At 70.1% G+C, this 54,595-nt stretch carries 55 protein-coding genes, 5 pseudogenes and 2 riboswitches (1 of these 62 only partly in view); of the genes and pseudogenes, 22 read left to right on the forward strand and 38 right to left on the reverse strand.

Annotated elements, in window-relative coordinates; all coding sequences use genetic code 11:
* Positions 1-335, forward strand: partial view of a tautomerase family protein gene (locus IG78_RS0114100; RefSeq protein WP_030562859.1) — the 3' portion only. The gene continues 91 nt to the left of window position 1, outside the view; the window shows 335 of its 426 coding nt (coding positions 92-426); its start codon lies beyond the left edge, outside the window; its stop codon occupies positions 333-335.
* A gap of 108 nt (positions 336-443) precedes the next feature.
* Here the strand turns inward: IG78_RS0114100 and IG78_RS0114105 are convergent, their stop codons facing one another.
* A complete protein-coding gene (locus IG78_RS0114105) occupies positions 444-1,175 on the reverse strand; it encodes a maleylpyruvate isomerase family mycothiol-dependent enzyme (protein WP_030562861.1) in 732 nt (243 codons plus the stop codon).
* Between the two features lie 188 nt (positions 1,176-1,363).
* The gene (locus tag IG78_RS0114110; protein ID WP_030562863.1) at positions 1,364-2,245 is read right to left on the reverse strand and encodes a GNAT family N-acetyltransferase; all 882 of its coding nucleotides are present in this window, start codon (positions 2,243-2,245) and stop codon (positions 1,364-1,366) included.
* A gap of 549 nt (positions 2,246-2,794) precedes the next feature.
* Between IG78_RS0114110 and IG78_RS52635 the strand changes: the two are divergent.
* The 3 genes and pseudogenes from IG78_RS52635 to IG78_RS0114125 form a co-directional block, all read left to right on the forward strand.
* A pseudogene (locus IG78_RS52635) lies at positions 2,795-3,181 on the forward strand (alpha/beta fold hydrolase); the annotation flags it as partial.
* Between the two features lie 37 nt (positions 3,182-3,218).
* A complete protein-coding gene (locus IG78_RS0114120; RefSeq protein WP_078965162.1) occupies positions 3,219-3,599 on the forward strand; it encodes an alpha/beta hydrolase in 381 nt (126 codons plus the stop codon).
* 43 nt (positions 3,600-3,642) lie between these two features.
* Positions 3,643-4,341, forward strand: a complete 699-nt coding sequence (locus IG78_RS0114125; protein ID WP_051852622.1) for a S1 family peptidase — start codon at positions 3,643-3,645, stop codon at positions 4,339-4,341.
* 54 nt (positions 4,342-4,395) lie between these two features.
* Here the strand turns inward: IG78_RS0114125 and metE are convergent, their stop codons facing one another.
* Entirely contained in the window at positions 4,396-6,714 is a 2,319-nt protein-coding gene (metE, locus tag IG78_RS0114130; RefSeq protein ID WP_030562869.1) for a 5-methyltetrahydropteroyltriglutamate--homocysteine S-methyltransferase, read from the reverse strand.
* 166 nt (positions 6,715-6,880) lie between these two features.
* Positions 6,881-7,096: riboswitch (cobalamin riboswitch) on the reverse strand.
* The gene (locus IG78_RS51310) at positions 7,090-7,677 is read right to left on the reverse strand and encodes a hypothetical protein (protein ID WP_225882092.1); all 588 of its coding nucleotides are present in this window, start codon (positions 7,675-7,677) and stop codon (positions 7,090-7,092) included. Its footprint overlaps the riboswitch before it by 7 nt.
* Between IG78_RS51310 and IG78_RS44040 the strand changes: the two genes are divergently transcribed.
* Positions 7,667-7,912: a hypothetical protein gene (locus tag IG78_RS44040; protein ID WP_157855791.1), complete on the forward strand. Its 246-nt coding sequence runs from the start codon at positions 7,667-7,669 to the stop codon at positions 7,910-7,912. The two genes, IG78_RS51310 and IG78_RS44040, sit on opposite strands and share 11 nt — an antisense overlap.
* Here IG78_RS44040 and IG78_RS0114140 read toward each other — a convergent pair.
* Positions 7,902-8,849: an RNA polymerase sigma-70 factor gene (locus IG78_RS0114140; RefSeq protein WP_030562871.1), complete on the reverse strand. Its 948-nt coding sequence runs from the start codon at positions 8,847-8,849 to the stop codon at positions 7,902-7,904. The genes IG78_RS44040 and IG78_RS0114140 overlap by 11 nt on opposite strands.
* 288 nt (positions 8,850-9,137) lie before the next feature.
* On the opposite strand from IG78_RS0114140, the gene IG78_RS0114145 reads away from it, so the two are divergent.
* The gene (locus tag IG78_RS0114145; protein ID WP_030562873.1) at positions 9,138-9,920 is read left to right on the forward strand and encodes an SDR family oxidoreductase; all 783 of its coding nucleotides are present in this window, start codon (positions 9,138-9,140) and stop codon (positions 9,918-9,920) included.
* Between the two features lie 36 nt (positions 9,921-9,956).
* A complete protein-coding gene (locus tag IG78_RS42095) occupies positions 9,957-10,418 on the forward strand; it encodes a hypothetical protein (protein ID WP_037685577.1) in 462 nt (153 codons plus the stop codon).
* A gap of 44 nt (positions 10,419-10,462) precedes the next feature.
* Here the strand turns inward: IG78_RS42095 and IG78_RS0114155 are convergent, their stop codons facing one another.
* A complete protein-coding gene (locus IG78_RS0114155) occupies positions 10,463-10,987 on the reverse strand; it encodes a GtrA domain-containing protein (RefSeq protein ID WP_030562877.1) in 525 nt (174 codons plus the stop codon).
* A 443-nt stretch (positions 10,988-11,430) separates the two neighbouring features.
* Between IG78_RS0114155 and IG78_RS0114160 the strand changes: the two genes are divergently transcribed.
* Positions 11,431-12,279, forward strand: coding sequence for an AAC(3) family N-acetyltransferase (locus IG78_RS0114160; protein ID WP_037685575.1), 849 nt, complete (start codon positions 11,431-11,433; stop codon positions 12,277-12,279).
* A gap of 48 nt (positions 12,280-12,327) precedes the next feature.
* Here IG78_RS0114160 and IG78_RS0114165 read toward each other — a convergent pair whose 3' ends face one another.
* Positions 12,328-13,017 carry a nitroreductase gene (locus tag IG78_RS0114165; RefSeq protein ID WP_030562881.1) on the reverse strand — a complete coding sequence of 230 codons (690 nt, stop codon included), beginning with the start codon at positions 13,015-13,017 and terminating at the stop codon, positions 12,328-12,330.
* Between the two features lie 95 nt (positions 13,018-13,112).
* Between IG78_RS0114165 and IG78_RS0114170 the strand changes: the two genes are divergently transcribed.
* Positions 13,113-13,805 (forward strand): TetR/AcrR family transcriptional regulator, encoded by a 693-nt coding sequence (locus IG78_RS0114170; protein ID WP_404827696.1) that lies wholly within the window; start codon positions 13,113-13,115, stop codon positions 13,803-13,805.
* Positions 13,806-13,890: 85 nt separating this feature from the next.
* Here IG78_RS0114170 and IG78_RS0114175 read toward each other — a convergent pair whose 3' ends face one another.
* The 3 genes from IG78_RS0114175 to IG78_RS0114185 form a co-directional block, all read right to left on the reverse strand.
* Entirely contained in the window at positions 13,891-14,076 is a 186-nt protein-coding gene (locus IG78_RS0114175) for a hypothetical protein (RefSeq protein ID WP_225882091.1), read from the reverse strand.
* A 244-nt stretch (positions 14,077-14,320) separates the two neighbouring features.
* Positions 14,321-15,022, reverse strand: coding sequence for a GNAT family N-acetyltransferase (locus tag IG78_RS0114180; protein ID WP_030562886.1), 702 nt, complete (start codon positions 15,020-15,022; stop codon positions 14,321-14,323).
* Between the two features lie 135 nt (positions 15,023-15,157).
* On the reverse strand, positions 15,158-15,577 hold the full coding sequence (locus tag IG78_RS0114185) for an SgcJ/EcaC family oxidoreductase (protein ID WP_030562888.1): 420 nt from the start codon (positions 15,575-15,577) through the stop codon (positions 15,158-15,160).
* A 97-nt stretch (positions 15,578-15,674) separates the two neighbouring features.
* On the opposite strand from IG78_RS0114185, the gene IG78_RS0114190 reads away from it, so the two are divergent.
* Positions 15,675-16,280 carry a TetR/AcrR family transcriptional regulator gene (locus IG78_RS0114190; protein WP_030562890.1) on the forward strand — a complete coding sequence of 202 codons (606 nt, stop codon included), beginning with the start codon at positions 15,675-15,677 and terminating at the stop codon, positions 16,278-16,280.
* Between the two features lie 58 nt (positions 16,281-16,338).
* Here the strand turns inward: IG78_RS0114190 and eno are convergent, their stop codons facing one another.
* On the reverse strand, positions 16,339-17,646 hold the full coding sequence (gene eno, locus IG78_RS0114195; protein WP_030562892.1) for a phosphopyruvate hydratase: 1,308 nt from the start codon (positions 17,644-17,646) through the stop codon (positions 16,339-16,341).
* A gap of 214 nt (positions 17,647-17,860) precedes the next feature.
* Between eno and IG78_RS0114200 the strand changes: the two genes are divergently transcribed.
* The 3 genes from IG78_RS0114200 (at position 17,861) to IG78_RS0114210 (ending at position 20,014) form a co-directional block, all read left to right on the forward strand.
* On the forward strand, positions 17,861-18,283 hold the full coding sequence (locus tag IG78_RS0114200) for a MarR family winged helix-turn-helix transcriptional regulator (protein ID WP_030562894.1): 423 nt from the start codon (positions 17,861-17,863) through the stop codon (positions 18,281-18,283).
* A gap of 129 nt (positions 18,284-18,412) precedes the next feature.
* Entirely contained in the window at positions 18,413-18,955 is a 543-nt protein-coding gene (locus IG78_RS0114205) for a GNAT family N-acetyltransferase (protein ID WP_030562896.1), read from the forward strand.
* Positions 18,956-19,072: 117 nt separating this feature from the next.
* On the forward strand, positions 19,073-20,014 hold the full coding sequence (locus tag IG78_RS0114210) for a RimK family alpha-L-glutamate ligase (protein WP_225882090.1): 942 nt from the start codon (positions 19,073-19,075) through the stop codon (positions 20,012-20,014).
* A 22-nt stretch (positions 20,015-20,036) separates the two neighbouring features.
* On the opposite strand, the pseudogene IG78_RS0114215 reads toward IG78_RS0114210, so the two are convergent.
* The 3 genes and pseudogenes from IG78_RS0114215 to IG78_RS0114225 form a co-directional block, all read right to left on the reverse strand.
* A pseudogene (locus IG78_RS0114215) lies at positions 20,037-20,435 on the reverse strand (transposase); the annotation flags it as partial.
* A gap of 25 nt (positions 20,436-20,460) precedes the next feature.
* A complete protein-coding gene (locus IG78_RS0114220) occupies positions 20,461-21,918 on the reverse strand; it encodes an RICIN domain-containing protein (protein ID WP_030562902.1) in 1,458 nt (485 codons plus the stop codon).
* Between the two features lie 225 nt (positions 21,919-22,143).
* Positions 22,144-22,530: a hypothetical protein gene (locus IG78_RS0114225; RefSeq protein ID WP_030562903.1), complete on the reverse strand. Its 387-nt coding sequence runs from the start codon at positions 22,528-22,530 to the stop codon at positions 22,144-22,146.
* A 264-nt stretch (positions 22,531-22,794) separates the two neighbouring features.
* Here IG78_RS0114225 and IG78_RS0114230 point away from each other — a divergent pair, with 264 nt between their 5' ends.
* A complete protein-coding gene (locus IG78_RS0114230; RefSeq protein WP_051852637.1) occupies positions 22,795-23,238 on the forward strand; it encodes an ATP-binding protein in 444 nt (147 codons plus the stop codon).
* Between the two features lie 138 nt (positions 23,239-23,376).
* On the opposite strand, the gene IG78_RS0114235 is transcribed toward IG78_RS0114230, so the two are convergent.
* A complete protein-coding gene (locus tag IG78_RS0114235; RefSeq protein WP_030562907.1) occupies positions 23,377-23,604 on the reverse strand; it encodes a DUF5133 domain-containing protein in 228 nt (75 codons plus the stop codon).
* A 152-nt stretch (positions 23,605-23,756) separates the two neighbouring features.
* Positions 23,757-24,896: an FAD-dependent oxidoreductase gene (locus tag IG78_RS0114240; RefSeq protein ID WP_030562909.1), complete on the reverse strand. Its 1,140-nt coding sequence runs from the start codon at positions 24,894-24,896 to the stop codon at positions 23,757-23,759.
* A gap of 319 nt (positions 24,897-25,215) precedes the next feature.
* On the opposite strand from IG78_RS0114240, the gene IG78_RS0114245 reads away from it, so the two are divergent.
* Positions 25,216-26,064 carry an endonuclease/exonuclease/phosphatase family protein gene (locus tag IG78_RS0114245; RefSeq protein ID WP_037685572.1) on the forward strand — a complete coding sequence of 283 codons (849 nt, stop codon included), beginning with the start codon at positions 25,216-25,218 and terminating at the stop codon, positions 26,062-26,064.
* An 8-nt stretch (positions 26,065-26,072) separates the two neighbouring features.
* Here the strand turns inward: IG78_RS0114245 and IG78_RS0114250 are convergent, their stop codons facing one another.
* The gene (locus IG78_RS0114250; RefSeq protein ID WP_225882089.1) at positions 26,073-27,053 is read right to left on the reverse strand and encodes a helix-turn-helix transcriptional regulator; all 981 of its coding nucleotides are present in this window, start codon (positions 27,051-27,053) and stop codon (positions 26,073-26,075) included.
* Between the two features lie 11 nt (positions 27,054-27,064).
* Between IG78_RS0114250 and IG78_RS50575 the strand changes: the two genes are divergently transcribed.
* The 3 genes from IG78_RS50575 (at position 27,065) to IG78_RS0114265 (ending at position 29,498) form a co-directional block, all read left to right on the forward strand.
* Entirely contained in the window at positions 27,065-27,304 is a 240-nt protein-coding gene (locus IG78_RS50575; RefSeq protein WP_199813263.1) for a hypothetical protein, read from the forward strand.
* A gap of 44 nt (positions 27,305-27,348) precedes the next feature.
* Complete coding sequence (locus IG78_RS0114260; protein WP_225882088.1) at positions 27,349-28,635, forward strand: MFS transporter; 1,287 nt, start codon at positions 27,349-27,351, stop codon at positions 28,633-28,635.
* Between the two features lie 116 nt (positions 28,636-28,751).
* The gene (locus tag IG78_RS0114265; RefSeq protein ID WP_030562914.1) at positions 28,752-29,498 is read left to right on the forward strand and encodes a DUF1838 family protein; all 747 of its coding nucleotides are present in this window, start codon (positions 28,752-28,754) and stop codon (positions 29,496-29,498) included.
* Here the strand turns inward: IG78_RS0114265 and IG78_RS0114270 are convergent.
* The 5 genes and pseudogenes from IG78_RS0114270 to IG78_RS0114290 all read right to left on the reverse strand — a co-directional run bounded on the left by IG78_RS0114270 (position 29,482) and on the right by IG78_RS0114290 (position 34,036).
* Positions 29,482-30,801 (reverse strand): serine hydrolase domain-containing protein, encoded by a 1,320-nt coding sequence (locus IG78_RS0114270; protein ID WP_199813262.1) that lies wholly within the window; start codon positions 30,799-30,801, stop codon positions 29,482-29,484. The genes IG78_RS0114265 and IG78_RS0114270 overlap by 17 nt on opposite strands.
* Before the next feature lie 227 nt (positions 30,802-31,028).
* Positions 31,029-31,700 (reverse strand): response regulator, encoded by a 672-nt coding sequence (locus tag IG78_RS0114275; RefSeq protein WP_030562918.1) that lies wholly within the window; start codon positions 31,698-31,700, stop codon positions 31,029-31,031.
* Positions 31,693-32,877 (reverse strand): sensor histidine kinase, encoded by a 1,185-nt coding sequence (locus tag IG78_RS0114280; protein ID WP_030562920.1) that lies wholly within the window; start codon positions 32,875-32,877, stop codon positions 31,693-31,695. Before IG78_RS0114280 ends, IG78_RS0114275 begins: the two co-directional genes overlap by 8 nt.
* Positions 32,878-32,941: 64 nt before the next feature.
* Positions 32,942-33,103 (reverse strand): annotated as a pseudogene (locus tag IG78_RS0114285) (HAD family hydrolase); the annotation flags it as partial.
* A 180-nt stretch (positions 33,104-33,283) separates the two neighbouring features.
* Positions 33,284-34,036 (reverse strand): transglycosylase SLT domain-containing protein, encoded by a 753-nt coding sequence (locus tag IG78_RS0114290; protein ID WP_030562924.1) that lies wholly within the window; start codon positions 34,034-34,036, stop codon positions 33,284-33,286.
* Between the two features lie 2 nt (positions 34,037-34,038).
* A riboswitch (cyclic di-AMP (ydaO/yuaA leader) is annotated at positions 34,039-34,193 on the reverse strand.
* A 431-nt stretch (positions 34,194-34,624) separates the two neighbouring features.
* Between IG78_RS0114290 and IG78_RS0114295 the strand changes: the two genes are divergently transcribed.
* Positions 34,625-34,915 carry a hypothetical protein gene (locus IG78_RS0114295; RefSeq protein ID WP_030562926.1) on the forward strand — a complete coding sequence of 97 codons (291 nt, stop codon included), beginning with the start codon at positions 34,625-34,627 and terminating at the stop codon, positions 34,913-34,915.
* Between the two features lie 100 nt (positions 34,916-35,015).
* On the opposite strand, the gene fabG is transcribed toward IG78_RS0114295, so the two are convergent.
* The 16 genes from fabG to IG78_RS0114375 all read right to left on the reverse strand — a co-directional run bounded on the left by fabG (position 35,016) and on the right by IG78_RS0114375 (position 52,355).
* Entirely contained in the window at positions 35,016-35,762 is a 747-nt protein-coding gene (fabG, locus tag IG78_RS0114300; protein ID WP_030562928.1) for a 3-oxoacyl-ACP reductase FabG, read from the reverse strand.
* Positions 35,759-36,022 (reverse strand): acyl carrier protein, encoded by a 264-nt coding sequence (locus IG78_RS0114305; RefSeq protein WP_030562930.1) that lies wholly within the window; start codon positions 36,020-36,022, stop codon positions 35,759-35,761. Before IG78_RS0114305 ends, fabG begins: the two co-directional genes overlap by 4 nt.
* A 63-nt stretch (positions 36,023-36,085) precedes the next feature.
* Entirely contained in the window at positions 36,086-36,895 is an 810-nt protein-coding gene (locus IG78_RS0114310; RefSeq protein ID WP_030562932.1) for an SDR family oxidoreductase, read from the reverse strand.
* Complete coding sequence (locus IG78_RS0114315) at positions 36,895-37,995, reverse strand: beta-ketoacyl synthase N-terminal-like domain-containing protein (RefSeq protein WP_157855792.1); 1,101 nt, start codon at positions 37,993-37,995, stop codon at positions 36,895-36,897. Before IG78_RS0114315 ends, IG78_RS0114310 begins: the two co-directional genes overlap by 1 nt.
* Positions 37,983-39,218, reverse strand: coding sequence for a beta-ketoacyl-[acyl-carrier-protein] synthase family protein (locus IG78_RS0114320; RefSeq protein ID WP_063760751.1), 1,236 nt, complete (start codon positions 39,216-39,218; stop codon positions 37,983-37,985). The genes IG78_RS0114315 and IG78_RS0114320 overlap by 13 nt, the downstream gene beginning before the upstream one ends.
* Positions 39,215-40,222 (reverse strand): beta-ketoacyl synthase N-terminal-like domain-containing protein, encoded by a 1,008-nt coding sequence (locus IG78_RS44045; RefSeq protein WP_157855793.1) that lies wholly within the window; start codon positions 40,220-40,222, stop codon positions 39,215-39,217. The genes IG78_RS0114320 and IG78_RS44045 overlap by 4 nt, the downstream gene beginning before the upstream one ends.
* Positions 40,223-40,239: 17 nt before the next feature.
* The gene (locus IG78_RS0114330; protein WP_030562939.1) at positions 40,240-41,379 is read right to left on the reverse strand and encodes a beta-ketoacyl-[acyl-carrier-protein] synthase family protein; all 1,140 of its coding nucleotides are present in this window, start codon (positions 41,377-41,379) and stop codon (positions 40,240-40,242) included.
* On the reverse strand, positions 41,376-42,941 hold the full coding sequence (locus IG78_RS0114335; RefSeq protein ID WP_051852629.1) for a class I adenylate-forming enzyme family protein: 1,566 nt from the start codon (positions 42,939-42,941) through the stop codon (positions 41,376-41,378). The genes IG78_RS0114330 and IG78_RS0114335 overlap by 4 nt, the downstream gene beginning before the upstream one ends.
* On the reverse strand, positions 42,938-43,177 hold the full coding sequence (locus IG78_RS0114340) for an acyl carrier protein (protein ID WP_157855794.1): 240 nt from the start codon (positions 43,175-43,177) through the stop codon (positions 42,938-42,940). Before IG78_RS0114340 ends, IG78_RS0114335 begins: the two co-directional genes overlap by 4 nt.
* Before the next feature lie 5 nt (positions 43,178-43,182).
* On the reverse strand, positions 43,183-43,662 hold the full coding sequence (locus tag IG78_RS0114345) for a PaaI family thioesterase (RefSeq protein WP_107054901.1): 480 nt from the start codon (positions 43,660-43,662) through the stop codon (positions 43,183-43,185).
* Positions 43,659-45,152 carry an MFS transporter gene (locus tag IG78_RS0114350; protein ID WP_051852630.1) on the reverse strand — a complete coding sequence of 498 codons (1,494 nt, stop codon included), beginning with the start codon at positions 45,150-45,152 and terminating at the stop codon, positions 43,659-43,661. The genes IG78_RS0114345 and IG78_RS0114350 overlap by 4 nt, the downstream gene beginning before the upstream one ends.
* Positions 45,149-46,570 carry a class I adenylate-forming enzyme family protein gene (locus IG78_RS0114355; RefSeq protein ID WP_157855795.1) on the reverse strand — a complete coding sequence of 474 codons (1,422 nt, stop codon included), beginning with the start codon at positions 46,568-46,570 and terminating at the stop codon, positions 45,149-45,151. Before IG78_RS0114355 ends, IG78_RS0114350 begins: the two co-directional genes overlap by 4 nt.
* A gap of 103 nt (positions 46,571-46,673) precedes the next feature.
* Positions 46,674-48,911, reverse strand: a complete 2,238-nt coding sequence (locus tag IG78_RS0114360; RefSeq protein WP_051852631.1) for an oxidoreductase — start codon at positions 48,909-48,911, stop codon at positions 46,674-46,676.
* A 36-nt stretch (positions 48,912-48,947) separates the two neighbouring features.
* Entirely contained in the window at positions 48,948-50,705 is a 1,758-nt protein-coding gene (locus tag IG78_RS0114365; RefSeq protein ID WP_225882087.1) for a B12-binding domain-containing radical SAM protein, read from the reverse strand.
* Between the two features lie 313 nt (positions 50,706-51,018).
* On the reverse strand, positions 51,019-51,561 hold the full coding sequence (locus IG78_RS0114370; protein WP_030562956.1) for a dihydrofolate reductase: 543 nt from the start codon (positions 51,559-51,561) through the stop codon (positions 51,019-51,021).
* Positions 51,558-52,355 carry a thymidylate synthase gene (locus IG78_RS0114375; protein WP_030562958.1) on the reverse strand — a complete coding sequence of 266 codons (798 nt, stop codon included), beginning with the start codon at positions 52,353-52,355 and terminating at the stop codon, positions 51,558-51,560. The genes IG78_RS0114370 and IG78_RS0114375 overlap by 4 nt, the downstream gene beginning before the upstream one ends.
* Before the next feature lie 97 nt (positions 52,356-52,452).
* Between IG78_RS0114375 and IG78_RS51315 the strand changes: the two are divergent.
* The 3 genes and pseudogenes from IG78_RS51315 to IG78_RS0114380 form a co-directional block, all read left to right on the forward strand.
* Positions 52,453-52,571: pseudogene (locus IG78_RS51315) on the forward strand (nuclear transport factor 2 family protein); the annotation flags it as partial.
* Between the two features lie 370 nt (positions 52,572-52,941).
* Positions 52,942-53,184 (forward strand): annotated as a pseudogene (locus IG78_RS51320) (FAD-dependent monooxygenase); the annotation flags it as partial.
* A gap of 178 nt (positions 53,185-53,362) precedes the next feature.
* The gene (locus IG78_RS0114380) at positions 53,363-54,343 is read left to right on the forward strand and encodes a helix-turn-helix transcriptional regulator (RefSeq protein ID WP_030562960.1); all 981 of its coding nucleotides are present in this window, start codon (positions 53,363-53,365) and stop codon (positions 54,341-54,343) included.
* Positions 54,344-54,595: the final 252 nt, after the last annotated feature.

The following is a 54,595-nucleotide window of genomic DNA, read 5'->3' on the forward strand; positions in this document are numbered from 1 at the left end:
AGGTCGGGCTGCCCAGGTTCTACGTGGTCACGCTGTTCCACGAGACCCGGCCCGAGGACTTCTACGTCGGCGGGGAGCCGACCCCGGTCGGGGTCCGCATCGCCATCGACCACATCGCCCGCCGCAACCCCGACCGCGAGAGCCGCCGCAGGACCGCCCAGTGGATCAAGGGCATGCTGCAGCCTCACCTCGAAAGGAACGCGGGGCTGCACTGGGAGTTCCACGTCGACGAGACCAGCGACGAACTGTGGATGATCAACGGAATCGTGCCGCCCCCGGCAGGATCCGACGCGGAGAAGCTCTGGGCCGAGAACGTCTCGACGTCCCTCTACTGACCGCCGTTCATCGTTCGCTGGGCGCCGCCGTACTGGGCGCGCACGCGGGCCACCGCGCAAGCTCCGCCCCTGTGGCGCTCGCCCGGTACGGCTACAGCCAGATGACGGTCAGCTCCGCCAGGCGGGCACGGTCGGTAGCGGGCCCGGCGGGTCGACCGTCAGTTCGCCCCCGTCCGTGCGTCCTGCCAGCCAGCCGAGCAGTTGCGCCGCGGGCCCCGACACCTGTGGCCCCCTCCCGTCGCCGACCGGGCGCGGCACCTGATCCTCGTCGGCGCGCAGCACCATGGCCGGGGCGTCGGAACGGTCGCGGAGTTTCCGTACCGTGAGGGCGAGTTCCCGCTCCACGAAGTACGGGGGCCAGGCGCTCGGGCCGTGGCCGGTCGCCAGGTCGGTGTGGTGCACCTCCACCTCGCGCAGCATGCTGCCGATGGTGCCTCGTACGGGGCGCAGGCCCCCGCCGAGCCAGCGCACCGGCACATCCCACGCCTCCCTCGGGTGATCGTCGACGGCCGTGAGGAAGCGGTGCAGCGCGGTTTCCAGGTCTTCGACCAGTTCGGCGGCCGGACGTCCCGCGCCCTCCTCGATGTCCCGCTCCCGATGAGCCTCGCCGTTGTACTGCGGGAGGTCCAGGCCCGTGCGGGCCGCAGTGAGCAACCGGGTGCGCGAGTCGGCGCTGCGCGCGATGTGAGTGAGTACGTGTGCACGGCTCCAGTCGGGCAGCGGCGAGGGGGCCCGTACCTCTTCATCCGTCAGGGCGGACGCGGAGTCGAGCAACCGTTTCACGGACATCCGCAGGAGAGGCAGCAGGTCGGCGGGCAACTGCGTCTCGTCGTGGGTCATGCGGTGTCTCCGATCTGTAGCTGTGCCGCACCGCACAAGGCCCCGTGGTGACATGGCCTCACCTGCGACGGCCCGGTCTCGGGGTGGTGGCGCGCAGCGATGAGGTACCCCTCTTCGCAGCCATGAGGTACCCCTCATGGCCCGCCCGAACCACCCCTCGATCCCCCCGGCCCGCCGCCCGCTCGCCGCTACAGGTCGAGCTGGTGCTCGTGTGTCGTGTGCGTGGGTGTGTAGCCGAAACTGTCGTTGATGTGCCGCATGTGCGTATTGCTGTCCGCGGTGTCGGCCAGGAGGCCGCCGAGGTGCGGGTAGTGGGTGTGGGCCTGCCGGATCGACTCGGCCTTCATCCAGGTGCCGAGACCGTGTCCACGGTGCTCGGGCAGTACGCCGGTGCCGTAGTGCTGGGCATCGCCGGTGCCGTCGCCGGGGACGACGAGTTCCGTGAACCCGGCGATCGAGTCGTCGGAGGTGTCGATGGCGACGACGGTGTGCAGTTGGTCGCCGCGCTGTTCCACGGCTTTCGCCGCGGCCCGTACCCGGTCCACGTCCCAGACCACGGTGCCGTAGTCGGTGTCGTCCATGGGCATGTCGTCCATGGCGCGGCGTGAGGCGGCGAACGTCTGGGCGAGGTGGTCGGGGACGGTTCCCCGCCATGACACGAGCCGGTAGCCGGGGTGCGGCCGCTCGATGGTCGCGACGAGGGCGCAGGCGTCCACGTCGGCCAGTGACAGGCGGGAGTACCGCAGGGTGAGGACCTTGCGGAAACCGCGTGCGGCCAGGAAGTGGTCACCGGGCGACCCGGCCTCGGTCTGCGCGACCACGCTGCGCCGGGCGTCGTCCCGGGCGGCGGCCACGGCGGCGTCGAGCAGTTGGGAGCCGACGTGCTTGCGGCGCTCCACGGGGTGGACCTGGAGGGTCAGTTCGGCCAGGTGCTTCTGTCCGGCACCGGTGAACAGGCGCAGGAAGGCCGATCCGACCGGGATGGCGTCGGCGTCGGACGCCAGCCATGCGAGACGCCGCTCGTGCGGGCCGTGAGCGGGGTCGGTCAGCGGGGTGATGCGAAGCGACAAGGTGTCTCCGTCGTCAGGAGGTGGCAAAGGTCAGTACGCGAGCTCAACTCCTGGGCAGTCCTGCGCATGTGCTCCGCACCTCCTTGTCGACAGCGCCGGCCAGGATCAACTCCGGCAGCTCGGAGAACCTAGCCGACCGATCAGTTCCATGGCAACGGTTTATGGCAGCGTCCGTGTTGGCGAATACCGTCAACATATCGAAACCCGACCGATACCTGACGGTCTCCCCGGAGAGCGGTGACCGAGGCCGGACAGCGGCACCACGGAGCATCGCGCCCCGCAAAGTGGGCCTGCGTCCGCGGCACTTGCGGACGTACGCGCTTCACTGGAGGTTGCCCGCCATGTCAACGATCATCACTCAGCGCCGGGTTGACGTACTGCGACATCGCGGCGCGGTCGCCCCGATGGTGCTGCTCGCCGGACTCCTGGGCGGCCCCCCGACCACGGCAAGCCGCAGGGCCGCACGATCACCATCGCCGTGAGCCGATCAAAGCCACCGGCCCGCGGGAGCGGCAAGAGCCGCTGGTGGTCAGCCCGGGCGGGCCGGGAGTGTTCAACCTGGACGCCCCGCTGGGCTTCACCGCAGGCCGGCTCGGCACCCTCGGCACCGACCACGACATCGTCGGCCTCGACCCCCGGGGCGCCGGTCACAGCGAGAAGCCCATCTGTGAGGAGAAGCCCTGGTCGGAGCCGCCGCTGACAGCGACGCAGAAGGAACGCAGCAAGGCCGAGTACGAACACCAGGCGGAGTTCAACAAGCGGTGCGCGGCCGCCCATCCGGAGTTCACGCGGCGGCTCACCCCGGAGAACACCGCCCGGGACATCGACCTCCTGCGCGCGGCACTCGGCGCTCCGAGGATCAGCTTCTACGGGGTGTCCTTCGGTACCTCCGCGGGCCTGGCCTACCGCTCCCTGTTCGACGACCGGGTACGGCGTATGTGGCTGGACTCGGCGATGCCTCCGGTGCTCGACCATGCCGCGATGGATGCTGTGCAACGGCGCCTCCGGTGCCACCGGTTTCGACGAACTGTGGGCGGCCCGCGAGTCCCGGCGTACGGCTCACCCAGCCGTCGGGGGCAGTTGGTTCAGCGTGAAGTGCGCGGGCTGGCCGCTGTTCGCCGAGCCCACGAAGCCGTCGCGGGGGGACAGCGCGCTGCAGCTCTCCGGCCATCTCGACGAGGACGTCACCCCGCACGCCTGGGCCGTACGAGCGCGACAGGCGGTCGGTGGCACGCTGCTCACCGTTCTTGACGGCTCGCACGGTTCGCTGAGCCGCCTGCCCTGCGCCGCGAAAGCGGTCACCTTCTTCCGCACCGGGCAGACCACCGGCGGCACCTGCCCGGGCGTTCAGTGACCCCGGCGGACCCGGGCCGGGCTGTTCCGGCTCACTCGTGCGGATGCCCGGCTCCCGGGCGGGGGACCGGGCGCTGGTCCTGACCAACGGGCACTGCTTCGAGGGCAGTCGGCCCGTCCCGGGAGAGGTCCTTGTCGACCAGCCGTCCCACCGGCTGTTCGACCTCATGGACCGGGCGGGCGACACCGCTGCGCAACTGCACGCGAGCAAGGCCCTCTACGTCACCATGACGGGGACGGACGTCGCCCTGTACCAAGTGGACACCACCTACCGGGAACTGGCGCGCGACCACGGGCTCACCCCGCTGACGCCGGCCGATCGGCGCCCCGCCCGCGGTGCCGACATCCGGATCGTGTCCGGGAGCCTGAAGCAGGAATTCCGCTGCCGCGTCGACCAGTTCGCGTACCGGGTCCTTGAGTCGGCGAACGTCACCGAGGACGTGCTCCGCCACTCCCCGGACTGCAGGACCGGGCCCGGTACATCCGGATCGCCCGTACTCTCCGGCGGTGAGGTGGTGGCGATCAACAACACCAGCAACCGGGACGGCAACGAGTGCACGGAGAACAACCCCTGTGAGATGGACCGCAGCGGGACGATCACGGCCCGCAAGGGAACCGGCTACGCCACCCAGACCTACTGGCTGACCACCTGTGAGGCGCCCGGGAACCGGCTCGATCTGGACCGGGACGGCTGTCTGCTGCCCCGCCCCGACCCCCGGCGCCAGCCCGCGGGGCGGGGGTGAAGCCACCGGGCCGGGGCGCGCGGGGGCGCGCCCCGGCCGGGGCAGTCGGGGCGGTCAGGAAGCGGACAGCTCCCCGCGGACCGTGCGGGCGGCGGTGACCAGGTTCTCCAGGGAGGCGCGGGTCTCGGGCCAGCCGCGGGTCTTCAGGCCGCAGTCGGGGTTGACCCAGAGGCGCTCGGCGGGGATGGCTTCGAGGCCCTTGCGGAGCAGGGCCGCGGCCTCCTCCGCGTCGGGTACGCGGGGGGAGTGGATGTCGTAGACGCCCGGGCCCGCCTCGCGCGGGTAGCCGTGGGCGGCGAGCTCCCGGGCCACCTGCATGTGCGAGCGGGCCGCCTCCAGGCTGATGACGTCGGCGTCGAGGTCGTCGATGGCCTGCACGATGTCACCGAACTCGGCGTAGCACATATGGGTGTGGATCTGGGTTTCCGGCCGGACGCCGCTGGTCGTGAGCCGGAACGACTCGGTGGCCCAGGCCAGATACGCAGCATGGTCCGTGGCGCGCAGCGGCAGCGTCTCGCGCAGCGCGGGCTCGTCGACCTGGATGACCGAGGTGCCCGCCGCCTCCAGGTCGCCGACCTCGTCCCGCAGGGCGAGGGCGACCTGCCGTGCGGTGTCGCCGAGCGGCTGGTCGTCGCGGACGAAGGACCAGGCGAGCATCGTCACCGGGCCGGTCAGCATCCCCTTGACCGGGCGGTCCGTGAGCGAGTTCGCGTACGCCGTCCAGCGCACCGTCATCGGCTCGGGCCGGGAGATGTCACCCGCCAGGACCGGCGGACGTACGTACCGGGTGCCGTACGACTGCACCCAGCCGTGCTGTGTGGCGAGGTAGCCCGTGAGCTGCTCGGCGAAGTACTGCACCATGTCGTTGCGCTCGGGCTCGCCGTGCACCAGGACGTCGATACCTGCCTTCTCCTGGAAGGCGAGCACGTCGCGGATCTCGCTCTCGATGCGCTGCTCGTAGCCCGCCTCGTCGATGCGCCCCGCGCGCAGGTCCGCGCGGGCGGCGCGCAGTTCCGTGGTCTGCGGGAACGAGCCGATGGTGGTCGTCGGAAGGAGCGGCAGCTTCAGGTGGGCCCGCTGGGCCGCGGCGCGCCGGGTGTACGGCTGGGAGCGGCGGCCGTCGGCGTCGGTGACGGCGGCGACCCTGGCCCGTACCGCTGCGTCGTGCGTGATGGGCGAGTTGGCCCGGGACGCGAGGTCGGCGCGGTTGGCGGCGAGCTCCGCGGCGATGGCATCGGTTCCCTGGGCGAGGCCCCTGGCCAGCGTGGAGATCTCGGCCGTCTTCTGCCGGGCGAAGGCGAGCCAGCGCAGGATCTGCGGGTCGATGTCGCGCTCGGCCGCCGCGTCGATCGGGACGTGCAGGAGGGAGCAGGAGGCGGCCACGTCGACCTGGTCGGCGAGACCCAGGAGCGTACCGAGGGTGGACAGGGAGTTCTCCAGGTTGTTGATCCAGATGTTGCGGCCGTCGACCACGCCCGCGACCAGGCGCTTGCCCGGCAGCCCGCCGACCGCGGCGAGCGCGTCGACGTTGGCGGCGGCGGCGCCGGTGAAGTCCAGGGCCAGGCCGTCGACCGGCGCCTTCGCCAGGACGGGCAGCGCGTCACCGAGCCGGTCGAAGTAGGACGCCACGAGCAGCTTGGGCCGGTCGGTGAGGGCACCGAGATCGCGATAGGCGCGCGCTGCGGCGTTGAGCTCGGCCGGTGTGCGGTCCTGCACCAGGGCGGGCTCGTCGAGCTGCACCCACTCGGCGCCTGCCGCGCGCAGATCGGCGACGACCTCGGCGTACACGGGAAGGAGGCGGTCCAGGAGCGTCAGCGGCTCGAAGTCGGCGGCCACACCGGGGGCGGGCTTGGCGAGGAGCAGATAGGTGACAGGGCCGACCAGGACGGGGCGGGCGGCGAGGCCGAGCGCGAGGGCCTCCTTCAGCTCGGCGACCTGCTTGGCCGAGTCGGCCGCGAAGACGGTGTCGGGGCCCAACTCGGGCACCAGGTAGTGGTAGTTGGTGTCGAACCACTTGGTCATCTCCAGCGGCGCCACGTCCTGGGTGCCGCGTGCCATCGCGAAGTAGCCGTCGAGCGCGTCGGTGTCGACGGCCACGCGGTGTCGTGGCGGGACGGCACCGACCATGACACTGGTGTCAAGGACGTGGTCGTAGTACGAGAAATCACCGGTCGGCACCTCGTGGATGCCTGCGTCGGCCAACTGCTGCCAGGCGGAACGGCGCAGGTCCGCCGTGGTCTGCCGGAGGGCGTCCGCCGTGACGCGGCCCTTCCAGTAGCCCTCGATGGCCTTCTTGAGCTCACGGTTCTGACCCTGGCGGGGGTAGCCGTACACGGTGGCCCGTGCTGCCGCGGCTGCGGGCTTCGCTGTCACGGAAATCTCCTTCGCGAGATGACTCCTGAGATCCCGGTGACGGGACACGGACGCGAAGGGGTGACGAACCGGACGGGGCGAACGTACGCGCCGTGGCGCGGTCGTCCTCCGCCTGGTATGCACGCCGACCCGCCCACGAGGTCACCGAGATGTCCGCACGCGATCGGTCACGTGCGGGCAACGGGCAGGTCTTCGGACTCGTGGACGCGTCTGCCGAAGCAGATTCCTACTGGCCGTCGCTTCCCGGACCCGGCTGGGTCCAGTGCGTATGACGGCGTTCGTTCCCACTCACCGCTGCGGGGCAGTCCCGGATTCCCACCGGGTTCCCTCTTACGACGCGTCTGTCTGGCGGACAGGGCGAACCGGCTGCACAGGTCAGGTTAGAGGGTCACCGGCTTCTTGGGCAGCGCTGTTCGCGCGGCGGGAAGTGATCTCGGACACGGTTTGGGTGCGGGGCGGTACGGGTGCCTCCAGGGCGAAGTGGGCCAACGCCGTGCAGGCCGGGCCGTCCGCGGGCAGGCCGCTCTCCTCGGCGATCACCCGGGCAGGGCCCACCGTCTCGCCCGCGTCGAACCCCTCGGCGACGGCGTCCACCGACTGCACTTCACCGACGGCACCGCTACCGACGCCGATCTCATCATCGGCGCCGACGGCGCCTGGTCCAAGGTGCGCCGCCCGCTGACGAACGCCACACCCCGCTACACCGGCGTCACCTTCGTCGAGACCGGCTTCGACGACACCGACATCCGTCATCCCCGCCTCGCCGCCCTGACCGCCGCCGGCACCATGATGGCCCTCCACAACCGGCAGGGCTTCGTCGGCCAGCGCAACAGCGGGGGACACATACGCGTCTACGTAGCCATGCGCACCGACGAGGACTGGTGCCGGAAGGACGGGCTCGACCTCGCCGACACCCCTGCTGTGCGCGACGCGCTTGTCCCCCTTCTCGGGGATGGGCGCCAATCTCGCCATGCTCGACGGCGCGGGCCTCGCCGAGGCCCTCATCGAAAGGCCCACCGTCGACGAGGCCGTCACCGTTTACGAAAGGGTCCTCCTGCCGCGCTCCGCCGAAGCCGCCGAGGGGGCGGCCGAGGCCATCGACGACGCCTTCAGCCCGGACGGAGCCGCCCGTGTCCTCGCCCATATGGAGGTCCCGGAGCGCGCGCCAGGTCCGGCAGCGGGCAGGGTCAGCGGCTGACCGCGTTCTCCTTCGCCACGCGCGACAGCTTCTCGGGGTTGCGGACGTGGTAGGCCCCGGTGATGTAGCCGTTCTCGACCCGCACGGCCACGACGCCGTCGACCTCCCCGTCGACCCGGACGAGCAGCCCCGGGCCACCATTGATCTGGACCGGCTCGACCGACCTCACGGCGTCGCGCCTCCACCAGCCGCCCGCCAGCAGGCGGGACACCTTGTCCACGCCCACGATGGGCCGCAGCAGGGCGTGTTTGACTCCGCCGCCGTCGCTCAGGGCGACGACGTCGGGTGCGAGGATGTCGAGCAGGCTCTGCAACTCGCCGGTCTCGACCGCGCGCTGGAAGGCCTGGAGGGCGGCTCGGGTCTGGGCCGGGGAGACGGTGCCGCGCGGTCGGCGCGCGGCGACGTGTGCCCGTGCCCGATAGGCGAGCTGGCGGACCGCGGCCGGGGTCCTGCCGACGGCTTGGGCGATCTCGTCGTATTCGACGTCGAACACTTCGCGCAGTACGAACACCGCCCGTTCCACGGGCGCGAGCGTCTCCAGGACCAGCAGCATCGCCATCGAGATGCTGTCGGCGAGCTCGACGTCCTCGGCCACGTCCGGCGCGGTGAGCAACGGCTCGGGCAGCCACGGCCCGACGTAGGACTCCTTGCGCCGACCGAGGGCACGCATCCGGTCCAGTGCCTGCCGGGTGACGATCCGCACCAGGTAGGCACGTTCCTCCCGCACGGTCGCCGGTTCGACGCCGACCCAGCGCAGCCAGGTCTCCTGAAGGACGTCTTCGGCGTCGGCGGCCGAACCGAGCATTTCGTAGGCGACGGTGAACAGCAGATTGCGGTGGGCGACGAACACCTCGGTGGCGGAGTCCACCGTCTCCACCCGGTCGGCACGAGCGAGCGGTTCGGCCGTGCCCGTGGTTCGTCCGCTGTCCTCGCTCATACCTGGCTCCTGCCTGTTCGTTCCCGGCTGTGCTCCAGCTCTGCTCCAGCGCTGTCCACGCATGAGACGCCGGTCCCCGCCGTTCTGTAACACCCCTGACCGGTGGCCTGGGTCACACGGCCTCGACTGTTACGGACGCCGGGGCGCCGACGTCTCGTGTTCGTCAGAACGCCGCGTGAAACGAACAACTCGGAGCGCACGCACCGATAGCGCGGCCCGTCGATCGGCGAGCCCGGTGTGTGCCGCCGCATCACTCGGGCACCGTCAGCACACGCCAGGGAAGGGCACATGAGCACCAGCAAGTTCGCAGTGGCAGGAGCGACCGGGCGGCTGGGACGTCACGTCGTGGACGTCCTCGCGGAACGGGGGCACCAGGTCGTACCGATGTCCCGCGCCACCGGCGTGGACATCATCACCGGTACGGGCCTGGCCGAGGCGCTCGCCGGGGTCGACGTCATCATCGACGTCGCGTCATGGCACGCCTCCGACCGGGAGGCCGCCACGGAGTTCTTCCGCACCGCCACCCGCAACCTGCACGAGACCGGCCGGCAGGCGGGAGTCGGCCGGGCCGTCGCCGTGTCCATCATCGGCGCCGACAAGGCCACCGCCGGGTTCGTCGCCGCCCAACAGGTGCACGAGGAAGCCCACCTGTCCTGCCCGCTGCCCGCTCGCATCCTGCGGGCCGCGCAGTTCCATGAATTCGTCGGTCAGCTCCTGGACTGGCAGCAGGGCGACGTCGCTTACATCCCGACCCTGCCCACCCAGCTCGTGGCCTGCCGCACCGTGGCCGAAACGCTGGTCGCGCTGGCGGAAGACCCCGACGCGCCCGCCCAGGCGGCTCCCGGAACGCCGATCCCCGAGATCGCCGGGCCCCGCACGGAGACCATGGCCGATGCGGCGAAACTCCTGGGGGCCCGCCGAGGCATCCAGGTCGTCGAGGTGGACGGCTCCGGCATGCCCGACGCCGAGATCGCGGCGGCCGGCGCGTTCCTGCCGCGCCCGCACGCCACACTCGCCGGTCCCACCTTCCAGGAGTGGCTCGACACCCAGGCCTGTCCGGCCAGTACGTGATGCATGGCCAAGTGGCAACAAGAAGAGGGGACTTCGATGTACGACACCTCTGCCGAGGGTGAGCCTTCCCGGGGCAGGGCGGGCACGGCGGTCATGACGGCCCCGGTGGTGAGCGGTCGTGGCCCGGTGACACTGCTGCGGGTCGTGGCCGCCCTTGCCTGTCTTGAGACCCTGGTGCAGGGCCTGCTCGCCGGGATGCTGTTGAACGGTGACGTCGATTCGATCGACCCGCACGGCTTCAACGCCTACGTCTTCGAGCTCCTGGTGTTCCTTCAGGTCGTGGCCGCCGTCCTGCTGTGGCGCGGCAACCGCCGGCTGACGTGGCCGCTGAAGGCCACCGTCGGCATCCTCCTGGCCACCTTCACGCAGACCGCGCTGGGTCTGCAGAGCTCGCTCGCCGCGCATGTCACCCTCGGCGTGGCCCTGTGCGCGATGGAGACGGCACTCGTCCTGCGGGCCTTCACGCTCCGCGTGGCTCGCCCAGGGGCAGCCCCCTGACCGCTCGGTGACAGTCACCGTGCAGACGTCGCCCGGGGAGACGGTCAGGCGGCGCGGCAGAGTGCCGCGGCGCCGGCCGGGGCCGAGGTGCCGGTCACGGTCGCGGGCACGGGACGGGAGGTGCGGACGGTGGCCGCGGTCTGCGAGCGGTGCCGTGCGAAGACGACGAGACGCAGTACGGCGAACCGCACGACACCGGCGAGTGCGGACGCGGACAGATAGACGACCTGCTCTAGGACCGCGCCGGGCGCCGCCACCAACTGTTGCAGGACAAGCATCGCCAGGCAGGTCACCGCGTACGCAGCCGCCGCGGACCCGGCCGACTGCACGTGCTGGCGCCCGGTCGCGCGCCCGCCCGCACCGAAGGTGAAGCGGGCGTGCAGTTCGGTGGCGAGGAGCGTGGAGACGGCGGTGATCAGGGCGTTGGCAAGCACCCAGGGGATCCAGGAGGCGAGAGCCGCCACGGCGAAGCTGGAGGCGAGCCCCACCCCACCGCCGCAGAGCACGAAGCGGACAAAAGCGGTGAAGGCCCCGGGTGTCGACTGCTCTTGGCCCTGCGCTGTCTTCATGCCCTGCCCACCCCTTCAGACGGCTCACCTCGCGACACGCGCCCGCCTCGGCTTGTGAAGCCGAGGCGGGCGTTGCTCGTGCTGCCAGTATGGCACACAAGTGGCACCATCACGAGCCACTAGTGGTGCCATGCGTGGCATGGTTGGTGTCATGTGTACGCGAGGCTTGAGTATCCCCAGGTCAGGAGAGTGGGGCGGGATCGATGTTTGTGGGGGCATGGAAAATTGGCCTGGGCCCTGGTCCTGCTCGGCCAAAAAGGCGATGCTGCCCGGAAACGTCTCACAGCCTCACGGCGCACCACGCACATCACGCACATCACGCGCGCCACGTAAAGCACGCAAAGCACGCAAGGCACGCAAAGCACGCGCAATAGGGCACGCAAAGCACGCGGACCACGCGGACCACGCGGAGCACCAGACAGAACAGAGGGGAACGCGACACAATGGAGATCACTGCCGAACAGCTCGCCGCGGCGGTCGACGAACTGGCGCTGACGCAGCAACCGGTCATGGTTCATACGTCACTTCGTTCCTTCGCCATGCCCGTAGAGGGTGGCGCGGACGCTGTTCTGGACGCCTTGCTCTCCCGCGGCTGCACGGTCCTGGTCCCGACGTTCACCGCGCCGCAGTTCGCCGTCGTCCCGCCGACCACGATGCGCCCGGCCCGCAACGGCATCGACTACGCGTCCCTGCCCGACGAGTCGGCTGATCGGCCCGGGGCGTCCGCCGCCCACTACACCGTCGACTGCGGCGTCATCGACGCGGGCATGGGTGCGCTCCCGGCCCGACTGCTCGCCCGCGGCGAGGCGCGGCGAGGGGGGCACCCGCTCAATTCGTTCGCGGCGCTGGGCCCGCAGGCCGCCGAACTCGTCGCCGCGCAAACTCCGACCGACGTGTACGGACCTGTGCGTACCCTCGCGGACGAGAACGGCGCCATACTGCTGCTGGGCGTGGAACTGAACAGGATGACTGCGCTCCACCTCGCCGAACAGAGCTCCGGTCGACGGCTGCCGGTTCGCTGGGCCCGAGCGGCCGACAACAGAGTGATCATGGTGGAGACGGGGTCGTGCTCGGAGGGATTCCCACGCCTGGAACCGTGGCTGCGGCCGCTGGCGCGCAGCGTCACGGTGAGTGGGTCCCGGTGGAGCGCCTACCCGGCGAAGGAGACCCTGGCCGCCGCGGTCGCAGCCATGACCGCCGATCAGAGCGTGACCCAGTGCGCGGACAGCGACTGCCTCGCCTGCAGGGATTCGGTGGCGGGCGGCCCGGTCGGCCCGGTTTCCCTGGGGTGAAGCAATCCGGCCCCTCCCTGGTCCCCCCGCCGCCCCGAACGCGGCCGCCTAGCCGTGGAACGTCGTCGTGGCCTCCAGAGCGGCGCGCTCGGTGGTGACCTGGTTCACCGGCGCGGTGTCATCGGCGTAACCGAACGAGACCCCCACGAGCAGCTTTCCTCCGGTGATGCCGAGTTCTTCGCGCACGGTGTCGGCGTAGAAGCTCAGCAGGCCCTGGGGGCAGCAGTTCACGCCGTACCCGGTCATCGCCAGTAGCAACGTCTGCATATAGGCACCGGCGTCCGCGGCCAACCGTGCGTCATCGCGGTCGGAGACGAAGAGGAACGCCACATGTGGCGCGCCGTAGAACCGCAGGCTCTCGGCGTCGTAAGCCGCACGCGCCGCGTGGTCCGCGTGGCCGATGCCCAGGGCTCCGTACAACTGCGTGCCGAAGGCGGCCCGTCGCTCCTGCTGCACAGGTGAGTACATGTCCTCGTCGTACGGGAAGTCGACGGAAGTGCGCTGTGCGGCATGTGCCGCCTGGAGGGAGTCCGCCAGGCGGTCGCGCGGCGTGCCGCTGACCACCTCCACCCGCCAGGGCTGTGCATTGGAGTTCGACGGCGCGGCGCCGGCGAGCGAGAAGATCGCGCGCATGGTCTCGTGGGGCACGGCGTCGGGCCGGAACGCGCGGACGGCGCGTCGGCTGCGAATCAGTTTCTCCGTGCTGCCGCTCAGTTCGGTGCGGACGGATCGGTCCATGGAGTGCTCCTCAGTTGTAAACGGTAGCGTTTACCTCAGTGCCCGACCCTAACCTCTCGCTCCGTCAGAAGTAAACGCCGCCGTATACTTGCTCCATGGCTGCGACGACAAAGATGACCAAGGCGACCGGGACGACCGGGACGACCGGGACGACCGGGACAACCGGGACACCCGGCGCACCCGGTACGACCGAGGCGATCGGAACGTCCGGTACGGCGCAGCGGCGCGGGCACGGCGCACGGGAACGCATCCTGGCCGCCGCCGCCCGCCTCTTCGCCTGCCAGGGGATCACCGCGACCGGCATGGAGCAGGTCGCCGAGGAGGCGCCGGTCTCCAAGCGCACGCTCTACGCCCACTTCCGGACCAAGAGCGATCTGGTGCTCGCCCACTTGCAGGCGCTCGCGTCGTCGGGGAACACCCTGGAGGGCGTGCTGACCCGCGCGGACCTCGATCCCCGGGAACGGATCCTGCGGCTGTTCGACCCGCCAGCCACCGATGCCACGGCCGTACGGGGGTGCCCGTTCATCGACGCCGCGGCGGAGTTCCCCGACCCGCGGAACCCGATCCACGTCTATGCCCGAGAGCAGAAACTGTTGATGGCGGAGCTGGTCACCGCGCTGGTCACCGAGCTCGGCTGCGCGGAACCCGGCGTGCTCGCCGAGCAGTTGGTGACCCTCGCGGACGGGGCGGCCAGCCGTGCCATGGTGTTGAACCAGGCGGACTACGGTCAGTACGCGCGGATGGCCGCGGAGATCCTCCTGGAACGGGCCCTGGCCGAGGCGACCTGAACGACCTGGACGGCCCGGGTCGCGGGCGCCCGTGGACCCGGCGGTGGCCGAGCGTGGGCCCTGGGACGCGCCCCCCGGGATGAGGTCAGCCCGCGAACCCGCCGAAGTCCCGCGTGTCCACGGCGCCTTGCGTGTCCACGGCACCTCGTACAAATCGCCGCAGCCGTGTACGTACCGCGTCGGGCTGTTCCATCCAGGGCTCGTGCCCCGCGCCTTCGATCCGGGTCAGCGGAAGAGCGAGCCGGAGCGCGAGCGTGTCGAGCGCGGACATCGGACGGGGGTCCTCGGCCCCACCGAGAAGTTCCGTGCGGGCAGTTCCACGCGTCGAGCAGCTCGGCGAGATCGTCGACGTGCCTGGCGAGCGAGTGGGTGCCCCGCCGGGAGCACGCTGCTCGTCAGATCTTCGGCGGAGCCCCCTGAAACTGCCGACCGTGACACCGGTACGCTCCCGACGCCGAGTCGGTCGAGGGTGCTCCGACTTCGATCCCCGTTCCCGGTGATCGCGAGCGGCGAGGTCACGGGGTGCGATAACCCCGGAAGGTCACAGCCACGTGGGTTTCGAAACCGAGCCGCTCATAGAGCGCGATGGCGCCGGAGTTCGCGTCGGCGACATGCAGGAACGGCCGTTCGCCCCGGGACAGAACGCGTTCGGCCAGCGCGAGCACCAAGCGGCCCGCGTGGCCCTGGCCGCGTGCCTCAGGGGCAGTGCACACCGCACTGATCTCGGTCCAGCCCGGGGGGCGCAGCCGCTCGCCCGCCATCGCCACCAGGCTTCCTTGTACGCGTATACCGAGGTAGACGCCGAGTTCACAGGTGCGGGGCCCGAACGGCCCCGGCGCGGCCCGCGCGACGAGGTCGAGCATCTCGGGCACGTCGTCCGGGCCGAGATCCACTACCGCGGCGCCGGGTATCGACTCCGTGACATCGAGCGGGTGCCCGGCGGGCCAGATCATCTGTCGGCCCTCGAGTTCGAAGACCGGGTCCCAGTCCGGTGGCGGAACCGCCGGGTTGCTGAACATGTCGGCGAAGCCGCCGCTGCCGAGCAACCGCGCCAGGTCGGACCAGTCGGCCGCGTCGGGCTTGGTCGGCAGCGCGCAGAAGGTCGCGACTCCCGGCAGATACGTGGCTGCCTGCCCGAGCCGTCGGCCCAACTGCGCGTGCGGGCCGAGCAGGGACTCGGCCACAGGGTTGTCGATCGCGGCGATATCACTGTTCACGCGCCTGATCTTTGCAGTACGGCGCTCCTCACCGGCATCGGGGTGGTCCGCTCAGCACCTGGGTAATCGGAGTTGGCCGCTCCGCTCACCGGTATCGGAACAAGCCGTCACGGGGTTCACAGGAACCGACAGGCTTCAGGGCTGCTGTCGCCGCCACTCCCGCGGAGCGCGGTCGGCCAGTTCCTCGTCCTCGTGCGTGAAGTCCGCCAGATCCATCCGCATGCCGTTGTGGAACGCCAGGATCTCCCCGTCCCGGACGACCTTGGTCTGGATCGCGTGCCACACGCCCGCCCGCGGCCCTTCGGGTACGGACAGGGTCGAGGTGGTGTGCAGCAGCAGAAGCCCGTCCGTGAGCTGACGGCTGTTCACATACTCGATGGTGAGCCGACTGCCGCGGTAGATCGTGTCGAAGATCTTCTGGTGCTCTTCGGCGATCACCGCGCGGCCGTGCTGTATCCGGCCCACCACGTCCACGAAGTCGGCGTCCTGTGCGAAGTGCGCCGCCCACGCGGCCCCGTCCCCGGCGTTCCACGCGTGTGCCATTCCGGTGAGCATCTCGTCGATGGGCGTGGAGAGGTCATGACGTCATCACTCCCGCTAACCTAGAACTGCGATCTATTAAATGGAACGACGTTCTAGTGAGGAGTCTACCTTGTCAGCGGACCTGCCCGGTGTCGTCCGGCTGCGCGACCGTCGCGAGGCGCTGACCCTGCGCGCGATCCTCGGCGCGGCCCGTGGGCTGTTCGCCGAGCGCGGCTACGCCCGTACGCCGATCCGGCTCATCGCCCAGGAGGCCGGTGTCGTACCGCAGACCATCTACGCGCACTTCGGCTCGAAGGCGGGTGTCCTCATCGGCCTCGTCGACCTGCTCGACGACGAAGCAGGAATTCCCGACCTGATCGCCGCCTCCGAGTCGGTCACGGACCCGGCCGAACTCCTCGGCACACTGGCCACCATCAGCCGCCAGGTCAGGGAGCGCTGCGGCGACATCGTCGCGATGCTCACCTCGGGTGCCGCGGTCGACCCCGACATCGCGGCGACGCAGGCCGAGGCGGGACGACGCCACCGCCTTGGCGTCGAAACAGTCGTCGACCGCATCCGGGCCTCAGGCCACCCGGTCGACCCGCGAGCCGCCGACATCGTGACCGCGCTGCTGAGCGCAGGCGTCCACGACAGTCTCGTCGCGGACGCCGGCTGGTCGCACGACGACTACGAGGCGTGGCTCAAGCGCACCCTGGTCACGGCCGTCCTGGGGTAGAGCGGTCCGGCAGGTTGGAGGGGGCGGGGTCCCCGAACAATCGGTTCTCGTCGGCTGTTCACGCCCGGTGCAGGGCGGAGCGGCCCGCGAAGCGCGCCGAGTCGCCCAGCTCCTCTTCGATGCGGATCAGTTGGTTGTACTTCGCCGTGCGGTCGGAGCGGGAGAGCGAGCCGGTCTTGATCTGGCCGCAGCCGGTCGCCACCGCGAGATCCGCGATGGTGGTGTCCTCCGTCTCGCCCGAGCGGTGCGACATGACGGCCGTCCAGCCCGCCCGGTGGGCCGTGGCCACCGTGGCGAGCGCCTCGGTCAGGGTCCCGATCTGATTGACCTTGACCAGGACCGAGTTGCCGACGCCGGTGCGGATGCCCTCGCGCAGGAGCGTCTCGTTCGTACAGAACACGTCGTCGCCGGTGAGCTGGCAGCGGTCGCCGACGCGGGTGGTCAACTCGCGCCAGCCGTCCAGGTCGTTCTCCGCCATCGGGTCCTCGATGGAGACGACGGGGTAGGCGTCGATGAGTTTCGCCAGGTAGTCGACCTGTTCGGAGGGGGAGCGGCGCACGCCCTCGCCCGTGTAGTCGTACACGCCGTCGCGGAAGAACTCCGACGACGCCGGGTCCATGATCAGGCCGATGTCCGTGCCGGGGCGGTAGCCGGTGCGCTCGATGGCGGTCATCACGAAGTCGAGTGCCTCCTCGGCGGTACGCAGCGCGGGCGCGAAGCCGCCCTCGTCGCCGACGCCTGTGGAGTGCCCGGCGGCCAACAGGTCGCGGCGCAGGGTGTGGAAGACCTCGCTGCCCATGCGGACGGCTTCGGCGAAGGTGTCCGCGCCCACGGGCGCGATCATGAACTCCTGGAAGTCCAGCGGATTGTCGGCGTGGGCGCCGCCGTTGACGATGTTCATCATCGGCAGCGGCAGGAGGTGGGCGTCGGCGCCGCCGAGGTAGCGGTAGAGGGGTTGGCGGTGGGCCGCCGCGGCGGCCTTGGCGGCGGCGAGCGAGACGCCGAGGACCGCGTTGGCGCCGAGCCGGGACTTCGTGGCGCTGCCGTCGAGGGCGACGAGCGCGGCGTCAAGGCCCGCTTGGTCCGCCGCGTCCCGGCCGCGCACGGCTGCCGCGATCTCCCCGTTGACGTGGGCCACCGCGCGGTCGACGCCCTTGCCGTGCCAGCGCGCGGAGTCCCCGTCGCGCAGTTCCACGGCCTCCCGGGCGCCGGTGGAGGCGCCGGAGGGGACGGCTGCGCGCCCCAGGGATCCGTCCGCGAGGACGACGTCGACCTCGACCGTGGGGTTGCCCCGGCTGTCGATGATCCGGCGGGCGGTGACGGTCTCGACGGCGGCGCTGATGGTCGTGGCTGCGTGTGTGGACATGGGAGGTCCTCCCCGTTGTCGTGTGCCGTGGCCCCGGCTGCGACAACGCTGGCGCTGAGCCCGACAAAGTAAACCGTACAGCAATGCTGCGCAGTTTGGCTGTTCAGTGTCGCTGTACAGCAATGCTGTGCAGCATTCCTGCGCAGGTCGGGTGCACAGCATTCCTGTGCAGGTCAGGTGCACAGCTTTGCTGGCCAACGGGGTAAAATCCCCTATGCCCACCTCGGAAGCTGCCGCCATCGCCGCCGAACTGCGCACCGCCATGGGCAAGCTCACCCGACGCGTCAAACACGAGGACCGCATCCCGCTGGGTCAGGTCGCCGTGCTCGGCGCGCTCGACCGCGAGGGCGCCATGACCACCAGTGACCTCGCCGTCAATCAGCACGTGCGCCCCCAGTCGATGGCCCGTGCGGTGGGTCTCCTCATGGAGCAGAACCTGATCACGCGCCGGGCGCACCCCACGGACGGCCGCAAGTCCCTCGTCGAGTTGTCGGACGCGGGCCGGGCCGCGCTCCAAGCGGAGCGTGGCCGCAGGGTCGGCTGGCTCGCGCAGGCCATCGAGGCCGAACTCACCAACGAGGAGCGGGCGTTGCTGGCGCGGAGCGCCACCCTGCTGGAGCGGCTCGCCGCACGCTAGCCCGCGAGCAGATCCGCGAGCAGATCCCGCGAGCAGAGACTGCCTGCCGGGGGAGGCGGCGCCCGGTGCCGACCGGGACCACCGTTTATTGGTTTGCCGCAGGTCAGCCCGGTCGGATAGGAAGCGTGCATGCTTAAGGGAGACAAGGTCGGGCTCAGGGCCCGGTACGACGACGACATCCCGGTCCTGCGGACCGAGCTCTACGACGACGTGGTCAACGGCTCGCGGGCCGAAGGCCGGCCGTGGCGGCCGATCACGCCGGGTTCGAAGGACTCGCGGCTCGTGGTGGACGACAAGGTGGAAGAGGTCGTCCCGTTCTCCGTGGTGGAGCTGGAGAGCGGCACGCTGGTCGGTACCGCGACGCTGTGGGGCATAGACAACCACCACCGAAACGCGCACATCGGCCTCGGCCTGCTGCCATCGGCCCGGGGCAAGGGCTACGGCACCGACGTGGTCGCGGTGCTGTGCCACTACGGCTTCGTCGTACGTGGCCTACAGCGGCTGCAGATCGAGACGCTGGCGGACAACGCCGCGATGCTGCGCTCCGCCGAGCGCAACGGCTTCGTCCGCGAGGGCGTGCTGCGCTCCTCGGCATGGGTCCTCGGCGAGTTCCTGGACGAGGTCCTGCTCGGGCTCCTCGCCGAGGACTGGAAGCCGGGCACAGAGGGTTAGGCTGCCGGCTGTCGTACACTCGGCGGGCTCCCGCGAGTGAGACCGGCCCGTCCGGCGGACCGCAGGCGGTGGCCGTGAAGAGATCAAGCGGTGGCCGTGAAGAGATGAGGAGCCGGAGTGGACACAGCGCGCCGAGCCCTGTCGACCGCTCCGGCACTCGCCGATGTGTGGATGCTGGTGCGGCAGCGTCCGGCTGTGCTGCGACGGTCCACCCGCGAACTCGCCACGGCGCTCGCCGATGTCCACGGCCCCCGCTTCGCGGTCTGGCACACCGACGAACTGCTCTTCGGCGTCCAGGGCGGGAGGCTGGTACTGCGCACCCTGGGCGGCGCGGATCTGCCCGCCCCCGCGGTGGTGTGTGTACGCCAGGTGGCAGGACCCATGCGCAGCGACCGCGAGGTCACCCTGCTCCGGCACCTCGAACGCATGGGCAGCACCCTCGTGAACACCCTGGACGCCCAGCTCAAGTCCCGCAACAAGGTATGGCAACTGCAGGAACTCGCCGTGGCCGGAGTGCCGGTGCCCGACACCCTCTCCTACGCCACCGCCCCGTTGGAAGGCGTCCTGCGCAGCCCCGACCTGGAAACGCCGTGCGTGGTGAAGTCCGTCAGCGGCGCCAAGGGCGGGCAGGTCTTCCTCGCCCCCGACACGCAGTTGCTGCGCGAAGTGGCCGGCAGCCTCGCACAAGAGGCGCCCTTCCTCTTCCAGGAGCACGTGGCCCCTTCGCACGGCCGCACCCTGCGCGTGATCGTCGTCGACGGCGAGCCCGTGAGCGCGGTCCTGCACACCTCCCACAACGGCACCCTCACCGCCAACATCGCCAAGGGCGGTACCGCCGACGTGTGCACGGGCCGCTATCCGGAGGCAGACGAACTGGCCGTCCGCGCGGCACGCGCCCTCGGCCTCGACATCGCCGGAGTGGACCTGCTGTTCGCCGCCGACGACACCTACACCGTCTGCGAGGTGAACGCCGTTCCGGGCTGGCGACCGGAGATGGCGGCTTCGATCACTCCCGCCATCACGGCGTGCGTTGCCCGAAGGATGGCTGCCCGTGACTGAGAGGTCGTTTCATCCCGGTGTTTCATCCCGTGATGCGGATTTGATCCAGTGATGTCGGGTCGCGCCAGGGGACGGTGCTCTCGCCGGTGAGGCGGCGGGCCATCAGATCGGTCATGGCGATATGGATCATCGCTTCGGAGCGGACCGGGAGGGCCTCGTAATTGCGGGCCAGGCGCCGGTGGAGCATCAGCCAGCCGTAGGTTCGCTCCACCGCCCACCGCCCACCGCCCACCGCCCACCGCTTCGGAATCGGGGTGAAGCCCCTGCTCCCACGGGCACGGGCGGTGATTTCCATGTCGATGCCGAGGCCGGCGGCGTGTTCGACGAAGTGTTTGCGGTAGCCGCCGTCGACCCAGACCTTGCGCAGGTCGGGCCGATCGGCGGCGACTTGGCTGAGCAGCCGGGTGCCTGCCACGGAGTCCCCCTCAGCGCGGCTGACCCGCGCCTCAGTCCTCCGAGGGCCGCACGATCTGCCACTCCTGGTCGTCGGTGTTGGAGCAGGTGAAGAGGGTGAGGTGGGCGCCGTCGCCGCCGGTGCTGTAACCGGCCACGTCCAGACACTCGTTGTTGCTGGCGTAGTTGCGGATCCAGTACTCGCCGCTCTTCTGCTTGTCGAGCCACCACAGTTGGTTGTCGGCGGTCGTTCCGTCGCACTCGTACTCAAGGATCGGCGACCGGATGGGCTGCGCCCCGTAGTCCGGCAGGTCCACGCACTTGCGGTCCTCGACGTTGCGGATCTGGAAGAGGGCCGAGCCGCCGGGGCCTCGTTTGCTGTACTTGACCTCCAGGTCCCACCGCTGGGGGCCGTCTTCGCTCTCGTCGCAGTTGGACTGCACCACCCGGCCCGCCGACTCGGAGTCGCTCGCCGGGAGGGACGCGCACATCTTGGTGGTCGCGTTGCGCAGCAGGATGTTGGAGGCGGGAAGTACCTTCTTGGGCTTCTTCTTGGCCTGCGGGGACTCCTCGTCCCCACCGCCCCCGCCCCCGTCGTCCCCGCCTCCGCCGCCCTTCGCCTCGTCCGACGGGTCCGGCTCGGCGGGAGTGTCCTCATCGGGGGACTCCGGCTTCGCAGGCTTGTCGGAGGGCTGGGGCGGCTTCAGCGACGGCGACGGCGACGGCGGCAGGGCGTTGGCGGCGGCTTGCGGCTGCTCACGGGCGCTGCTGCTGACCTTGGGTTTGTAGGCGATCCACAGCATGACGAAGGTGATGGCGAGCGCCAGGAAGACCCCGAGGAAGGTGGCGAGCCAGCGGGGCAGAAAAGTCCGCTGTACGTAGGTGCCCTCGACGTCGAGCGGTGTCACCCCCGACCGCTTCACCGCGAGGGTGTAAGGACGCTCCTGTTTGGACCCGAACCAGATGATCTCTCGTGGCCTCAGCGTGGCCTTCACGAACGCGGCACGGCCCGGTTCGATCTGAATGTTGCTCGGGTGGATGTCGTACGAGAGCTGCTCGCTGTTGTCGCTGCCGCTCAGCGACGCGGTCACCTTGGTGTTGCCGAGGTTGTCGACGGCCAGCTTCGACCGCCCCCGAAAGCGGCCCTTCACGGTCGGCGGCACCAGTTCGGCCCGCACCTCGGTGAACGAGGTGATCGTCAGGTTCCCCTCGGGGACGGTCACGGCCTCCGGATGCTCGGTGGGTGTGATGCGCACCGCGTAGGCGTTCGGACCGGCCGTCGCGTCGGGTGTGCGCGGCGGGGCGAGGGTGAGCTCCACCGTTCCTGTCGTGCCCGGGTAGAGCCGTAGCGAGGGGGGCTCCACCGTGATCCACTGCGCGAGGGCGCCGACTGGCTCGAAGCGGTACTCGTCGACCACGTCACCGGTGTTGCGCAGACGCAGTTGCACAGTTGTGCTGCTGCCGGGCTCCACCGTGGCCGATGCTGGTTCAAGAGAGGTCCAAAGGCTCACTGCTCGACGCTAAGGCAGCGGCGGGCGGCCGACAGGAGCCTTAGAGGCAGACCGGTGTGCCCAGGCGGGCACGGGTGCCGCCCCGGAGGGCCCCCTGTCGTCGGCGCGGATGCGGCGGCCTTGCGCCTGCCCGCAGGCGTCCTGGCCTGCCCCCGCCGCCGCGGCCCGCCTCGGCGTCACGACTCGTACGCGTACGCGGCTGGTCGTGCGCCGTGTCTTTGCAGGTCAGCGCCCGGTCTGGCCGAATGCGTCGGTGTTGATGGGGCTGAGGTCGTCCGGTGTCATGTCCAGGACGTTGCCGTCGGGGAGGTCGACATCAAGGGCATCTTCGCCCGTGGGCTGGCGGGTGTCGGTCGTGGTGGCGGTGGTGTCGGTGCTCTTGGCGTTCTGGTTGAGCATCGGCAGCCTGAGGAGGTCGGTGAGCTTGGTCACGAGATCGGTGAGGCCGGTGAGGATCCCGCCGAGTCCGTCTGCGGGGTTGGGGGCGGGGTCGGCGGGCTGCTGGTGGGCGGTGGCCGGTGCGGCGGGGGCCGCGGCGGCCGTCGCGGTGGTGCCGAGAAAGGCGAGCGAGGCGATGAGCGCCGTCGCGGCGGCGCGGGGCAGAGCAGACATGGCAGCGGTGCCTTTCAGTAGGGATCGTGTCCCTAAACAGGCTGTGCGCCACCCATCGCCCCGGCCACTCCGCGAGGGCCAGCCGGGTTTCCTGGCCGGAGGCCCTGGTACGGGGCCGGGGGCCCGCACGAGTGCCCGCACGCGGAGCAGTGGTCCATGGCGAAACCAGTTCGCTCCGGAACCGGTGTCCCGGCGATTCGTGGGTATACGGTCCGCGTGAAACAGGACTGCTTGGGAAACAAGGCGGACCGCAGGTACGCGACGGTGGCCATCGACGATCGGGAGTCGCTGGTCGGCGACGTCCTCTCGGTGTCTGCGGCGTTCGAGGACAGCGAGGACATCGGCGCCGCCCGGGATCTGGCCCGGGGCTTCTTGACGGATGTGCAGGCCGTGCACGGGCTTCCGGTGTCCGGCCGGGCGATGGGCACGGTGCAACTGGTGGTCAGCGAGCTGGTGACCAACGCCCGCAAATACGCTCCCGGACCGTGCCTGCTGACACTGGAGGTTCAGGACGGCGCCGTCGCGGTGACCGTGTGGGACAGCGGCACCGCCCTGCCCGCGATCCTGCCGCCGGATCCGGCCCGGGTCGGCCAGCACGGCCTTGAGATCGTCATCGCTGTCTGCGAGGGGTTCGCGGTGCACCGCGAACCGGTGGGCAAGCGCATCACCGCGGTGGTCGCCCTGACCGACGGTCCCGGCGGGGCGTGACTTCGGTCCCGGTGGGACGTGACTACAGTCCCGAGTCCCGGCGGGTGTGACTACGGCCCCGGGCAGGGCGTGACTGACGACTGCCTGTTGGGCCTCGTCGGCCGACCGGGCCTTCCCCGGTCGGCCGACGGCCACAGGTCATGCGGCGAGGACGGAGTCGTCCTCGGTACGAGCGCCGGGAAGCCGGTGCCGGGCGGCGATGAGGGCGGCGTCGATGTCGCGGGTGCCCGTCGACACGCACAGCGTGTAGGCGACGTCGTCCATCCGCTGCCGGGCCTCCGCGGTGCCCTTCTCCGCGTGCAGGGCGCGCAGCGTCTCGTACTGCTCGACCAGGTTCTTGAGCACGGCCGGGTGTGCCATGAGCATGGGGTGCCTCCCTCTCAGCCACCGATCACAGGGGTTCATGCATCGCCCCTTGTGCCCCGGCCCACTGCCGACATTCCTAGCGTTTTCTGTGGCGTCGGCTACACGGGCTCGGGGCTCACCTCCGACCACGGCCACCGCGTGATCGTGCTGTCTCAGGCGCGCGGCTGGCCCAGCTCGCTGAGCATCTTGAGTACGGCCTCGGGCGGGCTGCCCTCGGTGTCGGCCCCGTGGGCCTCGGCGCCCTCGAAAGTGACGACCTCGGTGCCGCGGGGGAACATGTCCTGCTCGTACGCGGTGAGCGCGCTCTCGATGTCGTCGGGGTGCGCGGCGATGGCCTTGCCGAGTTCCGCGCCGTCGAGCATGGCCAGGTTGGCGCCCTCGCCGTTCGGGGCCGAGAGGTGGGCGGCGTCACCGAGCAGGGTCACTCCCGGCACCCGGTCCCACCGGTGCCCGGTCGGCAGCGCGTAGAGGGGGCGCAGGACCGGAGCGGTGTCACTGTCGGTGATCAGCGCGGTGATCTCCGGCGCCCAGGCGGCGAACTCCCGCGCGATCCGGGCGGTGGCCGCGGAGGCATCGGTGAAATCGATGGCGGCGAACCAGTCCCGCGACTCGTACAACCCCACATAGGCGTGCAGGGTGTCGTCCCTCTCCCGGTGGGCGAAGAGCTCCCTGCCCGGTGTGAGCGCGATCATCGCCCCACCGCCGACCGCTTTGGCGGCCGCGGCGTGCCGGGTGTCGGCGTCGAACAGGTACGTCTCGACGACCGACTTGCCGATGTACGCGGGTGTGGTGGCGGACAGCAGCGGCCGGACCCGTGACCACGCGCCGTCCGCGCCGACCAGCAGGCTGGTGACAACGGTGCTGCCGTCGGCGAAGGTCACTTCGTGGCGGCCCTCGCCGAGGGTACGGACGCTGCCGACCTTGTGCCCCCACTGGACGGTGCCGACCGGGAGCGAGTCGACCAGGATCTGCCGCAGTTCGCCGCGCAGTACCTCGGGGCGCCCTCCGCTGCCGTCGTCGGCTGTCTCGTGCAGGACGGTCCCGTCCGGGTCGAGGACCCGCATGGCCTGGCGTCCCTCGATGACGAGACCGCGGAACTCGTCCATCAAGTCGGCGGTTTCGAGGGCGAGCTGTCCGTTGTAGTCGTGGATGTCGAGCATCCCGCCCTGCGAACGCGCCGCGGGGGAGGGCTCCGCCTCGTAGACCGTGGCCGGTATTCCGTGGAAGTGCAGGACGCGGGCGAGCGTGAGTCCGCCGAGTCCGGCGCCGATGATCGTGACGCGGTCGTGCATGAGAGCTCCTCAGGTTCGAGGCCGCCCAGCGATCTCCGGCGGCCGTCCCCGCAAAGGTGCCGTGGACTGCCGACAAGTCACCGACAGTGGACCTACAGCCATCGACGGCCGACCGACAGTCGCCCTCGGCCGCGTGCAAGGGCTGCTGGCGATCCGGCGCACCGTACGCGGTTCTGACAACTGCGTCGCATAACCTCGTGCCTGGAGACATCAGATGCCAGACGCCTGACGTCAGATGCCAGATGCCAGACGCCTGACGTCAGATGCCAGACATCAGACGTCAGACGTCAGTTGCCACGTGTATCACTTTGAGGAGGCAATGGTGCTCGGAAGAGGCACGCGGTTGCTCGCGGGTGCCATGGCCGTGGTCTGCCTGATGCTGATCGGACCCAGCGCACCGAGCGGTGCCCTCTGGGCCAGGTCGCTGCCCGTGGGAGATGTCAAGGACGCCGTGCCGAACCGGGTCATGACGTGGAACATCTGCAACCCGTGCGACGAGAACAACGTCGGCAGGGCCGCGGAGATCGCCGCGTACGCGCCCCAGGTCATCGGCCTGCAAGAAGCGTGCGTACGTGACGTGGAGAGGATCCGGGACTATCTGAAGAACCTGCACGGGCTGGTGTACCACGTCGAGTACGGGTCGGTTCTCCGCAACCGGAGCCGCTGCGGAGGGTGGCCGTGGAGCCCGGGGGCCTTCGGCCAGGCGATCCTTTCGGCGGCGCCGATGACGGACCGTGTGAACGTGGAGTACCCCGACGGCGGGTCCGAGGACCGTGGGTACATGGCCGTCACCACACGGGTGGGCGGCAAGCCCGTCCGCGTGTTCAACACCCACCTCGCCCAGCGCCGCCAGGAAGCGGTCCGGGCGGGCCAGACCCGCGTACTCGCGAAAGAGGTCGCCCGGCACGGGCGTGCGATCGTTCTCGGCGACTTCAACGCCGTGCCGGACACCCCCGAACTCACCAGGATGTGGGCACTGGCCATGGACGCGGACCCCCAGTGCCTTCCCCTGCCCACCGGACCCGGCACCTGCGAACCGACCACCGACTGGCACCTCAAGTTCGACTATGTCTTCCTGCGGGACTTCGTTCCGCTCAAGCACGGTGTGCGTCCTTCTCCGTACTCGGACCACCACTTGGTGCACACCGACCTGGCCCCGACCCGGTAGGCCCGACGTCACTCGTAGCAAGTGGCGATCGCGGTGGCGCGGTCGCGCAAGGAGTCGCGCAACCACTGCGGGGCCAGGGCCTCCGCGCTCGTGGCGAGCTGCCACAGCGCCCATTCGGCGTGCCGCGCATCCTGGAAGGTCACCTCAAGCCGCAGCCTTCCGTCGGCGTCGGCGTCGGCGTCGGCGTCGGTGTCGGTGTCGATGTCGGTGTCGGTGTCGGCTTCTTCGGTGAGGACGGCAAGGACGGTGCCCACCAGCTCCTGGCGCCGCGCCGGGTCCACCCGTACAAGAACGGTGACTTGGTCGCCGCCGGTCCGAAACCGCGTGCCGCGCTCCTGCCAGGCCCGGCCCAGGTCGACCCGGTCCGGGCGCTGCGCAGGTTCGGCCAGTTCCTCGGCGGCCACGACCCGGGACAGCCGGTAGGTGCGGTCCGCGCCGGACCTCGCGGCCAGCAAATAACCCTGGCCACGCACGGTGACCAGGCCGATCGGGTCCACCGTGCGCCACATCGGGGCCTGGTCGACGGCCGCGTAGCGGATGCGCAGCTTGTGTCCGGCGAACACCGCGCGCCGGACCTCGGACACGATGGTGTCAGGCACCTCCTCGGCATCGAGACGGCGCGAGAGGAGGTCGGTCTCCGGGTCGATGAGCAGGCGCTGAGCCGCGCCGGCCGCGGTGGCCCGATAGCTCTCGGGCAGCGCGTCGACCACCTTGCGCATGGCCGAAGCGAGCGCCGCGCCGAGCCCGAACGCCTGCGCGCCGCGCCGCGATCCGGCGACCAGCAGGGCAAGTGCCTCGTCGTGGTTCAACCCGGTGAGCTCGGTCTGGAAGCCGGGCAGCAAGGCGAACCCGCCGTTGCGACCGCGCTCGGCGAAGACCGGGACACCGGCTGCGGACAGCGCGTCGATGTCCCGCAGCACGGTGCGCGTGGACACCTCCAACTCGCGGGCGGGCGCGGCCGCGGACATCCGGCTCGACGGTGATGTCATCATTGGTCAGCGTGGCCGCGGTCATGGCCAGGTCGCCGCTCACCAGTGCGGGGTGCTGCCTGCCCGGCGAGAGTACCGGCGCGGCCGCGACGAACTGCTCGTACACTTTGCGGATCTCCGCATGTCCGGTCGCGATGCTGCCCGGCGGGAACGCCAGCACGGCGTCCGGCTCGTACGACGCCACGATAGCCCGTCGCCAGTTGGACGGGTCCTGGCTGTGGGCCGCGGACCAGCCGGCGCTCGCGCCGTAACGGTGACCAATGACGGTGTGAGCGGCCGCTGTTAGCCTGCGCTCATGATCAAGGAGAGCTCGCCCGGCCGAAGCCGCATAGCGCATATGGCGGGAAGTAACAGGTCAGAGCGTGTTCTGATCCTGGCCAGCTTCGTGAACCGGGTCGGCAACGGGCTCTTCAACACGGCGGCGGCGCTCTACTTCACGTTGGTGGTGGATCTACCAGCAGTGCAGGTGGGCGCCGCCCTCACCGTCGCGGGCCTGATCGGCCTGCTCGCCGGGATACCGGGCGGTCACCTGGCCGACCGACGCGGGCCGCGCACCATCATGATGCTCGCCCTTGCGGTTCAGGCAGTGGCGATGTCCGCGCTCGTACTGGTCGAGAGCTGGGCGGCCCTCACGGTCATCGCCACCGTCGACCAGCTCGCCGCAGCCGTCGGCGGCGCGGCCTGGGGAGCCCTCGTGGTCAGGGTCGGAACCGACCGTCCGGCGCTGTTCAGGGCGAAACTCCGTACGTACGTCAATCTGGGCGTCGTCCTGGGAACCGTGGGCGCGGGATTCGCGGTCACGGCCAACACTCGTACCGCCTACACCGTACTCATTCTCGGCAACGCGGCCAGCTTCGCACTGTGCGCCCTCCTCCTCTTCCTGCTCCCCAACTACGGGGCATTGGCGTCACCGCCGCGGCAGCGCCGCTGGATCGCGCTCACCGACCGCCCGTTCGTGACCTTCACAGCCCTCTACGGTGCGATGGGACTCCAGTACCCGGTGGTGTCCCTGCTTCTGCCGATCTGGATCTCCGAGCACACGGACGCACCGCGCTGGACCGTCGCCACGGTGTCCGCGATCAATGCCGCGGTCTGCGTCCTGTTGCAGACCAGGATCGGATCCCGCATCGAAACCCCACGCGATGGCGGCAAGGCGTTCCGCACGGCAGGACTGCTCTTTCTCGTCAGTTGTCCCATGATGGCCCTCACCGCGCACACTCCCATGTGGGCGGCCGCCGCCCTCGTGGTCGCGGCGATCTTCGTCCACAGCCTCGGGGAGATCTGGGAGTCCTCCGGTGGCTTCGCGCTTGGTTTCGGCCTGGCACCGGACCATGCGCAAGGCCAGTACCAAGGGCTCCTCGGACTCGGCTTCAGCGCGGGCCAGGCACTCGCCCCCGCCCTCCTCACCACCGTCGTACTCGGTCTTGGCACATCCGGCTGGCTGCTCCTGGGCGCGTTCTTCGCCGCTGTGGGCGCTGTTGGGCCTGCGCTCGAACGCTGGGGTACGCGGAGCCGCCCCCGACCCCGACAGGGAGCGGCGGCTACGGAGCGCAGCGAGGAATCAGACGATGCGCACGCGTAGTCGGCCGTGCTGACATTGGGAAAGCCCGTGCGCCGCAAGGACGTTGCGGAACGGCTTCCAGACGAACGTCCACCCCGGCCGAGGCCGCCCGGCCGGGGTCGCGCAGAGTACTCCGTATGACGACACCCGCAGAGCTGCTCCGCTCCTTCGCCCGGACCCGCGCCTCGCTCGACGGTGAGGAAGTCACGTACTGGTGGACCGGGAACGTGTACTCCTGGGCCCCCGACGAGCCCTACCAGCACCTCTTCGGCCTCGAAGGGCTCAACGTCGCCCGCCTGGTCCAGGACGCCGAAGCCGGGCAGGACGCCTACCAACTGCTCACCCGCGAAGCCGCGTTCTACCTCGACCCTGCGAGCCGGGAGATCCTGGAGACCTGGCAGGATCTGCCGGTGGTGCACATCTGGAACGATCCGGCGAACCAGAAATGGCGTCCCTTCCCGATACCGACGACGGATCTCGGCGAACAGGTCTGCTTCAGCCTGGAGATACCGCTCGCCTACCCCTCGCCCCTGCCTGTGGCCCAGTACCCCGTCCACTCGGCGGGCGACACCTACAAGGCCCTGGAGCTCTTCCAGTTCTTCGCGGACCGCGCCGACCTGGACGGCACCGCGCCCAGCGTCCCGGCCACCATGTCGTGGACCCGGATGTCCCCATGGCTCCCCTGGATGGCCCGAGGGCAGCGGCCCGGCGGCCTCACCTTCCACTGCCAGGGCCGCAAGCTCGGCTCGTACACCGAGGTCCCCGAGCGCACCCGCGCCTACATCGCCGACCACCACCCGGAATTCGCCCACGCCCCGGAGAGGTGGAGCGAGCCGAACGAGACGAGCTGGACGTACTTCCGCAAGCTCAACCCGCCGAGGTAGCCGTCGCGCCCAGCATGAGGCAGGCCGCCTCGTTGACGAGCGCCTTGTTCGCGGCTGCGGCTGCCTTCTCCTTGATGCCGAAGTTCGTGCTCGTCAGGACCGCGACGCTGCGGCGGCCCTTCGCGTCGGTGTAGATCTCGCTGGAGTAGCCGGGCAGGCCGCCGGTGTGGCCCCAGACGGTGCCGCAGGGCGTGTTCACCTTCATCAGGCCGAGGCCGTAGCCTCCGCCGTCCTCGGGAGCGGCGACAGTGGTGCGCATCTGCCGCAACTGGGCCTCGGGCAGCAGCTTGCCGGACATCAGCGCGGTGAGGAAGCGCTGCCAGTCCTTTGCGGTGGAGACCATGCCCCCTGCCGCCCAGGACCAGCTCGGGTCGATGGCTTCGGTGTCGACGGTGTGCCCGGGGCGTTCGGGCCCGGCGAAGCCGACGCCTTCGGGCAGGTCCACGGTGGGGGAGAGGATCTTCCGCAGGCGCTCGGCGTCCGGTTCGTAGCCGGTGGCGTGCGGCTTCCCGCTGCTCCAGGCGGCGTTCGTGGCCAGGAACGAGTCCTTCATCCCCAACGGCTTGGTGATCTTCCGCTCGATCAGCTCGGCGAGGCTGTGCCCGGTGGCCTTTTCCAGGATCATTCCGAGGGCCGTGTAGTTCGCGTTGCTGTACGAGTGCTTCTCGCCGGGCGCGGCGGGCGGATCCTGTTCCGGGGTGACGGCGAGGAGGTCCTCCGGCCGCCAGGTGCGCTGCTCCTGGCCTGTGAGGGAGGGCAGGAATCGCGGCGTGAGGAGGAAGTCGCCCAGTCCGCCGGTGTGGTTGAGCAGCATCCGTACGGTGATGTCGCGACCGCCCTTGACCAGTCCGGGCAGCCACTTCTCCACGGAGTCGTCGAGGGCGATCTGCTTCCGGGCGACCTGTTGCAGGACGAGGGTGGCGGTCACCGTCTTGGTGTTGGACCCGACCCTGAACTGGTCGCCGACAGCGAGGCGGTGATCCCTCTTCGTCCAGGCCGCCTGCCGTGCCATCTCCACGGGTGCCCCGCTGCCGGGCGTGATCCGGACGACCACTCCCAGGGAGCCTCTGTCCGCCGCCCTCTGAGCGAGACCGGCAAGGTGCGCGCGTGCGGAGGCGTCCACCGCGCCCCGCTCCTTCGATGCCCCGACCGATGTCTTCGCCGGGCCCGGCGCGGAGCCCGGCCCCGCGTCCGACTCCGTGTCCGAGCAGGCCGTGAGCGTCGCCCCCATACTGGTCGCCAACGCCACGGTCAGCACTCCCCGCAGTATCCGGTGGCGGCGAGACGACGTGGATGTGGACATGGCAGTTCCCTTCGACGCATGGCTGTTGCTCTGTGCGGCAAGGGACCCGGCATGTCGTCGTCCTGCTGAGCGGCATCGCGGCGGGCCACGCGCACAGCAACCATTCAGTCAGCGGCAGCCCTCCGGGACATCGCTCGATGGCGGGCTTTCCGCGGGCGCCGTGTCACCCCAAGGAGTGACAGAGGAGTGACAGAGGAGTGACAAGGGATGGCGAGGAAGGGCATGAGTCAGGACAGCGTGTTCCTGGCAAGGACCGCGGCCTGGGCGCGGCTCTGGCAGTCGGTCTTGGTGAGCATGCGGCTGACGTGCGTCTTCACCGTGTGCAGGCTCACCACGAGCCGTTCGGCTATCTCGGCGTTGCTCAGCCCCTCCCCGACAAGGCGCAGCACGTCGCGCTCCCGCTCGGTGAGGTCCCTCAGCCGGGCGAGGTCCTCGTCGCTGGGCCGATGCCTGGCTCCCAGATGGCCCTCGATGATCCGGCGGGTCACCGCGGGGCTCAGCGTGCTGTGCCCGGCCGCCGCCGCCCGTACCGCTACGGTCAGCTCCTCGTACGAACTGTTCTTGAGGAGGAACCCCGCCGCCCCGGCGGCCAGCGCGTCGTCGACGTACTCGTCCAGGTCGAACGTCGTCAGCATGAGCGCCTGACTCCGCCCCTGCCCCGGCCCGAGCAGCCCCCGGCGGCCCAGTTCCGTCAGTGCCCACAGGCCGTCGCGGCGCGGCATGCGGATGTCCAGGAGCAGCACGTCCGGTCGCAGCCGCGCGCACACCTCGACGGCTTCCGCACCGTCGCCCGCGGTGCCCGCCACGGACAGGTCGGCCTGGGTGTCGAGTATCGCGCTCAGCCCGGCGCGGATGACCGGCTCGTCGTCCACCACGAGCACACTGATCTGTTCAGACACCCGCGTTCACCCCCGGCACGGTGGCCACGACACGGAACCCGCCGTCGCCGGTCGGTCCCGCGGTGAGCTCTCCGCCCAGGGCGTCCACTCGTTCGCGCATGCTGATCAGACCGAGCCCGGCTCCCGCGTCGAGCGTCCCGGGCCGCGCCGCGCGGCTGTTCACCACCTCGCACCGCAGTCGCCCCGCCTCACCCTCGACGCTGAGCCGGGTCGGCGCCCCGGGCGCGTGCCGGCGGGCGTTGGCCAGTGCTTCCTGTACGACGCGGTATCCCGCCAACTGCACCGGGCCGGGCAGCGACTCCAGCGCGGTCCCCATGTGCGCCTCGACCCTTCCTCCGGCCGCACGGTGGCTGTCCAGCAACGCGCCCAGGTCTGCGAGCCCGGGCACCGGCTGCAGCGGGGCCGCCTCCGCCGGGTCACGCAGCATCCGCAGCAGATCACGCAGCTCCCCACCGCTCTGCCGACCCGCCGCCGCGAGCGCGTCGACTTCGGTACGGGCCCAGTCGGGCAGCTCGTGGCCGCGTGCGCGCAGGGTCTCCGCGTGCACCACGAGGAGGGTGAGCGAGTGTGCGACCACGTCGTGCATCTCGCGGGCGATCCGCGCCCGTTCCCGCTGCGTGGCCTGCGCCGCTTCCAAAGCCTGCGCCCGGCCCGCTTCGGCCGCCCGCTGCTCGGCCGCGACGAGCAGCGCCCGCCGGCTACGTGCGGCGAACCCCAGCACCCACGCCAGCGGCATCGGGGCCAGCGCCGCGAGGACGTCCAGGCCGCCCCGGAACTCACCGGCACTGGCCGTCAACCGGTTCACGCACAACCCGGCCGCGGTCAGCGCGGCGCCGCCGGCCACCGCGAGCACGGTCCGCGTCCAACTCGTGCAGCGGCTTCCCAGGTTGTAGAGCAGCACGGCGAGCGGCAGGAAGACCAGCGGGGTGAGTTTGGCCCCTTCGACCGCGCTCTCCGCCAACGCCGCCACGAGTGCCGCCAGGCCTGCGACGAAGGCCGTGGCAGGCAGCCGCCGCCGCAGCGCGAGGACCACCACGCCCACCGCCTCGTAGCCCATGAGCGACAACCACGCGGGCTTCGAGGTGTCCACGTACGGCTGCGACAACAGCGGTGGCAGAAACGTCAGCGCGAGCAGCCCGGCATCGGCACCCCACCTGTGCCACCTGCCGTCAACCATTCTCACCCGCCCGAGCCTAACGCGGTGCCGACAAGGCCCTCCGCCCACCACAGCCGCGGCGTTCCCCCCACACCGTCATACCGGCCCGCAGCCCCGCCTCGACTCCGGTGGGGGCGTCCTCGATGACCAGGCAGTCCTCGGGCCGGGCACCGAGCTGTTCCGCGGCCGACAGGTAGGGCACGGGGGACGGTTTGCCCTCCTCGACTGCCGCGGCGTCCACAATGACGCTCACTGATCACGTCGTGATCATGCCAGGTCAACCGGTCGGCCGGTCAACCGGTTGGCCGGTCAACCGGTCGGCCGGTCAACCGGTTGGCCGGTCAACCGGTCGGCCGGTCGGCCGGTCGGCCGGTCGGTCAGCAGGTCGACCGGTCGACCTTCGTGATCATTCTCGGGACCGACGGGCTCAGTACGGGCCGTTGACGTTGTCGATCGAGCCGTAGCGGGCGGCCGCGTAATTGCAGGCGGCGGTGATGTTGGCGACCGGGTCGAAGCTGTCGAGCGACGTTCCGGGCAGGCGGTAGGTGGTGAAGGTGGGGCCGATGACCTGCAGGAGTCCCTTGGACGGGGTTCCGGCGGCGGCGTTGGAGTCCCAGTTGTTGATGGCCAGCGGGTTGCCGGAGGACTCACGCATGATGTTGCGGTGGATGCCCTCGTAGGAGCCGGGGATGCCGTGCTGGGCCATGATGTCGAGCGACTCCCTGATCCAGCCGTCGAGGTCGTTCGTGTAGGACTTCTTCGCCGGGGCGGCGGCGGGCTCGGCGAGCGCGGTGCTGCGCTCGGAGCGGTCCGCACGCTCGGCGGAGGCGGCCGGCTTCGCCTCGGGCCCGGCCGGGCCCTTCTTGCCGAGGGTGAGCTTGAGGCCGGGGTGGATCACCTTCGGGTCGTCGCCGAGGACGCCGCGGTTGTCCTGGTAGAGCTTCTTCCAGCCGCCGCTCAGGGAGTGCTCCCGGGCGATCTTGGAGAGGGTGTCGCCCGCGACGACGACGTAGGTCCCGGGGGCCGCGGCGGGCTTGGCGGCCGTGTGGGGCTCCGCCGCGGCGGCGGTGGTCGCGCCGAGCACCGGGAGAGCGAGCACGACTCCGCCCGTGCTTGCGGCGGCGATGCCCCGGGTGAACGGGCTGGACTTGGGACGGCGGTGCTTTCCCTTTGCGGGCATGACGAATTCCTCTCCGTCGCCTACGAGGTGAGCTGTCGGGTTCGGACGGGAGATGTCCGGTCGCTGCGCATGCGACTTCACCCCGAGCCGCTCCGGAATCCGGATCGGCGTCTTGCCTGGGTCCCCCGCTCCTGCCGTGCGTAAGTGAGTGGTCGGAAGAGTTTCCGGACAGCGGCAGGATTCGGCGTTCCATCCGGATTGACGGTGACGTTAAGCGAGAAAGCCCCGGCGGAACAAGACCAGAATTGCGGAGAGGAATGCACGAGGTCCGTTCCTGGAGATCATATTCCCCGGCCTTCTGTGATCAATAAGCCCAATCTTCTTTGCCTGGAACGGAACTGCGCGCGATGCCCCAGCCGGGGCGTACCGCCATCGGTGTGACTCATTTCACGGAATGGGGTGCGGGCCGAGGTGTCGCTCGCCACATATCGCGGCATGTCATTTCGCTGCCTATCCCGCAATACGGGCGACGCTTTACGTATGTCATGAACGTCATGAAGGGATGGATTTTCGGTGCAAAGGTGGACATAGTGTCGGGCGATCCCCGGTCAGGCCCGCATTGTCAGTGGTGGCTGGAAGGCTGAGGGGATGAACGGCGACGAGCAACTGCTGCGCGGCCGGGTGTACGGCCACGACCACGACGACCCCGGCCCGCTGGCAGACCAGACATATGCCGTGCTGACAGGCGGGCCGCTGGACGGACTGCTGCTGCGCATCACAGGCTGGCGGCCGGAGGACGTGGCCGAGGGCGTCGCCCTGCCCACCGAGCTCGGGAAGTTCCCCGGCGGCCGGTCGCTGTACGGACCACGGCCCGGCGAACCCCGCAGGCCGGGCCCGGGCGTGAGCTGCCGCTTCCACTACTCCGGCGACGTGCCCTGACCGCCGCCGCGTCGGCGTCGGGGGGCCGGGCGGACGAATCCGAGGAGGTCGAGGGACCCGAGGAGGCCGAGGAATCCGAGGAGGCCGAGGAATCCGGAAATCAGAGTGAGAAGCCGCCGTCGATTCCCAGGACCTGACCCGTGATGTAGGCGGAACGGCGAGAAATGAGGAAGGACACCAACTCCGCTACCTCGTCCGGTGTTCCGGGTCGGCGAAGCGGGATCCTTCTGATCTGTTCCTTGCGCTTCTCTTCGCTGAGCTCATCGGTCATGTCCGTCGTTATCATGCCGGGCGCAACGCAGTTGACCCGTACTCCGAACCGGCCGAGTTCCTTCGCGACCGACTTCGTGAACCCGATGATCCCGGCCTTCGACGCCGCATAGTTCGACTGGCCGACGTTGCCGTAGATGCCCGCCACCGAGGAAATGGTCACGATGGTTCCGCTGTCGTGCCGCATCAGGGATCGCGCCGCGGCACGGCAGATGTGATAGGTGCCGTCGAGATTCGTACGGAGCACCGTGTCCCACTCGTCATCGGCCATCCCGGCGAGGGGCCGGTCCCGTACGACACCGGCGTTCGCCACCACCGCACCGATCGGGCCGAGTTCGGCCTCGGTCTCGGACACGAGTTCCTCGGCCTGGCCCGCGACCGAGACGTCGGTCTTGCGGGCGAGCACCCGCGCGCCGGCGCGGCGAGCTTCGGCCGCGACCGCCTCGGCCCGCTCCGGCCTGGAGAGGTAGCAGAACGCCACGTCGAAACCGTCGGCCGCCAGGCGGAGCACCGCGGCCCGGCCGATGCCGCGCGAGCCGCCGGTCACCACCGCGACCGGCCTGTCCCCGTCGGTCATCGGGCTGTCTCGAGCTTGGCGGAGACGAGTTGATGGATGGTCGCCAGGGTGGTCAGCGACTTGATCTCTTCCTCGTCGATTTTGATGCGGTACTTCTTTTCGAGTTGTACGGCGACTTCCATGGCGGTGAGCGAGTCCACGGCGAGGTCGGTTCTGAGGTTGGCTTCGTCGGTGACTTCCTCGGTGGGGAGTTCGAGCTCTTCGGCTATCAGTGCGCGCAGGTCTTCGCGGTTGACGCCTGCTGTCGGGTTGTCTGACACGGTGCCGCCCTCCTTCGATCCGGCTCTGGTGATCTCGCTCTTGGCGTTCGGCCTCGGTTCGCCTCAGACGACGAGTGCTTCTCCGCCGTCGACTCCGATGACGTTTCCGGTGAGCCAGGACGAGTCCGAGACGGACAAGGCGACGATCGCCTCGGCCACGTCTTCGGCACGCGTCAGCCGACCGCCCGGATTGATGCCCTGGCAGTGGGCGATGAGCTTCTCGTTGCCCGGGATCTTCGCCAGCGCCGGGGTGATGGTGGTGCCCGCCCGGATCGCGTTCACCGCCACGCCCCTGGGGGCGAGTTCCACCGCCAGGTTGCGGACATGGGACTCCAGCGTCGCCTTCGCCGCCGAGACGGGCGCGTAACCGGACAGCACCCGGGTCCCGCCCGCGCTGGTCATCGCGAAGACCTTCGCCCCTCGCGGCAGCAGCGCCTCCTTCACCAGGTCCTGGATCCAGTACACGAGACTGTGCCCCATGACGTCGACCGTCATCGTGAGCTGCTGCCGCGTGACCTCCGGCGCCTCTTCCTCCTGGCCGTCCTGCGCGGGGAGGAGGGAGGTGAGCGTCCCGTAGGCGACCGAGTGCAGGACGACCCGTGGCCCGACACCGGAGGTGAGGTCCCGGATGACGGGGACGAGCTCCGCGCGAGCCCTGGGTGCCGCGATGTTGCGGTTGAAGAAGTGTGCCTCGACGCCGAGCCCACCCAGAGTCTTGGCGTACTGCTCCGCTCGCTGCTGCCCCTCGGCAAGATCGAAGTGCACACCGATGACGTTGCAGCCCGCTTCGGCAAGGGCTCGTGCGGTCTCCTTGCCCATGCCGCTGGAGACACCGAAGATCAGAGCCCAGGAACCTTCGAGGGGAACGAACATCACTTTCCTCCCTCGGCGGCCACCCGGGGTGCGCACGGTTCGAGTGAACTCCCGCCTCGTGGCGTGACCGTCAGCTCGGCGTAGGCGAGCGTGCCCTGGGCGGAGGCCGCAAGCACCGCGCGCCGGGTGGGGGCCGTGTGCTCCTGCGCGAACAGGCCCACGACGCGCTGCAACGGCGTGAGGCAGCCGGCCTGCGCCGGTGCCGGGACGATGACGACTTCGCACGTGCCGGTCAGGCGGTCGAGCCACCGGGCGGCAGCCGTTCCCACCGCGGAGTCGTCAAGGACCGCGTCGATCCGGCCCGGTGGGTCGTCGCCGACCAGCGGACCGAGGACAGCGGGGGCGTCGCGCGCCGCCACCCCGGGGGCCAGGAAGGCGCCGCGTGCCCGGCACGTTCCGTAGCGCGCGCATCCCCCTACGGCGGGCTCGCAGTGCAGCACGGCGGCGCCAACCTCCGTTCCAGGGGCGGACGACAGCGACGACCCAAGGGCGGACGAGCACAACGGCGATCCAACGGCGGACGACTGCGGCGACGATCCAAGGGCGGGCGCCCGCGACTGCGAAGGCGAGAGGGCTTCCTCGACCGCGCCCACCAGGACCGCCCGGGCCCGGGCCGCCGCGACGGCGCGGGCCGCGATCTGCAGCGCCTCAAGACCGGCGGTGACCGGGGAATTGACGGTGAGGTTGAAGCCGGTGATGTCGTGTTCCATCGAGAGCCGGCTGGCGAACGAACTCATGGCGATGAAAGGGCTGCTCGACGGCGACATCTCCGCGGCACCTTCCCGCATGATCGTGCGGTCCATCGCCTCCAGCAGAGCGGCGCCGGTGTTGTTGATGGCCACCGCCGCGCCCCGGTGGTCGCGCTCGGTCTGCGTAAGCCGGTCCCCGGCGTCGCCGACCGCCAGCCTCGACGCGGCCAGGAGGTATTTGCACGCGTCGGGCAGCCGCCGGTAGCCGCGCCCGGGCAGGGCGACTTGAGCCCTGAACCAGCCGGGAGCCGCCGCCCCGGCGGGTGCCAGCGCGTCCGCGGGACCGGAGATGCCCGGCCCCACCACGCCCATGCCGACGACGGCCAGTTCACCGGTGCTCACTGTGACCACCGCGATGCCTCCCCGCTGACGTCCTTGCCGATGCCCATACCGATGCCCTTGACGACGAGAGACGTGTTGTTGCCGCCGAACGCGTAGGTATTGACCAGGACGGCGGGTGCGGCCAACGGCACGGGACGCTCCTGCGGGAGCCACACATCGCACTCCGGGTCCTGGTCGACCGGGGTGTTCGCCGGGCTCTGCCGGTGACGCAGCATGAGGGTCGCCGTGAGGCAGGCGAAGGCGCCTGCCGCACCGGTCGTGTGACCGATCATCGCCTTGAGCGAAAAGAGCGGCAGTTCAGGCATCCGTGACCCGAACACCCTGTGCAGGGCCTGGCTCTCCACCACGTCGTTGAGCGGCGTCCCCGTCCCATGGGGGATGACGCAGCCCACATCGGCGCTGCTCAGCTTCGCGTCGGCCAGCGCGTCGGACATCGCCCGGACGATCTGGTCCCCCGAGGGGTCGGGGGCGGTGGCATGGTGGGCGTCACAGCTCCAGGCCGCACCGGCCAGCTCGGCGTACGGCTCGACTCCACGCCGTCGGGCGTGATCGGCCGCTTCGAGCACGATCATGGCCGAGCCGTCGCCGAACATCGTTCCCGCCCGGTTCCGGTCGAACGGCCGGCAGCGCACCGGATCCGCGGCCCCCAGCCGGTTGAAAGCCCCCATCCCGGCCCGCGTGGCGCCCTCGGCCCCGCCGACCAGGACCGTGCTCGCCTCACCCGCACGGATCATGTCAAGCCCGATCGTGAGCGCGTACCCGCTGGCTGAGCAGGCGTTTCCCACACTTGTCTGCGCCGCACGCGAGCCGATCGCCGCTCCCACGACAGCGGCCGCGGGCGTCAGCGTCGTCCATGTCGTCCGTCCCGCGCTGCGCTGGAGCTCCTGCATGTCCGAGTTGCCCAGCTCGACGCCGAGCACCACGGGAACGGTCACGCGTGCCCCGTCCTCCACTTTGGCGTCGGTGAGCGCCTGTTCGGCCGCGGCGACTGCCAGGCGTGGGCTGCTGCCGAGCTCCACCCCGGCGTGGCAGGACGGTTCGGCGGGCACCTGCGCCCGGTCGACCAGATACATCTTCTTCGTCCGCATGTTGAGGTGGGGCAGCGGAATCGCCTCCGGCTCTCCGCCGCCCGCGAGCAGGCCGCCCCAGTACGCGCCGACCCCGGTGCCCAGGCAGCAGATCGCACCCAGGCCGGTGATCACAACACGCGGGACGCTGTCGAACGTGTTCATGTGTCCCTCCCGCGAGGGGGCGGCGTGTGCAGGGGGCCGCGAGGGGGTGTGCGTACGGGCACCTGAGACGGTGTGTGCACGGGCACCTGAGACGGTGTGTGCACGGGCACCTGAGGGGATGTGTGCACGGGTTCCCGAGGGGGCGTGAGTACCAGTGCCGAGACCGACGTCCCGTCGCTCTCCCCAGCCCCGGCGCCCGCGACGGCGAGCACCGGCCTTGCCGACTGCCTCGCCACCGCCTCGCCCTCCAGTTGCTCCACGGCCATCGCGCACTGCACCACCCCCAGGGCGCCCGAGCACCGCCCGAACCGTGCGGTCGGATCGGCGTCCAGGCGCCGGATCGCCGTGGCGCCCGCTGCCCGGACGGCGGACTGTTCGTCGGCCGCCCTGCCGTATCCGGCGATCTCCGCGCGAATCCGCGCGCCACGGCTCACGGCGTGCCGCACGGGCTCGATCACCAGGCCCACGGCCCCGTCGATCCATCGGGTACCTGCGCTCTCCCTGTGCAGCCTGGCCACCGGCGGAGTGTCCGGTTCGACGCCTATCACCAGCGCCGCCGTGGCCCGGCCCGCCGCGATCAGGTTCCGTGCCGCGGCCACGGCGTCGAGCCCGCCCGAAGCGCCGTTGCACAGCGTCAGACTGGGGCCGCGGATGCCGTGGTCGAGGGCGATCCAGGCCGCTGATACGGCGCTCGACAGGTGCGGTACGCGCATCGGGCTGACGTCCCTGCTACAGCCGGTGGCGATCGTCGTGACGGAGTCGCACACCGCGTCCAGATTGCCGAAGTTGCTGGAGACGACCACCGCCGCACCGTCCAGCTCCGGCGCGCCGAGGAGCCCGGCGTCGTCGAGCGTCCGCCGGGCCACCTGCACCGCGAACCGCGACGACCGGTCCTTGTGCCGCATGCCACGTACGGCAAGGGCGGTCACCGGGTCGAAATCGGGTCCCGCCACCGCCAGGCCCACACCGGTGATCGCGGTCCGCACGGCAGCCGGAGCACTCACCGCGTCGCCCCTCGCACTCACCGCGTCGCCCCTTCCGCGATGGCCACGGCGTTGATCCCGCCCATGCCGACGGCGTGCACCTGCGCGGTGCCGAACGGCCCCGCGGCGGGGCGGCCGGAGACGACGCGCAGCTCTTTCACTTCCTCGATCGGGTCGGTGAGATCGCTGACTCCCGGCAGGGCACCAGACCGGATCGACTCCAGTGCCACCACGAGGTTCAACAGCCCCGCCCCGCCTGAGATATGCCCCATGCCGCCCTTGATCGCGGTGACGAGGGGGCCGGGGTCGGCGGCTTTGAACACGGCCTTCAGCGCGACCGCTTCGGCCAGATCGCTCTGCGCCGTACCGCTGCCGTGCACGATGACCAGGTCGATGTCATCGGGAACGACCGCTGCGCGCGCGTGCGCGTCCTCGATCGCCCGGACGATCCCCGCGGAATCGGGCGCTGTCGGATGGGACGCATCACAGTTCATGCTCACGCCTCGGACCAAGCCGTGGACCCGGCCGGGGTACGTACCGGCGCGCCGCAGCACCACCGCCACCGCGCCCTCTCCCATGATCATGCCCCGGCGGGACCTGTCGAAGGCGCGGACGGTGTCCGGCGGCGGGAACTGGATCCGGTCGAACCCGCCGAAGGAGCTCTCGGGGATCGCGTCGGTGCCCGCCACCACCACGGTGTCCGCCTCGCCGAGGGCGATGAGGTCGGTGGCCATCCCAAGGCCGTACAGCGAGGCAGCACAGGCGCTCGCGACGGTGTGCACGTTGTGCAGGCCGAGGGCGGAGTGCAGGGCCGCGGTGAAGTGCAGGTCGGTGGGGGAGAGGGGGCCGTCGTGCTGCCACCACAGTTCTGTGGTCCGCATCTCCCGGTGCGTGGTCCCGACCAGGACCGGCAACCCGGGCTCCGGTTCCGGCAGGCCCGCGTCGGCCAGGGCCTCCCGGACCACGCGGACCAGCCAGCGGGTCGCCCGCAGCGGCTCGTCCACACCGGAACGCACCCGGTCCCGCACCTCGTACGCCGCCCCTGCGCGGTACTTGGACCCGTCGAACGCCGACAGCGGCGCCAGGCCGGAGCGGCCCGAACACAGGGCGCCATGGATACCGGCGACGGTGTCGCCCAGCGCGCACACCGCGCTCATTCCGGTGATCTCCCAGCTCATGTGCTGCCCTCCGGACTGCCGACGGGGCCGTCCGGCCGGGGGCGGAGCCGGAAGCGGGCCAGCTTGCCGTTGGCGGTGACAGGGAGTTCGTCGATGATCTCGATCCGGGACGGCCTCTTGTACGGTGCGAGTCCGGCGCGCAGCGCCGACCTCACTGCCTTGCGGGCCTCGTCGGGGTAGGCTGGGTCCCGCGGCACGACGTACACCGTGGCCTGTTCGAGCCCGGTCCGGTCCGTGCTGCCCACGACCGCGCAGTCAGCGGCCTGGGGGGCGGCCCGGACCACGCGCTCGATCTCGGCCGGCGCGATCTTGTAGCCGCCGAGCAGGAGCATGTCGTCGGCGCGGCCTACGTGGCAGAGCTCGCCACCTGCCGCGCGGTACGCGATGTCGCCGGTGTAGACGCCGCCGTCGGCGAACGCGCGGGCGGTGTCCTCCGGCCGGTTGAGGTAGCCGAGCGCGGCCGACTCCGTGGTGAGGTGCAGTCGGCCGGGGGTCCCGTCGCCCACCGCCCTGCCGGCGTCGTCGCGGACGGTCGCGGTCACCCCGGGAACCGGGAAACCGATCGATCCGGGACCGGCGGCCCTGCCCCGGCCCACGGCGGCCGCCACGACCGTGTGCAGGACCTCCGTCGCGCCGAACCCATTGATCAGCGGCACGTCGAACGCTTCGGTGATACGGGCGGCGAGTCCGGCCGGCAGGTGCTCCCCGGTGGCCACGGCCAGGCGGAGCGAGCCGGTCTCGACGGCCTTGCCCTGCTCCGCGACTTCGAGCAGACCGGCGTAGAGCCGGGGCACGGAGAACAGCACGGTCGGCCGGTACGCGTCCAGTGCCGCCGCCACGCCGTACGGGTCCGCCGGCCCTTCGAGCAGCACCGAACTCGCCCCCGCCGCGTACGGGTACAGCAACGAGTTGCCGAATCCGTATCCGAAGGAGAGTTTCGCCGTGGACAGCACGACGTCGTCCGGGGTGAGGTCCAGCAGGCTGCCGACACCACGCAGAATCGCGTGCACCGCCCGCAGACAGTGCCGTACCCCGCGGGGCCTGCCGGTGCTGCCGGAGGTGTACTGGACCAGCAGCTCATCGGTCGCGCGGAAACCGGCCGGCGGAGGTGTGGGCCCGCTTGCACGCACGGGGCCGAGCGCGGTGAGCAGTCCGGCGCGCCCGGCCGCCCGTCTCTCGGCGTCGATCGCGCCAAGGTCACCCTGCAGGGCCGCCGCGTGTTCCGGGTCGACGTTCAGCTCGGCGAACTCCGCCTCGCTGTCCCGCACGATGAAAGCGACCTCCGCGGGCCGGAGCATCGGGTGCAGCACGACGGGCACGCACCCGTGCCACCACAAGGCGAGAACGGCGGTGATCGCTGCGACGCAGTCGTCGGAGACGACGACCGCGCGGCAGCCGGGCCGCACCCCGGCAGCCCGCAGCCCCCCGGCGTACTCCTTCACCGCGCGCCGCAGGTCGCCGTAAGTGACCTCACCGACGCGGCGGTCCACACCGCAGCGGCGGTCGCGAGGATGGGCGAGCAGCAACTCGGCCGGGTTCGCGGTGCCGGTGGCGGGGTTCATGTCACTCGATGCCGATCGCGCAGCAGCCGCATCACATCACCGACACTGTCCATCCGTGCGGCGTCCGCCGGGGCGAACTCCGCACCGCAGGCACGCTCCAGGGCCACGATGAACTCCGCCTTGTGGAGCGAATCCATCTCCAGCTCCGCGTAGAACGACTTGTCGATCCCGACATCGGCTACGTCGATCTCCAGGACGCCCGCCACCAGCTCCTGCACCTGCCGGTCGGTCACCACGGCATTCACCTTTTGGCTTTCCTGATCGCTTCGGTCACGAGCGACTCGCTCGTCACCCTTCCGGCCTGCGTCAGCGAGACACGTACATCGGCGGAGCGCTCATTCATCGTGTGCAGCGTGGCCTCGGCGCGTACTTCCCCGGGGCGTGTCACCGTCAGGTACCGCACATTCAGCCGGGTCGTGGCGAACATCATGTCGTCGTCGAGGAGGCTGCACAGGACGAACCCCGCGGCCTGGTCGTGAATGCCCGCGACATGGCCGCCGAAGGCCACATCCGGTTCCACGCAGAGATCGTCGGGGATGCGGAAGGCGACCGCGACGAACCCCGCGTGCCAGTCCATCGCGACGACCCGGAGTGACAGGCGTGCCACATAGGCCGGAACCGGGGTGCTCCCGGCGGCTATCTCATTGAGCATCTTCTGCCGCATCGTCAGGGCACCTGACGGCGAGGATCCGTCCACGTACGCTGCCACCTTCCTGGTCATGGAGCCTTGGGTCGAGGCCTGGACGAGGCCGGACCGTTGTCGTCGGCGCGGCTGCGGCGCGCGATGAGCCAGACGAGTACGGAGGCCAGCGCGAACGCCGTCACCACCACGGCAAGGCCGAACATCATGTCGGTCCGCAGCGCCGGATAGTCCAGGGACGCCAGGTCCCCGTGGAACCCCCTGAAGAACGCGAGGCCGATCACGGCCACGCCGAGCGACGACCCGATCTGCTGCGCGGTGGAGAGCGCCCCCGAGGCCACGCCGGAGTCGTCGTGGCGGACCCGGTCGAGGACGAAGTTGAGCAACGGCCCCAGCACCAGGCCGAGTCCCAGGCCGGTGAACACCATCGTGGGAGCCATGGCCCACCCCAGATTCCGTCCCGAGCTGTTCCCCGCGAGAGTGGCGATCATGAGTGCGCTGCCGACGACGCCTATGACGCAACCGGCGAGAATGGTGCGGGGCGCGTCGAAGCGGGACACGATCCGCGCCGACCACAGGGACGTGAGCGTGCTTCCCACCGCGTACGGTGCCATGGTCGCGGCCGCCGCGAGCGCACCGTGTCCGAGCCCGTACTGGAGAGTGATGGAGAAGTACAGGAAGAAGGGCACGACCGCGGCGAAGTACACCAGATACAGGGCCAGGGCCAGCCGGAACGTCGGATCCGTCGATAGCCCCGGCCGCAACAGCGGGAACTTTCCCTGCCGTTCGAGCGCCGACTCGAGCCGGAGGAAGACGGCAAGCAGCACCGGCACGCACAGGAGCAGCAGCCACCCCCACAGCGGCCAGCCCTGGTCACGACCGATCGTGAGCGGCACCAGGAGCGCGACGAGGAGCAGGACGACGGTGAACGAGCCCGCGTAGTCGAGCCGCAGGCGCAGCCCCTTGTGCGCGGGCACCATACGGGGTGCGAGGGCTGTCAGGACGATGCCGACGGGGATGTTGATCAGGAAGATCGGCCGCCACTGGAGCCCGGCGACGTCCGCGGAGATGAGCAGCCCGGCGATGAGCGGTCCCGCGATCGTGGCGCAACTGACCACCGCGCCGAGCAGCGCGAACGCCCGCCCGCGCCGTTCCGCGGCCACCGCGATGTGCAGGGTCGCGATGACCTGCGGATACAGCACCGACGCCGAGAGGCCTTGCCACACCCGGGCTGCGATGAGCTGTTCCGGATTCTGCGCCAGGCCGCAGGCGAGGCTGGCCAGGGTGAAGGACACGGCGCCGATCATGAACATGCGCTGTCTGCCGTACAGATCGCCCAGGCGGCCGCCGGTGATGAGCATGACGGCGTAGGCGACCACATAGCCTGCCACCACCAGTTGGACGTCGGGCACGTCGGCTCCGAGGTCTCGCTGGAGGCTGGGGACGGCGACGTTCACGATCGAGGTGTCGGCGAGCAGCATGAAGGCGGCGCCGAGCACGAGTGCCGCGGCTCTCTTCTCCGTCGGCAGGAATCGGCTTGGCGCCGCCGTCGGCGTCAGGGAGCCGCTCATCCGGTGGTTCCGTGCGGTAAGAGCCGGTGCCGGCGGACCTTCATCGTGCCGGTGAGCGGAAACTCGTCCCACGGCCGGTGGTCGACCCTGGTGTTCTCCGGCAGCCCCGCCATTCCGCGGGCGCGCTGCCAGCGGTCTTCGTCCATCGGCTTGCCGTCGACGGTGGCCGCCACCGCGGTGGCCCTCCCTTCCACCGCGATGATCACGACCTCGGCCAGTTCCGGCAGTTCGTCGAGCAGGACGTCCTCGGCGCGCAGGGTGCTGGGTACGCCGGGGACCTGGTCCACTTGCCGGTCATGGAGCTCCACGTGCCCGTCAGGGCCGAGCGCGCCGATGTCGCCCATGGGCCACCAGGTGTCACGGCCGGGCAGCGGCGGGCGGCCGATCATCGACTCGGCGCGGGCGGGGGTGCGTATCTCGATGTGCCCGGGGGTGCCGGCCGGAAGCTGTGCTCCGGCGTCGTCCACGACGCGTATCTCCATGCCGGGGAACGCGGTGCCCACGTCACGGGAGTTGAGTCGCCCCGGCTCGCGGATGTCGGAACGGGTGGTCATCAGGAGCGTGACCGGGCCGGTCTCGGTCTGCCCGTACGCCTGGATGAAGGTCGGGTTCGGCCGCTCGGACGCCTCAAGAAGGGTCCGCAGCGTGCGCGGGTGGAGCGCGTCGAAGCTGCTGATGTAGCGCTCGACCGTGCTGAACGGGTTCGGCGTCTCGCGCGCGAGGGCTTCCCAGCGCAGGAACATGTTCGGCTGTGCTTCCAGAGCCTCCGGCCGGTACCGCAGCAGCGCCTCGCGCACCGGGGCCGGCTCGGGGGAGGAGATACCGAGGAACGGCAGGCCGGTGTTGAGCACGGTGAGGAGCCCGGACGACATCCGCACATGCACGAAGGACAGACACTTCGCGCTGATCCCGGCGTGGTCGAGCGACTGCACGACGCCTATCTGCGGAGCCACGTGGGCGTATAGGGAGTCCACAGTGTGCACGAGGAGCTTGGGTTTCCCTGTGGTGCCGGAGGAGTGCGTGATGAGGGTCCGGTCCGAGCCGGAACGCCGCCTGACCTGATGAGCCGCCGGCTCGCTGAGCTGGACGGCACCCGCCGACGCGGCCTCGGGCGTGAGCGCGAGGACGCGGGCGGTGACCTCGCCGAGGCGGTCCTGCCAGGGACGCAGGACCGCTGCGCCGTCGGCGTCGGTCAGGAGGCAGGGCCGCTGGAGTTCCTCGATGCAGTACAGGAGATCCGCCGGCTCCATCTTCACCGACAACAGCGCGGGCAGCGCACCGATACGGGCGATCGCGCACTGGATCGCCTGGATGTCGAAGTGGTTGGACTTGACCAGGGCGACCACCGCGCCCGGGCGTACTCCCGCACCCCACAACCGGTCGGCGTAGTCCGCGACGACGGCCGCGAAGTCGCTCACGGTGGTCGGGGTGCGGCAGGCCGAACCCCAAGGTGTGTCCGCACACAGGGTGGTCCCACCGTGGTGTTCAGCGGCAATCTCCGGCAGCAGGCCGAGATCCGCACTAGGGAGCACGGCATCCTCCTCCGTCATGACCACTCTTCGAGGTAGCGCGATCCGGTGTCCCGCGCAGGGCGAGCCAGGGCGAGTTCACCGTCGGCGGGTCGACGACGCACAGGTCCGCACGCCCTGCGAGGACGATCGTGTCTACGTCGGACACGGCGATCGAGCCCGCGGCTATCACGGCGAACTCGCTCTTGCGCCCGGCCTGGTTGCGGATCCGGTCCGCGTACATGTCCCGGTCGGCCTCGGCACCGGCGCGGACGTGCACCGCCGCCGCGCCGCGCGCAGCGAACTCGTTCGCGATCTCGGCCGCCGCGTCGTCGACGCCGTCCCCGCCCGGGAACCACCGGGCCGGTGAGACGCGCAGGCCGACCGGCCGCTCGGCGGGCCATACGGCGCGGATCGCGCCGAACACCGCAAGGGGGTGACGGAACCGGTTCCGCAGCGTGTCGCCGCCCCGGGGCTGAGAGCCGCCGCCCTTACGCGGTGAGCCGTTGTGCCGAGCCCGTTCGTCGGCAGAGGGGGACAGCGACGCGGAGAGCCAACTGCCGTGGGCGCAGTCCAGTTCCAGCAGGTCGAATGCGGCGGCGGCGCGCCGGGCCGCGGCGGCGAACTCGCGCTGCAGTTCGCCAAGGGGTTTGGTGGCGCCGTCAGGACCGTAGTAGCCGAGTTGTACGCCGATCTTCGCCGGTGCGTGGGTGTGGACGAAATCCACCACCCGCCGCCATCCGACGCCCTGTTCGGCGGTGTACAGTCCGGCACCGCCGGGCAGGGCCGTGCCCGCCGCGGAGACGGACACAGGACCGGTCATCACCAGACCGGCCCCGCCCAGTGCCGCGCCGCCCAGATACACGAGCTGGAGGTCGCCCGGCACACCGTCGTGGCCGGGGAAGACTCCTCCGGGGGCCGTCCCGCGGGGGGAGACCACGACGCGGTTGACGAGGTTGAGGCCGCCGAGCACGAAGGGCTGGAGCATCGGCGGGCTCGTCCGGCGGGGCGGGCCCGCCCGGCCGGGCCCGCTCACCAGGCTCCCCGCCGGGCCCGCCACGCCCACTGCGCCTGCCGTGTCGGCCGCGCCCGCCGTGTCGGCGAACCACCGCTCCGCGCGGGCGATGAACTCGGGGTCGCGCCGGCGCAGGCTGGCGTAGGAGACGCGGCGGCTGCGGGTCAGGAGGTTCACCGCGAACTGCTGCGGGTCCTGGTGGGTGTAGCGGTCGACGTTCTCGAACCACTCCCGGCTGGCCCGCGCTGCGCGCTGGAGGGAGGTGACCGCCGGGCGGCGCTCGGCCTCGTACGCGGCCAGGGCCGCCGCCGTGCTCGGCTGCTCCCGCAGACTCTTGGCCAGGGTCAGCGCGTCGTCCATCGCGATCTTGGTGCCGGAGCCGATGGAGAAGTGCGCCGTATGCGCCGCGTCACCGATGAGGACGACGTTGCGATGCCGCAAGGTCTCGCACCGCACGGTGGGAAAACGCAGCCAGCGCGAGTTGTTTCCGTACAGTTTGTGCCCGTTCAGGATGTCCTTGCACAGCTCAGCGATGATCTTGATCGACCGTTCGTCGCTTTCGCCCGGGGAGAGTTGCGGGGGAGCGGCGTCGGCGAACCCGGCCGCGCGCCAGGAGGCTTCGGACAGCTCCAGTATCAGGGTGCTGGTGTGCCGGGAGTCGGGATAGGCGTGCACCTGTACGGCCCCGCCCGGTGTGTCCACGACGTAGAACGTGAACGAGTCGAGCTCCAGGTCGGTGCCCAGCCAGATGTACCGGCACTTTCCGGTCTGCACCGTGGGCCGGAAGGTCTCGGCGTACCGCGCCCGGACCAGGGAATTCGCCCCGTCGGCGGCCACCACGAGGTCATGGTCGGCGGCGAGGGCGGCCACGTCGGTGACCTCGCTGCCGTAGCGCACCGGAACGCCGAGTCGAGCACAGCGGCGCTGCAGCGTCAGGAGCAGCCCCGCGCGGCTCATCGCGGCGAACCCGTTCCCGCCCGCCGTGAACGTGGTGCCGCGATAGTGCACATCGATGTCGTCCCACCGCGCGAGCATCGGCCGCATCCCCGAGACGACGGCCGGATCCGCGTGCTCGATCCCGGCGAGGGCCTGGTCGGACAGCACCACCCCGAACCCGAAGGTCTCATCGGGTGCGTTCCGCTCCCAGACGGTGATCTCGTGCGCGGGGCCTAGCTGGTGGGCCAGCACACTGAAGTACAGCCCACCGGGACCACCACCGATCACAGCGATCCGCACCTCGACCTCCCCCGCACCAGGCGCCCACGCAGACGTTCAGGACCGTACCCGCGCCGTCCGCCCGGTCGGCGGCGCCAGCACGTCCTCGATCAGCTCTGGCGGGACCGTGGCATCGTCGAACCACCGGCCGCCGAGCGGCCGGGGAACCGGCATGATCTGGTCGTTCGTATAGGACAGGACCTTGCGGTTGTAGCGCCGTATCTCGTCCCGGAGATCGGCCGGCAGCTCCTGGTCGAGCAGCAGTGCCTTCTCCATCTCCCCGAGCAGTTCCCGTGTCTCGTCGATGGTCTTGAGGACGGCCTTGCAGAATCCGGCGGGGAGGACTCCGTACTCACCCTTGATCTCCACCAGGCGGGTGATCGCCTCGTAGGAGACATCCTGGAGCTGGCGCCTGCTCAGCCAGTTTGTTTCGTAATTCAGCCGCCGGTGCCACAGCGGCTCGACCATGGCCCGGCGGTGTTCTTCGAGGGTGCGGTGGTGGATGCGGTAACCGTGCTTGTCCGGTTCTTCGAAGAACTGGGACCCCGGGTCGAGGAACGGCACCATCGGGCAGATGAGCGGAAGGGCGGCCCATCCTCCGAACTTCCGGATGATCCGCTCCGAGTACGCGATGGTGTCCATGACCGACTTCCGGTCCTGGTGGGGCATGCCGATGAAGAACCAGATCATGATGCCCTTCACGCCGGCATCAAGGGCGCGCGGAATCCACTCCTCCATCTGCTCCATGGTGTAGTTCCCGCGACCGGCGGCTTTACTGATCTTCAGGTCGTGGGACTCCGGGGAGAGCATGATGTAGGAATCTGTCGACTCACCCATCTTCTTGAGGATGTCGGGTGGTGTCAGACTGAACTGCTCGAAGTGGACGCTCTTGTATCCGAGCTCTTTCACGGCGTCCAGGTACTGGTGCATCCGCGTTCTGTTCTCGGAATAACACTGGAGCGCGTAGATCGAGGTGCGCTTCGCCGCTTCGCGCATGGTGCGAAGCTCTTCGACGACCAGGTCGTTGTCCTTCTGCACCAGGGTCCTGCGGACGCCCATGATGTTGCGGTAGGCGAACCGTGACCCGCCGCACCAGCCGCAGTCGTGCGCGCATCCGGTATTGGGCAACGTCATGATGAGCTTGGCTGCCGAGGGGCCGCCGTCGGCTGCTTCGCGGTAGTACGACCAGTCGTTGCGCACGTTGTTGTAGTTGTTGTCCGGCGTGTGCGAGAAACCGGTTCTCCGGACTTCGCCACCCGCCTTGTACAGGAGGTTCGGAATGGAACGGAAGTCCCTGCTGCCCTGCCGGACCCTGGTGACCAGCTCGGTGACCGGGTCGAGGGTGTCGTAGCCCTGGACGACGACATCGACGCTGGGGTACTCGATCAGTTCCTCGGCATAGTAGGTCGCCGAGATGCCGCCGAAGATGGTGAGCGCTTCGGGATGCACCTTCTTCACGACGGCCGCTAGTTCCACCGAGCCGTGGCAGTGTGCCATCCAGTGCAGGTCGAACCCGAAGACCGGCGCTTCGAAGCGGCCGAGTAATCGCTCGACATCTATTTCGGGATGCATGAGCATCAGGGAGGCGACATTCACTATCTTTGTGTCGAACCCATGATCGGCAAGACGCTGTTTTATCGAGAACCAGCCGATGGGATAAATCTCGTAGACCGAGGTGACATTGACACTGTCGCTGTCACTCAGATAAGCGAACAGCATGTCGTCGCGCTCGCGGAAGTCATAGACGCTGGGCGCGTGCAAAAGGAAGAGATCGGCCTCAAGTCGCGAAATTGACGGCTGATCCGTGGTGGTCATTCACGGCCTCCCTGGCTCTCCGCTCGCCAGTTCAAGATTCACCATACTTCTTCCGGCTGAAAGGTTTGTCAAGAGCCGGTCGACCGAGAATTTCCCCGCAATTGATCTCCGGCTTCGCCGGTAATGGGACAGATGAGTTTGGGAATCCGCTCTTCGCACGGCGGTTGGCCTGCGGGAACGTATCGCCGACTTGATCGCCCGATGAATGGTGATCAGTACGTGCGCACGCAGCGTTGACCCACAACCGTGCATCGCACACCTGATTCCCCGACGACTGCCGGTGGAGCCAGGCACGGGGACGGTGCGCTGACTGTCACCGGGTGTATGTGCGGATGCGGTAGCGCAGCCCGGACGTGGAGGACAGCCAGCCGGTGTCCTCGGCGACCCTCCACGTGGCGTCCGGTTTCGGGGCGTAGGTGTCGCCGTCCACCGCCGAGTCGACTTCCGTCACCGAGAGGGTCGTCGCGTACTCCAGGGCGGCACGGTAGATCTCGCCACCGCCGATCACCCATGCCGCAGCAGGGACGGCAGGCCCCGACGGCGCCGCAGTGGAGACTGCCGTGGCGCCTGCCCGCCACGGCTCGGCCGCGAGGTCCAGGGCCGCCGCGACGGAACCGGCGCGCTCCGCGCCCTCGGCCGCCCACTGAGGATTCCGAGTCACCACGATGTTGCGCCTGCCGGACAGCGGACGAAACCGCGGAGGCAGTGAATCCCATGTCTTGCGCCCCATGACCACCGGATGACCGAGGGTGGTGGCCTTGAAATGCGCCATGTCCTCGGGCAGCCGCCACGGAATCGCATTGTCCGCGCCGATCACGCCATCCAGGGTCTGCGCCCAGATCAGCCCGACGTTCATACCGCGACCGGGGCCTTGATGGCCGGGTGGTGCTGGTAGTCGAGCACTTCCACATCACCGTACGCGTAGTCGAAAAGCGAGTCGGCTCGGCGCAGACGCAGCTCGGGGAAATCGAAGGGGGTGCGCGAGAGCTGCTCGGTCACCTGCTTGACGTGGTTGTCGTAGATGTGGCAGTCACCACCGGTCCAGATGAAGTCACCCGGTTCGAGGCCGACCTGTTGCGCGACCATGTGCGTGAGCAGGGCATAGCTGGCGATGTTGAACGGGACGCCGAGGAACAGGTCCGCGCTGCGCTGATAGAGCTGGCAGGAGAGCTTGCCGTCGGCGACGTAGAACTGGAAGAAGGCGTGACACGGTGCGAGAGCCATCTTGTCGAGGTCGGCGACGTTCCAGGCGGAGACGATCATCCGGCGGGAATCCGGATTCTGGCGCAGCGTGCCGAGGACCTCGCTGATCTGGTCGATGTGCCTGCCGTCCGGAGCGGGCCAGGAACGCCACTGGGCGCCGTAGACCGGGCCGAGGTCGCCGTTCGCGTCGGCCCACTCGTCCCAGATGGTGACGCCGTGCTCCTGCAGCCAGCGGACGTTCGAGTCGCCGTTCAGGAACCACAGCAGCTCGTGCACGATGGATCTCAGGTGCACCTTCTTGGTGGTGACCAGAGGAAACCCCTGCGAGAGGTCATACCGTAGTTGGTGCCCGAACACGCTTCGGGTGCCGGTGCCCGTCCGGTCGGCTTTGGCCGTCCCGGAGGTGAGTACCAGCCGCAACAAGTCTTCGTATTGGGTGTCCGCCACAGGCGTCGAGTCTACGTGCTGTGACCGGGTGGTCCGTCGTCCACGGGCGGTGACCGGCTGGTCCGTCGCGTGACGGGCGAGCCCCGAGCTGCCGGAGGTCTTCACCACGCCGGACGGGGGTCCGCGCCTCGCGGGTGCCGACGTCGTCCATCTGCGGCAGAGCTCATCGACCGGATCATCGCCTGCGCGGGGGAGACCGAGCCGCCCGCCGCCTGAACTGTCCGCCCACCGAGTCGCTGCTTTCCCAAGCCGACCGTCTGCTTGAACCGATTGCCGAGAGTGGATGGTTGCCGCCCGATCCGGACAAGGCGGAGCGCCGACGCGTCCTACGGTTTCGAAGAAATCGGCGCTTGGGAGGCTTGCATGGACAGGTATCGCGGTGCGCGGACGGCCGTGATCGTGGGCGCGGGCGTGGCCGGTCTGACAGCGGCCACAGCCCTGGCACGCGACGGCTGGCAGGTGGAGATCGCCGAGGTCGGCCCGCCGGAGGCGGCTTCCGAATGGGGGGCTGTGCCTGACCGGTCCTTTGTTGCGCGCCTTCGACGAGCTGGGGCTTGCGGACGCATGTCTGGCCGAGGGCTACGGCATGAGCACGATCACGCACGTGGACACGAACGGGAAGCCCGCGGACGAGGTCCGGTTGCCGCGCCTGATCGGTGCGCGGCGGCCCGCGATGGCCGGGATCGCGCGCCCCGTGCTGCACCGCGTCCTGCACACGGAGGCAGAGCGGTGCGGCGTAGTGATACGCCACGGAACGACCGTCGCCGCGGTGGATCAGGAGGGGGAACTGGTCCGCGTACGGTTGTCGGACGGAACCGTCCGCACGGTAGCGCTGCTGGTGGGCGCGGACGGGATCCGCTCGTCGACGCGAGGCCTGCTCGGGCTCGAGACCTCGCTCGTCTTCCACGGGCAGGGGTACGAGGCCTGCCGTGTCGGCTTCCCTCGCGAACACACCCGGCACACCCGCCATGGCAGACAATGGTCCCCAGGGAGGTGGCCCCACCACCGTGCCGACGCCGCTGCGCAACCACCTCATCACCAGATCCCAGAACGCCGCCGACCTGCTCAACGCCGCCACCCGCCTGTTCGGCGGCTCCATCGCCACCTCGCCCCTGGGCGAGCTGCGCGGCGGCGATCACGAGCTGCGCGGCGTCGCCGCACACGACTTCGCGGTGGGCTACTTCGCCTCGCCACTCGACGTCCGCGTCGCCTCCACCGAGAGCCGTAACCGCGGCTCCTATTTCGTCAACATCGGTGTCTCCGGTGCCATCTCGGCATCGCGCGGCGGCCTGCGGGCGACCCTCGACGAGGCGACGGCGGGAGTCGCCAACCCCGGAGACACCCAGGAACTGCGGCCCCTGCGCAGCCGGAGGACGCAGTTCCTTGGCCTGCGGATCGACGCCGCCCTGGTCGACCAGGAGTTCACCGCGCTGACCGGGCGTCCTCCGGTGTCCACCGTGCGCTTCGATTTCGCCCTCGACCTGGCCAAGCCCAAGGGCGGGGCGGTGCGGCTCCTGATCCGTTCCCTCCTCGAACAACTGGACTCCGAAGACCCCCTGTTCCAGCGTGTGGAACTGCAACGCAGCCAGGTGCGTTGCCTCGTCACCGCCCTGCTCCTGGCCCAGCCGCACTCGCACACCGGCGAGCTGCACGACGGTCCGCGCCCCGGCTACCCGCGCTCCTTGCGGGCAGCCCTCGCGTTCATCGAAGCGAACCTCGCCGAGCACATCAGCCTCGGCGGCATCGCCACTGCCGCAGGGTGCAGCCCGCGGACCCTCAGCTCCGTATTCCGCGACCGGCTCGGCATCTCGCCCATGTCCTACGTCCGCGACCTACGGCTCGACCGGACCCGTGCGGACATCCTCGCCTCCAGCGACCCCATCGGTACGATCGCCTACCGCTGGGGCGTCGCCCACCTCGGCCGCTTCGCCGGCGAGTACCGCGACCGCTTCGCCGAACTGCCCTCCGACACCGCAACCCGCAGGTGACCAACATGGTCACGCTTTCCGTAGTCTGATCCGGAGGGGACTCGGGCTGTGGGGTGCACCGCTTTCGGTACATGTGAAAGGCCCTGCTGCGAAGCGATACATGGGGGTGTCCTCGGACGTCGCTCTCCGGTGGCTTCCATCCGCGTAGCGGAGCTCGAGACTCACATGCGCAGTCCATGGCCAGAGATCCGCGCCGAGTTTGTCCAGCGCAACGGGCACTGATTGGTAGACCCTGCGGATCGGGGGTATGGC

This window comes from Streptomyces aureocirculatus (genome assembly GCF_000720475.1).
Lineage (GTDB): Bacteria > Actinomycetota > Actinomycetes > Streptomycetales > Streptomycetaceae > Streptomyces > Streptomyces aureocirculatus.

What these genes read in the sequence shown, in the direction of transcription:
- IG78_RS0114270 (WP_199813262.1), bottom strand. Translation starts at nt 30,801, where the DNA reads ATGTCCACATCCACGTCGTCTCGCCGCCACCGGATACTGCGGGGAGTG.
- IG78_RS42095 (WP_037685577.1), top strand. Translation starts at nt 9,957, where the DNA reads ATGTACGACACCTCTGCCGAGGGTGAGCCTTCCCGGGGCAGGGCGGGC.
- IG78_RS0114295 (WP_030562926.1), top strand. Translation starts at nt 34,625, where the DNA reads ATGAACGGCGACGAGCAACTGCTGCGCGGCCGGGTGTACGGCCACGAC.
- IG78_RS0114265 (WP_030562914.1), top strand. Translation starts at nt 28,752, where the DNA reads ATGACGACACCCGCAGAGCTGCTCCGCTCCTTCGCCCGGACCCGCGCC.
- IG78_RS0114320 (WP_063760751.1), bottom strand. Translation starts at nt 39,218, where the DNA reads ATGAACACGTTCGACAGCGTCCCGCGTGTTGTGATCACCGGCCTGGGT.
- IG78_RS0114330 (WP_030562939.1), bottom strand. Translation starts at nt 41,379, where the DNA reads ATGAGCTGGGAGATCACCGGAATGAGCGCGGTGTGCGCGCTGGGCGAC.
- IG78_RS44040 (WP_157855791.1), top strand. Translation starts at nt 7,667, where the DNA reads ATGGGCGCCAATCTCGCCATGCTCGACGGCGCGGGCCTCGCCGAGGCC.
- fabG (WP_030562928.1), bottom strand. Translation starts at nt 35,762, where the DNA reads ATGACCGACGGGGACAGGCCGGTCGCGGTGGTGACCGGCGGCTCGCGC.
- IG78_RS0114165 (WP_030562881.1), bottom strand. Translation starts at nt 13,017, where the DNA reads ATGGACCGATCCGTCCGCACCGAACTGAGCGGCAGCACGGAGAAACTG.
- IG78_RS0114345 (WP_107054901.1), bottom strand. Translation starts at nt 43,662, where the DNA reads ATGACCAGGAAGGTGGCAGCGTACGTGGACGGATCCTCGCCGTCAGGT.
- eno (WP_030562892.1), bottom strand. Translation starts at nt 17,646, where the DNA reads ATGTCCACACACGCAGCCACGACCATCAGCGCCGCCGTCGAGACCGTC.
- IG78_RS0114250 (WP_225882089.1), bottom strand. Translation starts at nt 27,053, where the DNA reads ATGACATCACCGTCGAGCCGGATGTCCGCGGCCGCGCCCGCCCGCGAG.
- IG78_RS0114240 (WP_030562909.1), bottom strand. Translation starts at nt 24,896, where the DNA reads ATGCACGACCGCGTCACGATCATCGGCGCCGGACTCGGCGGACTCACG.
- IG78_RS0114205 (WP_030562896.1), top strand. Translation starts at nt 18,413, where the DNA reads ATGCTTAAGGGAGACAAGGTCGGGCTCAGGGCCCGGTACGACGACGAC.
- IG78_RS0114260 (WP_225882088.1), top strand. Translation starts at nt 27,349, where the DNA reads ATGATCAAGGAGAGCTCGCCCGGCCGAAGCCGCATAGCGCATATGGCG.
- IG78_RS0114235 (WP_030562907.1), bottom strand. Translation starts at nt 23,604, where the DNA reads ATGCTCATGGCACACCCGGCCGTGCTCAAGAACCTGGTCGAGCAGTAC.
- IG78_RS0114350 (WP_051852630.1), bottom strand. Translation starts at nt 45,152, where the DNA reads ATGAGCGGCTCCCTGACGCCGACGGCGGCGCCAAGCCGATTCCTGCCG.
- IG78_RS0114225 (WP_030562903.1), bottom strand. Translation starts at nt 22,530, where the DNA reads ATGTCTGCTCTGCCCCGCGCCGCCGCGACGGCGCTCATCGCCTCGCTC.
- IG78_RS0114125 (WP_051852622.1), top strand. Translation starts at nt 3,643, where the DNA reads ATGCCCGGCTCCCGGGCGGGGGACCGGGCGCTGGTCCTGACCAACGGG.
- IG78_RS0114185 (WP_030562888.1), bottom strand. Translation starts at nt 15,577, where the DNA reads ATGCTCACCGGAATGGCACACGCGTGGAACGCCGGGGACGGGGCCGCG.
- IG78_RS0114200 (WP_030562894.1), top strand. Translation starts at nt 17,861, where the DNA reads ATGCCCACCTCGGAAGCTGCCGCCATCGCCGCCGAACTGCGCACCGCC.
- IG78_RS0114120 (WP_078965162.1), top strand. Translation starts at nt 3,219, where the DNA reads ATGCCGCGATGGATGCTGTGCAACGGCGCCTCCGGTGCCACCGGTTTC.
- IG78_RS0114105 (WP_030562861.1), bottom strand. Translation starts at nt 1,175, where the DNA reads ATGACCCACGACGAGACGCAGTTGCCCGCCGACCTGCTGCCTCTCCTG.
- IG78_RS0114160 (WP_037685575.1), top strand. Translation starts at nt 11,431, where the DNA reads ATGGAGATCACTGCCGAACAGCTCGCCGCGGCGGTCGACGAACTGGCG.
- IG78_RS0114310 (WP_030562932.1), bottom strand. Translation starts at nt 36,895, where the DNA reads ATGTTCGTTCCCCTCGAAGGTTCCTGGGCTCTGATCTTCGGTGTCTCC.
- IG78_RS0114140 (WP_030562871.1), bottom strand. Translation starts at nt 8,849, where the DNA reads ATGAGCGAGGACAGCGGACGAACCACGGGCACGGCCGAACCGCTCGCT.
- IG78_RS0114175 (WP_225882091.1), bottom strand. Translation starts at nt 14,076, where the DNA reads ATGTCCGCGCTCGACACGCTCGCGCTCCGGCTCGCTCTTCCGCTGACC.
- IG78_RS0114145 (WP_030562873.1), top strand. Translation starts at nt 9,138, where the DNA reads ATGAGCACCAGCAAGTTCGCAGTGGCAGGAGCGACCGGGCGGCTGGGA.
- IG78_RS0114290 (WP_030562924.1), bottom strand. Translation starts at nt 34,036, where the DNA reads ATGCCCGCAAAGGGAAAGCACCGCCGTCCCAAGTCCAGCCCGTTCACC.
- IG78_RS0114370 (WP_030562956.1), bottom strand. Translation starts at nt 51,561, where the DNA reads ATGAACGTCGGGCTGATCTGGGCGCAGACCCTGGATGGCGTGATCGGC.
- IG78_RS0114245 (WP_037685572.1), top strand. Translation starts at nt 25,216, where the DNA reads ATGGTGCTCGGAAGAGGCACGCGGTTGCTCGCGGGTGCCATGGCCGTG.
- IG78_RS0114155 (WP_030562877.1), bottom strand. Translation starts at nt 10,987, where the DNA reads ATGAAGACAGCGCAGGGCCAAGAGCAGTCGACACCCGGGGCCTTCACC.
- IG78_RS0114280 (WP_030562920.1), bottom strand. Translation starts at nt 32,877, where the DNA reads ATGGTTGACGGCAGGTGGCACAGGTGGGGTGCCGATGCCGGGCTGCTC.
- IG78_RS0114170 (WP_404827696.1), top strand. Translation starts at nt 13,113, where the DNA reads ATGGCTGCGACGACAAAGATGACCAAGGCGACCGGGACGACCGGGACG.
- IG78_RS0114365 (WP_225882087.1), bottom strand. Translation starts at nt 50,705, where the DNA reads ATGACCACCACGGATCAGCCGTCAATTTCGCGACTTGAGGCCGATCTC.
- IG78_RS0114335 (WP_051852629.1), bottom strand. Translation starts at nt 42,941, where the DNA reads ATGAACCCCGCCACCGGCACCGCGAACCCGGCCGAGTTGCTGCTCGCC.